We start from the raw sequence: 57,671 nt of genomic DNA on the forward strand, positions 1-57,671 counted from the left end.
TAGTTCGCTTGGCGCGATTATCGTCGATGAGGAGCATGATGATAGCTACAAATCAGCCTCCGCTCCACGCATAAATGCCCGAGATCTCGCGATTTTCGCTGCGCACAAATGTGGCGTTCAAACCGTGCTTGGCTCAGCCACGCCCTCACTTACGAGCTTTGCGAAACAGCCAAATTTCAGGCTCAAAGGCACCTATCACGCCACGCACAAACGCTACATTTACGACGAGAGCGAAACTTCCCTCACGCCAAAAATAAAAAAAGAAATCAGCGCAAGTCTAGGCGCAAATCGCCAAGTGGTGGTATTTTTGCCCACACGCGCAAATTTCAAATATATGGTTTGCAAGAGTTGTGGCGAGATTATCAAATGCCCGTTTTGCTCGGTGGGTATGAGCTATCACGAAAAGGAAAAGGCGCTAAAATGCCATTATTGCGGATACAGCGCGTTTTACAAACAGCCTTGTGCTAAATGTGGCAAAAGCGTAAGCGAGGCCAAAAAAATGGGCACTAGCGAGCTTTTAAAGGAGCTAAAAGCAAATTTCCCTGAGGCAAAAATCGCTAAATTTGACCGCGATGAGATTACGACCCAAAGAAAGCTAGAAGCTCTACTAAACGACTTTAACGCCCATAAAATCGACATTTTAGTAGGCACTCAAATGCTTAGTAAGGGGCATGATTACCATGGCGTGGATTTGGCGGTGATTATGGGGATTGATGAGCATTTGAATTATCCTGATTTTAGGGCGCGCGAAAAGACCCTAGCCCTTGGCATGCAAGTAGCAGGTAGAGCCGGCAGGAAGGGCGAAGGCAGGGTCGTGATACAGACTCTACAAAGGGCGTTTTTCGAGGATTTTTTGCAGGATTATGACGCGTTTTTAGAAGAAGAAAGCGAGGATCGAGATCCGCTATATCCGCCATATACTAGGCTTTTGCGCGTTTTAATCTCGCATAAAAACGAGGCAGAGGCGGCTAAAATTTGCGCTAGCGGGCTTGAAATTTTGCACGGCGCGCTAAAAGCCAAAAAACTAAATGGTTTGCAAATCATAGGGCACGGCAAAGCTGGAATTGCGCTGATTGCGGGCAAATTTCGCTACGAAATACTGCTTCGAGCTACCACACACACGCCACTTTTAAAGGCTGGCGCACTTCTAGCACATTTGCCCGTTGAGATCGATATGGATCCGATTAATTTTTCTTAAATTTCATCTGTGCGCACAATCAGGCTTTTTGGGAGATTAAATTTAGCGATGATTTCGCGCTCTTTTTCGCGCATTTCCCCGTTATCAATTTCGTGGTCAAAACCCAAGATATGAAGCAGTCCGTGTGTGAATAAAAGCGCGATTTCATCGTTATTTGAGTGCGAAAATTCTAACGCTTTTTGCTCTACTAAATCCAAATTTATCACAACAGAGCCTATCGGGGCAGTATTCGCACTACCTGGCACAATTTCGAGCGGAAAACTAAGCACATCGGTGGTTTTATCGACCCCGCGCGCGCTTTTGTTGATTTCGCGCATTTCCTCGCTTCGCACGAAGACTAGCTCGACCGCACCCGCGCTAAGCGTGGCTAAAATTTCGTCCAAAATTTTTGGGTAATTTTCTTCACAAAGTATCAATTTCAAGCCCTTTAAATCAAAATTTGCCTATAATTCTACCAAAAAAGGATTAAATTTGAAAAAAGCTTTATGTATCATCAGTGGCGGTATGGATAGCGCGACTTGCGCGTATATCGCCAAAAATTCAGGCTATGAGGTCATTGGAGTGCATTTTGATTATGCTCAGCGCACGCAGGATAAAGAGCGCGAGTGTTTCGAGAGAATTTGCGATGATTTAGGCGTTACGAGGAGATACACGCTGGATGCTAGATTTATCGCGCAAATCGGCGCAAACTCGCTTACAGATACGAGCCTAGAAGTGCGAAAGGGCGCAAATATCGATAAAAACGAAATCCCAAACACCTATGTGCCGTTTCGAAACGGCGTGTTTTTGAGTATCGCGGGTGCGCTTGCCGAGCGTGAGGGGTGCGAGGCGATTTTCATCGGCGTGGTGCAGGAGGATAGTAGCGGATATCCTGATTGCACGGCGGAATTTATCGCAAAAATGCAAAGCGCGATAAATGCGGGCACTTCGCCGAATTTTAGCGTGGAGATTAAAACGCCTTTGGTGCATTTAAACAAGGGCGAGATTGTGGCGCGTGCGCTTGAAAACGGCGTAAATTTGGGGCTTACTTGGAGCTGTTACACAAACTCGCACAAGGCTTGTGGCGTGTGCGATAGCTGTCAATTGCGCCTAAATGGCTTTGCAAAAGCCGGCGTAAAAGATCCAATTGAGTATGAAATCGAAATTTAAAATTCTTTGCTCTAAATTTGCCGTCATTGCGAGTGAAGCGAAGCAATCCAGTAAAATTTAGAGCAAAATTCTACTTAAATTTAGGATTGAACGATTTTTAAAATTTAATTTTTACTCAAATGCGGAGTTTAAATTTAAACTTGGGATAATTTGTAAATTTTGCGGTGCGATAAAGTTTTGTTTGCGGTATTTCTCCAAACCTGCGCGCGCTATCATCGCAGCGTTATCCGAGCAAAATTTCAGTGGCGCAAATAAAAGTTCGCACTCGTGTGCGTCGCATAAATTTGCCAAATTTTGCCTCAAATGCGTATTCGCACTAGCCCCGCCCACGACGCCAAAACGCCTAAATTTGCGCTCATTAAAGACCCGCGAGAGTTTATCCGTGATATGCTCGCAAGCACTTTTTTGAAAGGCGTAGGCGATATCGCACTTATCTTGCCCCGTTAGTTCGCCATTTTGGGATAGTTTTTCGATTTGCACGCGAACGGCATTTTTAAGGCCTGAGAAGCTGTATTGTAGGCGTTTATCGCCCTTTAAAGGCACTGGGAAGCTAAATTTTGGCGTGCCATTTTTGGCTAAATTTTCGATTATCGCGCCACCTGGATAGCCAAGTCCTAGCATTTTGGCGCATTTGTCAAATGTTTCGCCAAAGCTATCATCGCTGGTGCTTGCAAGCACGCTGATTGCGCCTCTGGCGTCAATATCAAGAATCATCGTGTGCCCGCCACTTACTAGCAAAACACCAAGCGGAAATTCTGCTTCTTTGTCCAAAAATAGCGAATAAATATGCCCGATTAGGTGATTTACGCCAATTAGTGGCAAATTTAGCGCAAGGCTAAGAGTTTTTGCCATATTCACGCCACCTATCAAACTCACGCTAAGGCCCGGTGCGTGCGTTACGGCGACGGCTTTAAGAGAGCCAAAAAAGGGCTTTGCGCGCTCTAAAATGCGAGGCAGTGCTTCTGTGTGAAGACGCGCAGCTAGTTCTGGCACGACACCGCCGTATTTGGAGTGTTCGAGTTCTTGGGAGATTTTTTCGTAAAACTCTAATGCGAAATTCGAGCTGTTTAGCACAGCAATCGAGCTGTCATCACAGCTACTTTCAATGGCTAAAATCATTATTTTCCTTTAAATTTTTTCTAAATTTAGCATTTTTGGGCTAAGTTTTGGGTAAAAATAAAACAGACTAATTAAATCTTTAAAATTTTAATAATTTTTACCATTTATAAATAAATTTTGATTATAATCAAAGGTTGTAAAATTTAACACAAAGGAAAAAAATGATAAATGTTTATGATGTAGTTGTCATCGGTGGCGGTCCTTGCGGAATCGCGGCTGTGGTCGAGGCCAAAAGAAAAGGCGTAGCCAAGGTGCTTTTGCTAGAAAAAGGCGATAATCACTCTCAAACAATCAGACAATTTTACAAAGACAAAAAACGCGTAGATAAAGAATACAAGGGCATGGATAGTGAAACAAAGGGCACGATTAGCTTCGAGACTGGCACGAAAGAGAGCGTGCTGGATTATTTCGATAGCTTGCTAGATCACGGCGATATCGATATTTACTTCAACAGCGAGGTCGAAAAGGTCGAGAAAAAAGAGGGTGGGCTATTTTGCATAACCACAGCCTCAGCTGGCTTTGTAGCGCGCAATGTCATCATCTCAATCGGCCGTATGGGCAAACCAAACAAACCAAGCTACAAAATCCCGCCATCAATCACACAAAGGGTAAATTTCAACCTCGATAAATGCAGCGTCAATGAAAAAGTCCTAGTCGTGGGCGGTGGCAACTCAGCCGCCGAATACGCGCTCTCGCTATGCAAAACAAACACCGTTACCCTATGCTACCGCAAAGAGAGCTTTACAAGGCTAAATGAAATCAACGAAGAAGATATCAAAAAAGAGGCTAGAAATGGTGACATTATTTTGCGCCTTGGGCTTGATATCGAAGCGCTAGAAAACGAAAGTGGCAAGGTGCTAGTGAAATTCACAAACGGTATGGAGTTAGTTTATGATCGCATAATTTATGCAATCGGTGGCACGAGCCCTGTGGATTTCCTTAAAAAATGTGGCGTAGAATTCGACGAAAACGGCGTGCCAAGCGTCGATGAGAGGTGCGAAACAGCCACAAAAGGGCTTTTTGTGGGTGGAGATTTGATCACTAGAAACGGCGGTTCGATCGTCGTAGCCTTCAACCACGCTCACACAATCGTAGAAAATCTGCATTTATGAGACTTTTCCAGCTAAAAAGTGGGTATCGCTACACCAGTGATACCATTTTTTTATGGAATTTTATCTGCGAAAACTGGCTTAACTCTCGCCACGCAAGCTTCCTTAAAATTTTAGATGTTGGGGCAGGGTGCGGGATTTTGGGGCTGATGTTGAAGCGGGATTTTCCAAATTTAGATTTAAGCTTGCTTGAAATCCAAGAGCAAAATTTAGAAATTTTGCGTAAAAATTGCGAGCAAAATTCATTACAGGCGCAAATTTTACACGAAAATTTCGCAAATTTTAAAAGCGAGCAAAGATTCGATTTAATCGTTTCAAATCCGCCATTTTATAGGGAAAAAATCCTAACTAGCCAAAATTCGCACATCGCGCTAAGCAAAAGCGCCACAAGCCTAAGCCTTAGCGATTTCGTGCGTGTTAGCAACACTCATTTAAAGCCAAAAGGCGCGCTGATTTTTTGCTACGAGGCGGGCAAAATCGCGCAAATTTGCGAAATTTTGCAAAGCTATAAGCTAAATTTGACAAAGCTTGCTTTCATCTATCCTAACGAAAACAAGCCCGCCAAACTCGCACTTTTTTTGGCGCAAAAAAGTTCGCGCTCACTTTGTGAAATTTGTGCGCCGATTTATACATTTCTTAATGGTGAAAAAAGTAAAATAACGGCTAAAATTTATGAAAAAGCCAATTTAGAAAGTGTCGATATTGAGTGAGTTTGACTATACCTTCGATAGTAGCGCCTGCGAAAGCTGCGGCGGCAAGTGTTGCACGGGCGAGAGCGGATATATTTGGATAAATGACGCAGAAATCGAGAAGCTCAGCGAATTTATGGGGATAGATAAGGCAAATTTTATCTGCGTATTTTTAGAGCGCGTTGGGAATAAATTTAGCATAAAAGAAAAACCATACCTTGACGGTATGGCGTGTGTGTTTTTCGACGAAAAGCACCGAAACTGCGGGATTTATGAATACAGACCAAATCAATGTAGAACCTTTCCATTTTGGGAATATTTCAAAGAGCATAAAGATGAATTGGAGAAAGAATGTATTGGGGTAAAATTTTAACCGCTTTTTTGGCTCTTGGTGCCCTAAATTTGGGCGCTAGCGAAACCAAAAGCGACGCGATAAAAGATATGAATAAAAGCTCGGTTATCACAAATACTGCGCCGGTACCCGAGAAAAACGCTAGCGAAAATGTAGTGCAAAAGGCCACCACACCGCAAAAGCTAAAAGAGGCGATGAAGGCTTACGATGAGGCTGAGCTGAATTTCGATCTGCTAACTGCGCTAGAACTAGCCAACAAAGACCCGCAAAGCGCGATGAAGCTTTACGAAAAGGCCTTTTTAAAGACAAATTCGCAGGTGTATTTGCTAGAAGCCTTAAAGCTTGCGTTTTTCTTAAAAGATAGCAAAGCAACCGCGCGCTACTTAGCTTTGGGCGATAAAATTTTGGCTGATGATAGCGAGTATTTGCGCGTAAAAGTGGGGTATTATATGGGGCAGGGAGAGATACTCAAAGCCAACACTACCGCGCTTCATCTAGCAAATTTAGAGGTAAATTCGAGAAATTACTCGATTTTGGGTGCGACATATTATGCTATGGATAATTTCGCCCTAGCCAAGCAGTATTTCGAAAAGGCCTACGAGCTGGAAAAATCAGAGGAAAATTTAATCCGCCTTAGCGATGTTCTTTTAAATAGGCTTGATAGTAGCGACTCTGCGGTGCGTATCATGGAGACGCATAGGCGAATTTATGGGTGCGCTAGCGGTATGGTGTGCGAGGTTTTGGCCGATGTGTATCGTATGCAAAAAAAATACTTCGAGGTCGCCAAACTCGATGAGGCGCTGTATGAGAGCAAAAAAAATACGAAATTTTTAGACGATATGATTGGGATTTATTATTATATGAAGGAATTTGATAAAATCATCGAAATTTTGCAAAAATACGATTATAAAAAAGATCTCATAATGGACGCTTACGCCCAGAAAAAGGACTTCGCCACAGCTATGAGATTAGCGCGCGAGGAGTTTTTGAAAACCGAAAATTACGATTATTTGGCGAACGAGGCGATTTATCTGTATGAATCTTTTGGTGATAAAAAAACAGCCGCTCAGATTAACGAAGTCGTGGCGAAATTTGAAAACATAGCTAGCAAGCTAAAAGATCCGGTGCATTTGAATTACTACGGATATATTTTAATCGATCATGATTTGGATATCAAAAAGGGCATTGATTATGTCGAGCGCGCCCTAAAAGACGAGCCAAATTCGGTTTATTACATAGACTCGCTAGCATGGGGTTTTTACAAACTTGGCGAGTGCGAAAAAGCCAAAGAGTGGATGGACAAGATAAAAGACGATGAGTTTTACACCAGCGACGAGGGCAAGGGGCATGTAAGCGCGATAGAGAGATGCGTGATAGATAAAAATATCCAAAAAATAGGCGAAATAGCAGGCGGAATAAAGGCGCAAAAATGATTTTAGATGAAATTTTAGAAAAAACGCGCGAGGATTTGGCTAGGCGCAAAGAAAAATTTAGCTTTGATATGCTTGGTCGCACGCTAAGTGCCAATCCCATGATACCGCGCGACGCGAAAACTGCGCTAAAAAGCACCCCGGATAATCCGCTTCGCATAATCGCTGAGGTGAAAAAAGCAAGCCCTAGCAAGGGCGTTATCAGAGAGGATTTCGATCCGCTTAAAATCGCTATGGAGTATGAAAAATCAGGCGCGAGTGCGTTTTCTATTTTGACTGAGCCACACTATTTTAAGGGCGATATTAGCTACATTTCGCAAATCAGGCGCTATACAAACACGCCGATTTTGCGCAAAGATTTTATAATCGATGAGTATCAAATCCTAGAAGCGCTCGTGTATGGGGCGGATTTCGTGCTTTTAATCGCAAAGGCTTTGGAGCAAAAAGAGCTTAAAAGACTTTTGGAATTTGCTAGGCATTTGGGGCTTGAAGCGCTTTTTGAAATTCACGATAAAGATGATTTGAAAAAGGCGATTTTCGCAGGGGCTGATATAATCGGCATAAATCACCGAAATTTGCAGACTTTCGAAATGGACATGAGCTTATCGGCAAATTTAATCCCGCTTATCCCAAATGGCAAAATCATCGTGGCTGAAAGTGGGCTAGGCTCGCACGAACAGCTACTCGAACTAAGCGCACGCGGGGTCGATGCGTTTTTAATCGGCGAGAGTTTTATGCGACAAGATGATGTCGGCGCGGCGCTTAGAGCAGTGAAATTTGGCGAAAAATAGGGGGAGAATATGGATTATATTTGCGCGCCGTGGAGAAGTGATTATTTTACCGAAAAACGCAGCGGTTGCCCGTTTTGCGCAGCCGCAAAGGCAAAAAATGGAGAAAAGTGCGTAGGCGTGGTATTTCGCGCTAAATTTTGCTTTGGGCTTATGAATTTATACCCATACAACCCCGGGGCTTTTATGGTGATTCCTTACGAGCATACTGATAATATCGAGAATTTACCGCTAGAAGCGTGGTTAGAGATGAGCGAATATGTCCAAAAAGGCGTAAAAGTGCTAAAAGAGGCTATTGGCGCAAAGGGGGTAAATATCGGTATGAATCTAGGCTCCGCTGCTGGGGCTGGGATAGCCGAGCATGTGCATTATCATCTAGTTCCGCGCTGGGAGAGGGATACGAATTTCATCACTACGATCGCAAATGTGCGCGTAAATGGCGTCAGCTTCGCCCCGCTTTATGAAAAAATAAAAGCTGGATTTGAAAATTTGAATAAGGATTAAAAATGGTAAGTGTAGAACAAGCTATACAAGATATGAAAAATGGCAAGATGATTGTCATGGTCGATGATGTTGATCGCGAAAATGAGGGCGATTTGATTTTTCCTGCGACTTTTACGAGCGCGGAGAAGGTAAATTTCGCTATCACACACGCTCGTGGCGTGGTTTGCGTCGCACTGGACGAGGAAATCGCCAAAAGGCTAGATTTGCCCCTAATGGTCGATAAAAACACATCTTCGCACGAGACGGCATTTACTATCACAATCGACGCAAAAGACGCAACCACGGGCGTGAGCGCGTATGAGCGAAATATGACAATCGAGCTTATGGCGCGCCCAAACTCCACCCCAAGCGACTTCGTGCGCCCTGGCCACATAAATCCGCTCATCGCCAAAAAAGGCGGAGTGCTCGTGCGCACAGGCCACACTGAGGGCTCTGTGGATTTGTGCAAGCTCGCTGGAATCGCGCCAAGTGCGGTGATTTGCGAGATCGTAAATGAAAACGGCACAATGGCGAGGCGCGATGATTTGGAGAAATTCTGCGAAAAATTTGGCATAAATATGATTTCAATCGCCCAAATCGTCGAATACAGATTAAAGCACGAAACTTTGGTTAAATTTGGCGAATTTAGCGAGGGTAAAATTTGCGGTAAGCCTTGCAGAGTTTGCGAAATCACAGACCACGACGACAACGCTCACAAAGTCTTTATTTTCGGCGAAATTGGCGAAATTTGCAATGTAAAATTTCATAAAATTTCAACCGATTTAGAGTTTATGCAAGATGAAAATTACGATGATTTTATGCAAAATTTAGAAATTTTAAGCACGAGTGGTGGCGTGATTGTGGCGCTAAATTCGGCTTCGCACAAGGGCGATTTCAAAAGCTATGGTATTGGAGCGCAGATTTTAGCGCATTTGGGGATTAAAAAAATCAAAATTCTTTCAAATTCCAGCCCGAAGGAATACGCTGGACTTAGTGGATTTGGGATAGATATAGTTTGATAGCGCATATCGATTTAGACTGCTTTTTTGTATCTGTCGCAAGGCTGATAAATCCCGCTCTTAGCGGAGTTCCTGTCGCAGTTATCGGCGGAAATAATGAGGAAATTTTCGCTAATAAAGACGAGGGTTTTGGGGCGAAATTTCACTTCGATGAGAGCGCGCAAAATTTTAAAATTCAAGCTCAAAAAGAGCAAAATTCGCAAAATTTCGGCGATGAGCAAAAAAGGCTAAAATCCTTGCAAAAAGGTGTGGTTTTAAGCGCTAGTTACGAGGCTAGAAAATTTGGCGTGCATTCAGCCCAACCCCTAAAAATGGCGCTTCTAGCCTGTCCAGAGCTAGTGCTGGACGCGGCAAAGCACGGCGTGTATGGCAAGATTTCAAACCAAATTCACAAATTTTTGCTAAATTTCACGCCAGAAATCGAAAAATTTAGCGTTGATGAGTTTTTTTTGGATTTGCGTGGCACGAAATACAACGAAAACGCGCGCGAGTTTGCGCTCTTTTTGCAAAGCGAAATCAAGGCGAAATTTGGGCTTCCTAGCAGTGTGGGGCTAAGTGAGGCGAAATTTATCGCCAAGCTTGCCACTGATTTAGCCAAGCCTTTTGGGGTGCGTGAAATACCCCTCTCGCGCCTTAAAACCGAGCTTAGAGATGTCGAAATTTCAAAATTCCCAGGTGTGGGAAAATCTATGCAAAAAACGCTCGCAAAATACGGCATTAAAAGTATTGGCGACGCGTGGGGACATAGGGAAATTTTCGAAAAAATGGGCAAAAACGGCGAGCAAATTTTCGCTCAAATCAGTGGCGATACGAGCGAGCGGGTGCAGGTTAGCAGGGAGCGCAAAAGTATCGGTCTTGGGCGCAGTTTCGAGCCGTGCTTCGATAGGGACGAGATCAAAAGGCGCATTAAAATTCTCTCTCGACACCTTGCTAGCGAGGTTTTAGAGGGTGGGCTAAACCCTCTGACATACGAGGTCAAAATCCGCTACAAATCGCGCGATGAGAGCTCTAAAAGGCTTAGCCAGCACAGGCCTTTTAGCCTAGATTTGCTCGATGAGACGGCACTTTTGCTTTTCGAGGCTATTGATGTGCATAGGGGCGATGCGATAATTCATGTGTCGCTAAATTTGTCAAATTTTGGCGCAAATAGCGCGGATTGTGCGACGCTGCTTTTCGATGAAATTGATAAAAAACGCCAAATTTTGGATAAATCAATGAATCAAATTTGGTCAAAATTTGGTGTAGAAAAAATTAAAAAAGCTAGTGAAATTTAAGGAGAAAACATGAAAGTAGGGGAACTTTATTCGGTTATGTGTATAATTTTCGCGACGAATTTTAAGGGCGCGATAAGCAAGGAAAATTTCGAAAAACTTGCTAGCAAATGGATTATAATCAACGAAAATCCAGAAAACAAAAAGGGCCAAGAGCTTTGGGCAGGGGTTAAAAATAGCGATTATGAGGCTATTTGCGCTGATTTTGAAAATCTCAAAGAGGCCTTTGATATGAGCTATTTCAAGCTAATAAGTGCGAGCGAAGTGAGCGTTTTTTACGAAAAATGTCGCTTCAAAAAGCCATTTGCGGATTTGCCAGATACACACGCTGCAAACATGCTAGGGCTGTTGGCGATGATTTTTAAGCAAGATACAAACGAGAAATCGCACAATATTTTGGGCGAGTATTTGACGAATTTTATCATGCCAAGCCTGCGCGGGCTAGCTGGACATTTGCAAATCAATGCTAAAAGCGATTATTACAAGGCGTTTGGGTATTTTTTAGCGGATTTTTGCGTGGTTGTGAAAAATAGCTTGGGGCTTAAAATTTAGCCAAATTTACAAATTTAATTAGGGGCGAGAGTTGGAATTTTGGAACCACATTTACGAAAAATTTGACCCAGTTGCGTTTAGCGTAGCCGGTTTTAGCGTGCATTGGTATGGCATAATGTATGTTTTGGCCCTGCTAATCGCACTCTTTATGGCAAAGTGGATTGCTAAACGCGACGGGCTGAAATTTAGCAGTGCGGTGCTGGATAATTATTTCATCTGGGTCGAAATCGGTGTGATTTTGGGCGCTAGACTCGGATATATCGCGATTTATTCAGGCGAGGCGCTGTGGTATTTCACTCACCCGTGGCAAATTTTCAACCCCTTTTATAACGGCGAATTTATCGGAATTCGCGGTATGAGCTACCATGGGGCGGTGGTTGGATTTATCATCGCCACAATAGCGTTTTGTCGTCGCCACGCCCAAAACCAGTGGGCGCTACTCGATCTTGTCGCGCTTAGTGTGCCACTTGGGTATTTTTTCGGGCGGATTGGGAATTTTTTAAACCAAGAGCTAATCGGGCGCGTAACCGATGTGAGCTGGGGGATTTTTGTTGATGGCGTGCTTCGCCACCCTAGCCAAATTTACGAGGGTTTGCTCGAAGGAATTTTGATTTTTGTGATTTTATTTTTTAGCAGGAAATTTAAGAAATTCGACGGCGAACTGATTTGCAACTACGCTATTTTATACACTTTTATGCGCTTTGTGAGCGAATTTTTTAGAGAACCAGACGCTGGGATTGGGTTTGTAATCGCTGGATTTTCAATGGGGCAAATTTTATCGCTCGTTATGTTTTTGGCGGGTGTTATATTAAAAATTTCTTTGAAATTTCAACTAATAGGGCGTAATTAACTTTACTTAAAGTTAAAAAATACTATAATGTCCTGTTAAAGTTAAATTTACAAATTGTTAGTAATTTAACTAACTAATTTTCTATAAGGAGAGCTCATGAGCGAGCAAATCGAAGGCTTCTTAGGTATCCGCACGGATCGCACAAAAAGCCGTATGCCAGCGCGCCTAGACTTAATCCAAAGTATCAGTGGTGGAATTTTGGGTCTATTTATGTGGGTGCATATGATGTTTGTTTCTACTGTATTGTTCGGTGGAGACTTTTTTACCAAAGTTGTTGAATTCTTAGAATTAAGATTTTTGAGCGACAGCCCTTCTATGAGCTATATTACATCTTTCTTAGCTCTTGCTGTATTTATCATTTTCTTTATTCACGCTGCGCTAGGTATGAGAAAAATGCCAATCAATTTCCGCCAATGGCAATCATATCGTGCTCACATGAAACGCTTCAAACACGAAGATACTTCACTTTGGTGGGTTCAAGCAATCACTGGCTTTATTATGTTCTTCTTGGGTGCTGCACACCTTATTTTCATCATCACAAACTCTGATAAAATTTCAGGTGATATGTCAGGTGCTCGTGTAGTAAGCCATTTTATGTGGTTGTTCTACCTAGTATTGCTTTTCGCTGTTGAACTTCACGGTAGCATTGGTTTATACAGACTATGCGTTAAATGGGGTATTTTCGAAGGTCCTGATGCAAAAGAAAGTCGTAAAAAACTTAAAAAATTAAAATGGATTGTTTCAGCTTTCTTCTTAATTTTAGGTCTTTTATCTTTGGCTGCATTTATCAAAATCGGTGTAAATTTATAAAATAGGGAATTGAAATATGAATGTTAAATATTATGATGCATTAGTTATCGGTGGTGGGCTTGCAGGCCTACGCGCTGCGGTAGCTGCTGGCGAAAAAGGGCTTAGCACAGTAGTTTTAAGCCTTATTCCTGTTAAACGCTCGCACTCAGCAGCAGCACAAGGTGGTATGCAAGCAAGTCTTGGTAATTCTAAAATGAGTGAAGGCGATAATGAAGATGTGCATTTCGCTGATACCGTAAAAGGTAGCGACTGGGGTTGCGATCAAGATGTAGCTAGAATGTTTGCTCAAACAGCTCCAAAAGCTATTCGTGAGCTAGCTGCGTGGGGCGTTCCATGGACTCGTATCACAAAAGGTAAGAGAAGCGCGATTATCAACGCTCAAAAAACAACAATCGAAGAAAAAGAAGAAGTTCATGGTCTAATTCACAGCCGTGACTTCGGTGGAACAAAAAAATGGAGAACTTGCTACACAGCTGACGCTACTGGTCACACTATGCTTTTTGCTGTTGCAAACGAGGCATTAAAACACAATGTCGATATCCACGATAGAAAAGAAGCAATCGCTCTAATCCACGAAAACAACCGCTGTTATGGCGCGATTGTTCGCGATTTAGTAACTGGCGAGCTTACAGCTTATGTTGCAAAAGGCACACTAATCGCAACTGGTGGTTATGGTCGTGTATATCGCCACACAACAAACGCTGTTGTTTGTGAGGGAACTGGTGCTGCTATCGCACTAGAAACAGGCGTAGCTCAATTAGGAAATATGGAAGCAGTTCAATTCCACCCAACTCCAATCGTTCCAAGTGGTATCTTGCTAACTGAGGGTTGCCGTGGTGATGGTGGTATCTTGCGTGATGTCGATGGATATCGCTTTATGCCTGATTATGAACCAGAGAAAAAAGAACTAGCTAGCCGCGATGTTGTTTCACGCCGTATTATGGAGCACATCAGAAATGGTAAAGGCGTTCCTAGTCCTTATGGATACCATGTTTGGCTTGATATTTCTATCTTGGGTCGTGAGCATATCGAGAAAAACCTTCGCGATGTTCAAGAAATTTGCCAAATTTTCAACGGTATCGATCCTGCTGATACAGAGACTTACACAGATGAAAATGGTCGCAAAAGAGGCAAAGGTTGGGCTCCAATCCTTCCAATGCAACACTACTCAATGGGTGGAATCAAAACAAAAGCAACAGGCGAAAGCCCAACACTAGCAGGTCTATTCTCAGCTGGTGAGGCTGCATGCTGGGATATGCACGGATTCAACCGCTTGGGTGGAAACTCAGTTTCTGAGACAGTTGTCGCTGGTATGATTGTAGGTGATTACTTCGCAGATTTCTGCGCAAGCCACGAAATCGATATCAAAACAACTTCAATTGAAAAATTTGTAAATAAATCACAAGCTTATCTACAAAGCCTACTTGATAAAGACGGCAAATACAATGTATTTGAGATCAAAAACAAAATGAAAGATATCATGTGGGAACATGTTGCGATTTTCCGCACAGGTGAGGGCTTGGCAAAAGCTGTAAAAGAGCTAGAAGAGCTTTACAAAGAATCAACGAATGTTAAAATTTCAAACAAAGAGCTATTTGGAAACCCAGAGCTAGAAGAGGCTTATCGTGTTCCTATGATGCTTAAACTTGCACTTTGCGTTGCAAAAGGCGCACTAGATCGCACAGAGAGCCGTGGCGCTCACTACCGCGAAGACTTCACAAAACGCGATGACGCAAACTGGCTAAAACGCACACTAGCGACTTGGAAAGACGGCGATACATTGCCAACTCTAACTTACGAGCCACTAGATATTATGAAAATGGAAATCCCACCAGCGTTCCGTGGTTATGGCGCTAAGGGTAACATTATCGAGCACCCAGATAGTGCTAAACGCCAAAAAGAAGTTGATGACATTAGAGCAAAAATGGAATCAGAGGGCAGAGGACGCTATGAAATCCAAGAAGCACTAATGCATTATGAGTTGCAACCAAAATATAAAGCACCAAATGAAAGAGCAGGTATAGGATATGAGTAGAAAAATCACAATTAAAGCGTTTAAATTTAATCCGCTAAGCAAGGTTTCTAAACCTCACTTTGCGACTTATGAGCTTGAAGAAACAGATGGTATGACACTATTTATCGCACTTAATGTCATCCGCGAAAAATTTGACCCAGAGCTAAGCTTCGACTTCGTATGTCGTGCTGGTATCTGCGGTAGCTGCGGTATGTTAGTCAATGGTAAGCCAGCACTTGCTTGCCGCACACTAACAAAAGACTATCCAGAGGGCGTTATCGAGCTTATGCCACTTCCTGTATTTAAACTACTAAAAGATTTGAGCGTAGATACAGGTAACTGGATGAACGCGATGAGTAAGAGAGTCGAGAGCTGGATCCACACTGACCATGTAACTGACATCTCTAAATTAGAGGAAAAAGTCGAACCAGAAGTAGCACAAGAGGTTTTCGAGCTAGATCGTTGTATAGAGTGTGGTATCTGCGTGGCAGCATGCGGAACTGCGATTATGAGAGAGGATTTTATCGGTGCTGTTGGTATCAACCGCGTAGCTAGATTTAAAATCGACGCTCTTGATAACAGAACAGACGATGATTTCTACGAGTTAATCGGCGATGATGACGGTGTGTTTGGTTGTATGAGTTTGCTAGGTTGCGAAGACAACTGCCCTAAACACCTTCCATTACAATCTCGCATTGCTTATATGCGTAGAAAACTTGCTGCAAAAGGCAAATAATCCTATGACGCTTGCAAAATTTTTGCAGGCGTCTTTCTACTTTTATAAAATTTTGAAATTTTATTGCAAAACTTATCAAATTTCTAACCATTTCAACCCAAAAAAGGTAGTTTATGAATAATTTTATGAGTAAAATTTGGGGTTCAAAGAGGCTTTTTATCGATGAGAGCCTAACTCGCACTATGCCTAGTGATATCGCTGCGCTTATGTTATGCACAAATTCGCAAAATTTCGAAAAATTTAAATCGTTGCAAAGTTTTAGAGAAATTTTAAAAGAGCTTGGCGAAGAGATTGGAATTTATGCGATTCAGTCCCTGCAAATCGGCGCAATCAATGCGATTTGCAAGCTTAAAATTTCCAAATTAAGCGTTTTGATGATGGTAGAAAATTTAAGCAAAGAAGGAATTATTAGCAAAAGCGAGTATGATGAAATTTCAAAATTTTTGCTTCAACTTCAAAGCGATTTGAGTGAAAACGAAGCCCCAAATTCGCCCGCAAATTTCGCATTTTACGGCAAATTAGAGAGTTTGGACGCTATTAGCGATGAGCTAAAAGCACTTTTGAGCGCCAAAAGCGAAGATGGGCTTGCAAATTTGGTTTCAAGCGCGGACACTGGCGCGGGCGCAAATTTAGGCGCAAATTTGGGCGAGTATTTGGATACTAGCGCGAGCGAAAATGCGAGCGAAAATTCAGATACAAATCCAGGCGCAGGTTTTCTCGTTTGCGCGAGCGAATTTGAAAATTCACTCTTTGAGCGCACAAACGCCGCCAAATCAAACGCCAAAGATGCAAATTTCACACTCTCGGTTACTGGCGTAATCAACGCTGGAAAATCTAGCATGCTAAATCGCCTTTTGGGATTTGATATTTTAGGGACTTCAAATATCCCTGAAACGGCGAATTTAACGCTTCTTAAAGGTAGCGATAAGCCTTATGCTAAGGTCAAATTCTACGATGATGAGGAGCTTGAAATTTTGGGTTTTGCGCAGGAATTTCACTCGAAATTTCAAAACCAAAGCGAAGCCATAATCGAGCCAGAAAAACTGCAAGAATTCACCTCTGCCAAGTATGAAATTTCAAAATTTATCAAATTTATCGAACTTGGCATAAAAAGCGATTTTCTAAGCGATAAAATCACCGTCGTCGATACCCCAGGTCTGGACGATAGCGTGGTTTTGCGCGAGGAGCTGACGAAAAACTTTATGTTTTCAAGCGACGCGATAATCCACCTAATGAACGCCTCTCAAAGCTCGACCAAAAAGGATATGAGCTTTATCGCAAGCACCCTAAAAAGCTCGAAAAACAACTCACTCATTGTGGTTTTAACCCACGCTGATTTGCTTAGTCAGACCGAGCTAATCGACGCGCTAAGATACGCTAGGGCTAGTATTTGCGAGGAGCTTGGGGCGTTTGGGTTTGATGAGGGGCTGATAGAAAATGTGAGTTATTTTTGCATAGACAGCCACAGCGGACGGGGCATTGGCGAGCTGAAATCTCATCTTTTCGAGCGATTTTTCGGCGAAAATTCAGCCAAAGCAGATGAAATTTTATCCTCATACAAAAAAGAGTTATCGCTGATTTGCGAGGCGTATTTGGCTGATTTGCAGGAGCAAAACGCCGATTTTAGCGCGAATAAAAGCGAACTAGCCCAAAAATGCGAGAATATAAACGCCGAAATTAGCGCGCTAAATGCAAATTTAGCTAAGCTAAAAAACGATTTAACTGGCGCGATTAGCAAGCTTAGCTACGATGATAGCACGCTTTTTGCGCCGTTAAAATCAGCGATTTTGACGATTAAAGACAGGGTTTTAACTGACATAAATTACTCGAAAAAAAATAAAAAGCAGATTGATTTTTCTAGGCTAGAAGTCATCGCAAACTCTGGCGTCAAAGATGTCATCACGGACATTTTCCGCTCGTTTTCGCAAAAGATTTCGCGCGATATTTCTGATATCAAAGAGCTTTTGGGAAGCGATTTTAGCGAGGTAAATTCGCTTAAATTTGACACGAAAAAATACATGGACGAAAATTTCGCCCAGCCAAATTTCGCTAAATTTAACGAAAGCATGCGTGAAATCGTGCGCAAAAACAGCGATTTTGGCGCATTATCGGCGAGTTTTGACGCGCTATTTAGCGAGTTTTTCGCTAAGCTAAATTTAAAATCTAGCTTCGAAAACATCGCCAAAACCTGCACTGCGGAGTTTAAAGAAAATGTCCTAGCCCTTTTTGCTAGCAAAAAATCTAGCCTAGATTTGCGCCAAAGCGAGCTTGAAAGCGCGCTTAAAGCAGGCGATGAAAACGCCGAGCAAATCGCCAAAAACGCGCGATTGGTGCGAGAAAAAATAAATTTGGTAAATGGATTAATTAAAAGGATCGAGCAATGCTAAGGGAATTTATCAGCGAGTATAGGGCGAAATTTTTACCCAGCACGAAGCAGGGATTTTGGGGCGATATGAGCAGGGCTGTGAGCGAGCTAAAAGACCCGAGTCTGCACCCTAGCGCACATTTAAGCAAGGTTTTAGATGAAATTTTGCTCGTCGAGTCCGAGCCTCTTAAAATCGCGGTTGTGGGGCAGTTTAGCAGTGGTAAATCGACATTTTTAAACACCTTGCTTTCTAGCGAAGTTTTGCCAACTGGCGTCGTGCCAGTTACTGCCAAGGCCACTCACATTAAATACGCCCCTTATGAAATGATGAGTGTAGCGTATAAAAACGGCTACACCCAAACCTTAGAAAGCTCGCAAATTTCGGATTTCGTCGATCAAAGGCGGGAGCTAAAAGATATCAAAAATATAAATATGTTTTTGCCACACGAGCTTTTGAAAAAAATAAATTTCATCGACACCCCAGGGCTAAATTCGCGCTCGAACGCCGATACCAGGGAGACTTTGGAGATTTTCGACGAGGTTTTTGGCGTGCTTTGGATTTCACTCATCGACAATGCCGCCAGAAAGAGCGAAACAGCTCAAATTTCGCTTTTGCCAAAATTTTTAAGCAAAAACTCCATTGCGATTTTAAGCCAAAAAGATAGGCTTAGCACCGAAGAAATCGAGCGCGTGCATAATTACGCTAAAACGATTTTTGGTGTGAATTTCGCCTCTATCGTGCCAATCTCATCAAAGCTAGAAAAAGCTGGCGATAGCCAAAACAGCGGGTTTAGCGAGGTTAGGGAGTTTTTAGACGGACTTGATAAAAACCGCATTAGCTTTGCCAAATCTAGGCTAAATTTCATACTTGCCGAGCTTAAAAATGAGCGGGCAGGGTATTTGGAAATACATAAAATTTTAGAAAACATTATCGCTTCAAACAAAGATAAAATCGCCGAATTTTGCGCCAGTGAGCGCGAAATTTACAAAGAGGAATTTAGCAAAATTTACGCTTCGATTAAAGAGACCTCGAAATTTATCGCTAAAACCATGCAAGAAGCCCTAAGCTCGAAGCAAAACGAGTATTTCGTGAGCGCGACACAGACGAAAAAGAGCTTTTTTGGCACGCAAACCTCGAAGGGATACGAAAAGGTAGCCTACGAGGCGCCGTATTTCAACACCGACGCCGCGCTTTCGAAGCTGATTTACAACGACGATAGGCTAAATGTGATTTTCCGCCGTTTTAAGGCTGAGCTAGTCAAAACCCAAAATGCTATGAGCGAGGCGATAGAGCGCATTTATGCGGGGTTTGAGAGGGAAATTTTGCTATTTAAAGGTAGGTTTGAAAACTACGAGCGCCAAAGCGATTTAGCCTCTATCATAGAGGCTTCAAACATCGCTAAAATCGCAAGCGAAGTCTATGGGCTGTTTTTAAAAGACGGCGAGAGGGCTGTTTTTCAAATCTGCCAAAAAATCGCGCTGTTTTTCGAGCAAATTATGATAAAAATCGCCTCAAACTACACAAACGCCGTAACCCTAAGCGCGAATTTCATCGCAAACAAAATCGCGAAATCAATCAGCGATTACGAGGAAGAACCAGGTCTTTATCAGCTTTTTTATCCCTCTTATGAGGACTTTGAAAAGGCGGTTTTGGGGGGACTTCATTACTATGAGTTCGAAAATGACTTCGTAGGGTCTAGCTCGTTTGTGGATAAAATTTACTCAGATTTTAGCGCGCAGATTGCGCAAATTTTCGAGGAAAATTTAGCCAAAATCGCAGATTTTAAAGCCACGCAAGAAAATGCGCTTGCGATTTTTAGCGCACTTGAAAATTTGCAAAGTCAAAATTAGTCTAAATTTCTAAATTTAGACTAATTTCGCAAACTCACTTCCTAGTTTTTCGCGCCAATTATCGGCGATTTTTTCGCCTTCTTTGGCGTATTTTAAAATCACGCCTTCACATTTTTGCAAAAATTTAAAGAGCTTTTCCTCCCAAATTTCGGGGCTTTGATTGCTTTTGTGCATGGTTTGGATAAAGACTAATTCCTTGCTAAGATTTGCGATTTCATCGAGTGCTTCGTCCCTTTGGCTCTCATCTTTCAGCTCTAAATTTTGCAAAGCTAAAATTTCGCCATCAAGTATGTCGCAAAAGCTCAGATATTTGGCGTTATTTGGCACCTCCTCTATCATATCAGCGCGCGAGGCTGCGCGCATTACCTGCGAATAAACGATAAAACCTACTATCAAAAAAACCGCCAAAATCAGCGTTATATTAACCATTTTTCCTCCTTTTTAAGCTATCAAATCCCACTATCGCAAGCCCTAGCCAAATGAGCGAAAAGCTGAAAATTTTGTAAAAACTAAGCTCCTCGCCGTATAAAAACACAGCGATTAGCATGCTCATCGAGGGGCTAAGATACTGCATAAATCCGATTGTCGAAAGCGGCAGATACGCAGTCGAAATCGCAAAAGTAATTAGTGGTAAAACCGTGATAACTCCGCTAAATGCGAGCAATGCGCCGGTGCTGTGCGCCCCAAATGCGCTAGTGCCTGAATACGCGCAAAACCCCAAATACGCGCACGCAAGCGGGAGCATGAGTGCGGTCTCGCAAAACAGCCCCTCGAAGCTAGGCACGGCGATTTTTTTGCGAATTAATCCGTAAAATGCGAAACTTGTCGGCAAAATTAGCGATACAAATGGCAGTCTGCCAAGTGCGTAAATTTGCACGCAAATCGCCAAAAATGCCAAAAATAGCGAAACCCTCCCTGCTAGGCTTAGCCGTTCTTTTAGAAAAATTGCGCCCAAAAGCACCGATAATAGGGGGTTTATGAAATACCCTAGGCTCGTTGATAAAATATCGCCTAAATTTACCGCCCAGATAAAAATGCCCCAATTTATGCTAATCAAACAGCCTGTGCAAAGAAGTGCTAATGCCTTTTTGCGATTTGATAACAAAAGCGAGATATTTTTTAGCTTTTTTGTAAAAAACAAAAATAAAAAAAGCAAAACAAAGGACCAAAAAATTCTGTGCGCTAAAATTTGTGTGGCATCTACATCTTGGATAAATTTGAAATAAATCGGAAAAACGCCCCACATAAAAAAGGTCAAAAACGCGATTATTAGCCCTTTTGTGCGGTCGTCTTTCATAAAATTCCTTAAATTTGTGATTGATTTAAAAGGCTTGCATTTTAAAATTTAATTGATTAATAACTGCTTATTTTTGGCGTGAAATTTAGGAGTAAATTTATATTTTTGAAATGAAATTTAGTCATATTTAGGTATAATGGCAAAATTTTTAAAACCAAAAAAGGAGAATTTATGAGTTGGGATAGATCGTCTTGGAAAAATTTCAATATCTTACAGCAGCCCACATACCCTGATATGGGCGCAGTCGAGGCCGTCAAAGAAAGGCTTTATAACTTTCCGCCACTAGTTTTTGCTGGCGAGGTCAGATCTTTAAAAAGCGATCTTGCCAGAGCCACAAGGGGCGAGGCGTTTTTGCTTCAAGGTGGAGATTGTGCTGAGAGTTTTGCAAATTTTAGTGCAAACAATATCCGCGATATGTTTAAGGTAATGCTTCAAATGGCGATTGTAATGACCTTCGCCGCTGGCAAGCCTATCGTAAAGGTCGGACGCCTAGCAGGTCAGTTTGCCAAACCTCGCAGTAGCGATTACGAAGAGGTCGGCGGTGTGAAGCTTCCTAGCTATCGTGGCGATATTATAAATGGTTTTGAGTTTAACGAAGCTGCGCGCGTGCCAAATCCAGAGCGTATGATCGAGGCATATCACCAAAGTGCGGCTACGATGAACCTTTTGCGTGCCTTTTCGCGCGGTGGTCTAGCCAATCTGCACGAGGTGCATAAGTGGAATTTGGGCTTTTTGAAAAGGGCTGAGTTGCAGGCGAAATTCAACGCTCTAAGCGATTCTATCTCAAATGCGCTGAAATTTATGGACGCATGCGGCATAAATACGCAAAGCGCGCCAACGCTAAATGAGACGAAATTTTACACTTCGCACGAGGCGCTTTTGCTAAATTACGAAGAGTGTTTGACACGCATAGACAGCACGAGTGGGGATTGGTATGACTGCTCGGCGCACATGGTTTGGATAGGCGAGCGCACTAGGGGAGTTGGTGATGCGCATGTGCATTTTATGAGCGGGATCAAAAACCCTATCGGCGTAAAAATCGGACCAAACGCCAGTGCGCAGGATATTTTGCGCTTAGCTGACGCGCTAAATCCAGAAAACGAGGCTGGCAGGCTAAATATCATTATTCGCATGGGCGCGGATAAAATCGGCGATAGACTGCCAAAAATACTGCGCGAGCTAAAAAGTGAGGGCAGGGAAATTTTATACAGTATCGATCCTATGCACGGAAACACCGTCAAAGCGGGCAATTACAAAACGCGCGAGTTCGATATGATTTTAAAAGAGGTTCAAAGCTTCTTTGAAATCCATAAGGCCGAGGGCACGAAAGCTGGCGGAATCCACCTAGAAATGACAGGTCAAGATGTCACAGAATGCACAGGCGGGGCGTTTAATGTGACAGAAGAGACGCTAAAAGAGCGCTACGAAACCCAGTGCGATCCGCGCCTAAACGCAGATCAAGCGCTCGAACTTGCCTTTGTAATCGCTGATAATTTAAAGGCAGTGGATTAAAATTTCAAAATTTAAATTTTGCCTATAAGCCAAATTTGCCATTTTTGGTGAATTTGGCTTTTTTATTTTGTGGTGGATTTGTAAAAATGAATTGTTGTTATTTGTTATGGATTAATTTATAACTTGCGAAGCGAGATTAAATCACGCACAAATGCTTGATTTTCTCACCCTCAAATTTCAGCTCCACTATGTCGTGCCAAAGCGTGATAAACTGGCTATTTACGCAAAAAAGCTCCTCGTGAAAGTGTCCGAAAAACCACTTTTTAAATTTGATTTTGCGATAAATTTCTTCTAACAAATCGCCGTTTGGATCGTGGAAATCTAGCGCAAACTCATTTAGGGCTAGCACCTTTGGCGCAATAGAATTCGGCGCAGTGTGCGAAAGCACCAAATCCACGCTAAAATCGTGCTTTGCTAGGTTTTTGTAAGCCTCGTTTAGCTCAGCCTCGCTGATATTTTCGCCCTCCCACCACGATATGTTTTGCGTGCGATACTCCCTGTCGATACTCGCCGCACCGCCCATACTAAGGACTTTGTGCCCTGCAAGCTCATAAACCTGCCCTCGCATTAAATGATATATGCTCTCAGAAATTTTATGCACTTTTCCGCCGGCAAATTCGGTGATTTTATAGGCGTTTAGACGCGCGAAATTTTCGTGGTTGCCGTCGATGAAAAGCGTGGTATAATTCCGCTCGTTAAAATATTTTAGCCAACGAATTTCATCTTTATCTGGCGAACTCTCCCAAATAAAGCCAAAATCGCCTGCGATGATTACAAAATCATCCTTGCAAAGCTCTTTTTCGGTTTTATAGCGAAATTTTTCAAACTTTTTCATTTCGCCGCTAAACCCACGCCAACCACCGTGCGTATCACCTGTGATGAAAATCCTAGCCATGTTTTGCCTTTAAATTTGTGAAAATTTGTAAATTTTATGAAAACAACTTAAAAAAAGCTTAAATGGTGGAGGTGTGCGGGATCGAACCGCAGTCCAAAAACAAACGACCAAAGCCTCTACATGCTTAGCAAAAGTGAAATTCTCGCCCCGGCTTGCTCACTTTCCAAAACAAATCGCCAAAGCAAAGACTAAATTTCGCCTCGCGCCTCGTCAGAGCGCGAAACTACGCTATCTAGGATTACCCGCTACCGCGCTTAGATAGTATGGGCGCAGTGCAGGGCTCGACTGCGATTACGCTACTTTTGCGTAAGCAGGAGCAAAATTTTTGTTATTTGCGTTTAATTTTAATTTGGATTTTATACGCTATATCCGAAGCGGCATGCCACCTTGACCAATCCATTTCTGTCGAAGCCAAGTCACCCCCAAAAGGAAGTCGCACATTTTACTTCAAAAATTTTATATTGTCAAATTTGGGTTAAATTTGCCAAATTTAGGCTATAATCGCAAAAAATTTTAAAGGATTAAATATGGCAAAAATCACTATAAATGACCTTTATAAAATGAAAGAAAACAGCGAAAAAATCGTTATGATAACAGCCTATGACGCACTTTTTGCCAAAATTTTTAACGACCAAGTCGATATGGTGCTAGTAGGCGATAGCCTAAATATGAGCTTTGGCGGACACGCTGAGACTATCGGCATAAGTGTCGATGAGATGATTTATCACGCAAGGGCTGTCAGGCGCGGTCTAACTCGCCCATATTTGGTCGTGGATATGCCGTTTTGTTCGTGCGCCACGCCCCAGCTTGCGCTTAAAAACTGCGCCAAAGTCTATGAAAAAACAGGTTGCGACGCCGTTAAAATCGAAGGCGGAAAGGACTTTGCCGCTACCGTCGAGCTTCTTAGCAAAAACGGCATTGCCGTTATGAGCCACATAGGACTGCGCCCGCAACTTTCTCGTTTTCAAGGTGGTTACAAAGTAAGCGGTCGCGAGAAAAATGCCCTAAATTTGCTTCTTGATGACGCCAAAGCCGTGCAAGACGCTGGGGCGGTTTTGCTTCTGCTAGAAGGCACAGTTCTGGGCGTGGCTAATGAAGTAATGAAAGTAGCAAATGTCCCAGTCATCGGCATAGGTGCAGGTTCTTGCGACGGACAGGTGCTAGTGTGGAGCGATATGCTGGGATTTTTTGACGAGTTTAAGCCAAAATTTGTAAAACGCTACCTTGACGGCGCCGAACTCGTGCGAGAAGCTGTGAAAAACTACGCTAATGATGTCAAAAAAGGCATTTTCCCAAGCGAAGAATTTGAGTATTTGAAATAGGTAAATTTAATGGACAGAATCGTAGAAATAGAAAAATTAAAACTAGATGAAGCGTCGGAAATTTCGCTAAGACCGGCGAATTTCGAGGATTATATCGGGCAAGAAAAAATCAAATCGAACCTAAACATAGCAATCACGGCCGCCAAAAAGCGTGCCGAGTGCCTAGATCATGTGCTGTTTTATGGGCCACCAGGGCTTGGCAAGACCACACTTGCGCACATTATCGCCACGCAAATGGGAGCCAATATCAAAGTAACCGCCGCTCCAATGATAGAAAAAAGTGGCGATTTAGCGGCGATTTTGACAAATCTCGAAGAGGGCGATGTGCTTTTTATCGATGAAATTCACCGCCTCTCTCCGGCGATCGAAGAGGTGCTGTATTCTGCGATGGAGGATTTCCGCCTCGATATCATCATCGGCTCAGGCCCAGCGGCGCAAACCATTAAAATCGATATTCCACACTTTACACTCATCGGTGCGACCACGCGCGCAGGTATGATTTCTGCGCCTTTGCGCGATCGCTTCGGCATGCAGTTTCGCTTGCAGTTTTACACCACCGAAGAGCTAGCCAAAATCGTAAAAACCGCCTCAATCAAACTCGAAAAAGAGTGCGAAAAAGACGCTAGTAGCGAAATCGCGCGTCGTAGTCGTGGCACGCCACGCATCGCGCTTCGGCTTTTGAAACGCATCAGAGATTTTGCCGAGGTCAAAGACGAGAAAATCATCACCAAAGAGCGTGCGAACGAGGGTTTGGACGCGCTTGGGGTCAATGAGCTTGGATTTGATGAGATGGATTTGCGATACCTTGCGATTTTGGGTGAAGCGGGCAAGAGAGCCATGGGGCTAAGCACCATCGCAGCGGCACTTAGCGAGGACGAGGGCACGATCGAAGATGTCATCGAGCCGTATTTACTGGCAAACGGCTATATCGAAAAGACAGCCAAAGGGCGCATTATGAGCGTGCGCGCAAAATCAGTCCTAGGATACGAAACCAGCCCCGATGAACGGGGACTTTTTGATTAAATTTAAAATCCGAATAAATTTAATAAATAGTATTTTGTAAGTTACACACGGCGAAATATTGTAATTTTGGTAAAAGGAGGGAGATTGAAAGATTTAAATTTTATAAATTTACGAGTAAATTCACTTAATTTTTTCGTGCTTTTTGCGCTTTCGTATATGCTATTTGTATCACTTGCGTATGTCCTAGCTAAGGGTATGCCAGTCGCAATAAATATAGTTAAATTTTTCTTTATAGATATGATTTTTGTGAGTGCTTTCATCGCCATTGGGGGGGGCTTTGGCGCGATGAAAGGGCGTTTTTTAAGAAATTTTGCTTTATCTTTTTACTCATAAGCATTCCGCTGTTTTTAAATTTTACCACACCTTCTTTGCTAATAAATCGTAGTCCTAGTCTAAATTTCGCCTTTTTTGCTATTTTGGCTTTTGTTTTACTTATAGTTTTTAGATTGATTAAATTCAAAATAGCGCGAATTTTGCTCTTTGTTTTGATGATAATTCCTAGCGCATTTTATCTAGTGTATTTTTCGCAAACAGGCGGAGTTTTTAACGAATACTCGCTTATAGCGATACTCCAAAGCGAACCAGGCGAAGCCATAGAATACCTAAACACGAAATTTAACCTTTATTTGCCCTTAATCATTGCTTTTTTTATTTTGTCGTATTTTGTCATTTTTTCTAACTTTGAGCGATTAAATTTCGTTAAATTTGATTTCGGCGCAGTATTAAAAGTGGCTATATGCGTGCTTTTGGCATTTGATATTTTTACTAAATTTAATTTTAGAAAAATGCAAATTTATGCCATATCGTTAGATAAGGCAAATGAATTTTTGCAAAGCCTAGACAAATTTAAGCAAAACGAAAACGAGCGAATTAGTGGCGTAAAAAATTTAAAATTTAGCGATGAAAAGGCTCTTTATGTCCTTGTCATCGGCGAAAGCCAAAACAAAAATCACATGAGTGTGTATGGTTACAAGCACGATACTACGCCGTTTTTGCGCGAATTTGCAAAGCAAGGCAACTCAGTATTTTTCACAAATGCCTTTTCAAATCACAGCTTCACAATCCATGTGCTTTATCAGTTTATGACAGCGCGAAATCAATACAATGAAATCCCGCAAGAAAAGGCTATTAGCCTAATAGAACTGGCAAAAATGGCAAATTTTGAAACTATATATATCTCAAATCAAGCAAAACACGGCATTTATGGCTCGCCACTTTCTATGCTTTTTGCTAGCGCAAATCAAAAATTTTGGCTCACTGCGCTAGGCACAGATAGATTTCATCGCCCAGAAGAGCCGTATGATGAGAAAATTTTGCCAAAAATCGATGAGATGAAATTCGGGGATAAAACACTTCTTATCTTGCACCTTATGGGCGCACACTGGAAATACGAAGCAAGGTATCCAAAAGATTTTGTAAAATTTGAATCAAAATACGACAATGCGGTATTTTATAATGATTTCATAGTGCAAAAAATTTACGAAAAAGTGCGCAAAATGCCGAATTTCAAGGCGCTTGTGTATTGCGCTGATCACGGCGAGGATATGCTTTATCAGCACGATAGCTCAAATTTTACTATGGATATGGCGCAAATCCCGTTTTTTGCGTATTTTAGCGATGATTGGATAGCTTTAAATTCGCAAAAATTTGCACAAATCAAAGCCAATGCAAACGAGTATTTTACAAATGATTTGATATTTAATTTCATAAGTGGCATTATGGGGATAAAATCATCAGTCGATGAGCCGTATAATGATATTTCCGGCGAATTTTACGACGCAAATAAAAGCCGTTTTAAAACGCTTCATGGAAAAAGAAAAATTTTAGAATAGTTTTAAATTTTGCATAAAAATATTATAATGTTTTTTAAATTAATTTAAAAGGCAAATTATGAAATTTATAAATTTTTGCGTTTTGGCGATACTGGGCGCAGTGTTTTTGGGTTGCGAAAGCAAAAAAGCGTGGATTATTACAGGGCAAATTTAAGCGCAGCCAAAGGCCGCATTATGAGCGTGCGCGCAAAATCAGTCCTAGGATACGAAACCAGCCCCGATGAACGGGGACTTTTTGATTAAATTGCGTTAAATTTGCAAAATTTAACGCAAAATTTTGCAAATTTTAAAAAATTTCAAATATCAAAATTCAGGCGAAATTCGTTTTTATCATAGCTTATTAGTCCGTCTTTCGCCATTTTGCTAAGTTCGTTTGACATAGCGCTTCGATCCACACCTAGATAATCAGCCAGCCCCTGCCTAGAAAACGGCACACAAAAGCTGGCGCTTGCGTTTTTGAGTGCTTGCTCACCAAAATAAGAAAGCAATCTCTCTCGTATAGTCTTGGGCGCAGTGTGCATCATACGGGCTGAGAGATTTAGGTTTTTGTTGCTTGAAATTTTAAACAGATTATAGATGATTTTGTGATGATAGGGGCAATTTTTGGCACAAGAAGTTAGAATTTTGCGCAAATTTAAAAATAAAATTTCACTTGGCTCTGCGCTTACGACATCGCATTCTAGGGGTTTTGCGCTTATGGCGTAGTTTGCAGCAAATATATCGCCTCTGGTAATACGCCCAAAAATATTGCTATTTCCACGCAAGAAATTTACGACAATATCCACGCTCCCGCTTAGCACGAGCCCGATTTTCGCAGTGGTGTCCCCACAGCGAAAGATTATCTCATCTTTGGCAAATTTCGCCCTTTGTGCTTCCAAGCAAGGGAGCAAATCTGCAATCTCATCTTCGCTTATGCCGTTAAAAAGTATGGTTTTGGATAAATTCATAAATTTTGCCTTTTTGTTGTTATAACAACAGAAATTAATTTTGCATTATATTATAATGCGCCTTGAATTTCAAATTTCAAAGGAGAAATTATGGAAAATATGTTTTGTTTCCAATGCCAAGAGACGGCCAAAAACACAGGCTGCACGATTAGCGGTGTATGTGGCAAAAAGCCAGAAGTTGCAGCTATGCAAGATCTGCTAGTGTGGGTTACAAAAGCTCTTTCTAGCGTAGCTTGTGCGCTAAGGGCGCAGGGTAAAAGCGTAGCAAAAGAGGTAAATCACAGAGTAACGATGAATTTATTCGTAACTATCACAAACGCAAATTTCGATAATCCTGCGATTATCGCAATTATCAAAAAAACCCTAGAAATGAAAAAATCGCTTATCGCAAATTTAGGCGATTGTTCAAATTTGCCAAGCTTTGCCCTTTGGGAGGGAGATGAGAGCGAATTTGCACAAAAAGCAAGAGAAGTCGGCGTTTTAAGCACGGCTGATGAGGACAAACGAAGCCTAAGAGAGCTTACCACTTATGGATTAAAGGGACTTGCTGCGTATATGAAACACGCGAACGCCCTAAATAAGGAAGATGAGAGCATTGATATTTTTATCCAAGAGGCTTTGGCAAAAACCCTTGATGATAGCCTAAGCGTTGATGATTTAATCGCTCTTGCCATGGAGACTGGCAAATTTGGCGTATCTGGCATGGCTTTGCTAGATAGCGCAAATACAGGCGCTTACGGCAATCCTGAGATTAGCGAAGTAAATATCGGCGTAGGGAAAAACCCAGGAATTTTAATCTCAGGGCATGATTTGCGCGATTTAGAAATGCTATTGGAGCAGACACAAGGCAGTGGCGTGGATGTCTATACACACTCTGAAATGCTTCCAGCCCACTACTATCCGTTTTTCAAAAAATATCCGAATTTCATCGGAAATTACGGTAATGCGTGGTGGAAACAAAAAGAGGAATTTGAGAAATTTAACGGACCGATTTTGATGACGACAAACTGCGTCATAATCCCGCCAGAGAGCTACAAACACAGACTTTGGACGACAGGTGCTGTGGGCGTGGAGGGTTGCTTGCACATTAAGGGCGAACACGGCGAAAATAAGGATTTTGGCGCCATAATCGAGCAGGCCAAAACCTGTGCGCCACCGACACAAATCGAAAGTGGTAAAATCGTAGGCGGTTTTGCTCATGCACAAGTTTTTGCACTTGCAGATAAAGTTGTAGAAGCGGTAAAATCAGGCGCAATCCGTAAATTTGTCGTCATGGCTGGGTGCGACGGACGGGCGAAATCTAGGGAGTATTACACTGAGTTTGCAAAAGCTTTGCCAAAAGACACCGTGATTTTAACCGCAGGTTGTGCGAAATACAAATACAATAAGCTTAGCCTTGGCGATATCGGCGGAATCCCGCGTGTCCTAGACGCTGGTCAGTGTAACGATTCATACTCACTTGCGCTAATTGCTTTGAAATTAAAAGAAATTTTCGGTCTAAATGATATAAATGAACTTCCACTAGCGTTTAATATCGCTTGGTATGAGCAAAAGGCGGTTATCGTGCTTTTAGCGCTTTTATATCTTGGCGTGAAAAATATCCACCTTGGACCTACACTTCCAGCGTTTTTATCGCCAAATGTAGCAAAGGTATTGGTCGAAAACTTCGGCATTGCGGGCATTAGCTCGGTTGAGGCCGATATGAGATTGCTTGTTGGATAAATAATAATAGTTCTCCTTTTATGCTCGCCGTTTTGGCGAGCAAATTTTAACCCCAAATTCGCTATAATCTTTCTTCAAATTTCACAAAAAGGCTAAAAATGAAATTCATAAAATTTTGCGCTATTGTGGCGTTTTGCGCCGTTTTTTTGGGCTGCGAAAGCGAAAAAAGCGTGGATTATTACAGGGCAAATTTAAGCGCAGCCAAAGAGCGAGTGGCGCAGTGCAAAGGCATAAAAAACAAATCCAAAAAAACAGCCAAAGAGTGCGCAAACGCGAGCACGGCGCTTTCGCAAGTGGCGGCGAAAATGGATTTAGAAGCAAATCGTGCCAAGCTCAGCATAGGAGCGATTGTGCAAGATTTCACCACGCATTATATCGCGCAGGGCGAGTTTGGCGCGCCTGCTTCTATGAGTGGCGTCTCGCTTCCTTTGCGTGTGGGAAGCGTGGTTTGTGCGGAGTTTGAGCGCAAAAGTGGAGATGAAATGTGGCTTGTGATAAACCGAGATGATGAGTTTTGCGCCGTGATTTATAATGAGTTTAAAAGGGGCGAAATTTCAGTGGCAAATTCGGCTAAAATCATTGTAAAATAGGCAAAATTTTAAAATTTTGCTTCGCAAATCCCAAATACTGCCGCGGAATTTTCTTTTAAATTTCGATAATCTTATTTGCATAATTCTGCAATTTCTTTTCGCAAAAATTCTGGGTAAATGGTGCAAATTTCGGGGTGTAATTTTATATACTTTTTAACTTCATTTAACCCAATACCGTGTTTTTTATCATCATAAATCAAAAATCCAGCGTAAAATTGAGCCGTATAAAGTCTTGTTAAATATTGATAAAAAAAGTAGTTGTGAAAGCCACTTACTATCTCTTCGTTTTTGTTGCTAAATGTAGCCAAAGCCTCAAAATGCGCTTCCAAGCTCTTTTCATGCAAAAGTTCTAATAATTGGGATTTTTGCTCTGTAAATGAGCGTTCGTATAGATAAGACTTGTAGTCTTTGCCTGCTTGGGCGCTGATTTTTTTGACGATTTGCAAATCTACATTTTGCATTTCTTTCAGAGCTTGCAATATGCCAGCTAGATTTAGCACTTCGGTTGGGTGTCCGCATGGATCGCCTACGCAGGTTTCTAGCTCGTTAAATTTGGCTAAATTTTCCGTGCCGTTTGAGAGCAGAAAATCGACTTTTTCTTGCAAATACTCTTTGTAAAATTCTAAGGTCTTATCGAATTTGTTTTGATTTTGTGTTTGAGTTGCAATAAGTAAAAAATTTAGCCTTTGATCTAGTAGAAAATATTCTACAAATTCTTGATTTTTCAAGGTTTTGAGCTTTGTTAAATTTGCTATATTTTCATCTTGCCACTTCCGGCTCAAATCTAGCAATTTTTGTGTTTGGGTAGAGTTGTTTGCGTCTAAATTGCTAAGTTCTTTTGCAAATTCAGTTTTATCAAAAGCAAAAATTTGCCCCACAAGAGATAAAAACAGCAATATTTTTTTCATAAAAATTCCTTGAATAAAATGCGAAATTTTATCTTTTTAAATTTAAAATTTAGTTTGATTTTGTTTTCACAGAATTTTAAGAGAGGTAAAATTTCGGCGCAGTATTTATAACTCGGGCAGTGAATTTTGAAAGAATTTGGCGTAAAATTTGAAATTTAAAAATTAAATTTATAAAATACCCCTTTTGAAATTTAAAGGATAAAATTTGGCAAATAACGAAAATTTAGACGCGCTTTCACACTCACGCCCTAATATCGTCGATTCTAAGGGCGAACCGCTAGGCAAAGCTAGGGCAAAAAACGCAAAAACGAGCAAGATTTTTTTCATCGGTATAATTTTATTTCTGTTTTGTTGCGTGATTTATCTGTTTTCGCCGTTTTTGCTGGCGATTGCGATTGGGGTTTTGATTTCGATTTCGACATCTGGTTTGCATATAAAAATACTTTCATTAGTGCGAAATAAGCGTGTTTTGGGCTCGATTTTGACGACGCTTGTGCTGTGCGTGGTGCTGTTTGTGCCATTTATCTATGCTGGCACGCAAATTACGAAAAATATCGCGCATTTTGACATTTCTAGCCTAAATTTAATGGTCGAAAACGCCAAAAATATGGATATTCAGCTTCCAAAGGCACTAAATGGATTTGAGGCGCAAATCAAGGAATTTTTGGGCAACCTAGACATCGCAGCCACCGCCAAACAGGCGTTTTCATATTTTTCTGCTGCTGGAAAATCAAGCCTAAAATTTGTCGCAGATATGGTGCTAATCATCATTTTTTGCTTTTTTGCATACCTTTACGGCGCCGATATTGCGGGCTTTATCAAAAAAATCGTTCCAATCAAATCAGAACAGCTCGATTATGTTTTTGCAGAGACGGCAAATGCGATGAGCGTGGTGTTATACTCGACTATTTTCAATGCTATTTTGCAGGGACTTTTGTTTTCGATTATCGCTGGAATTTATGGATTTAATCCTATGTTAATGGGCGTAATTTTTGGATTTTGTTCGCTAATCCCTGCAATCGGTGGCGCGCTCGTGTATGTGCCTACCGCGCTAATCGTCTTTATCGGGGGTTCGACGAGCGGTGCGCTTATCATTTTGATTTATTGTGTGGTGATGATTTCGACGATCGCTGATAGCTTTGTAAAGCCACTTGTGATTAAATTTATTAACTCGCGCCTTGTCAAAAATCCCGCCAAAATCAACGAAATTTTAATCTTTTTCTCAATGCTAGCTGGGATTTCGACCTTTGGGTTTTGGGGTGTGATACTAGGCCCTGCGATACTGACGCTGTTTTTGAGCGTGCTAAGCCTGTATGATTATCTGCGAAATGTGGATTTTAAGTAGATTTTGGGAAAATTTTCAGGCTTAAATTTAGCTCATCGATTATGCAAAGCAAGGCTAAAATTTCCCTTTTGTAGTATTTGGCAAGGTCGAAATCTGGGGTGTATAAGATATATGGTTCGAATAAATCTTTGCCGTTTTCCATAAAAACATAAAATTTATTCTCGCTAAATGCGGCGCTTACAATGCCAAAATTGGGATTTTTGGCAATTTGGGTTAATCTTTCCATGAAGCTTGGGCTTAGTAGATAGCGTGTTTCGATTTTATCGGTGGCAGATACTGTGAAAATATCGTTGAATTCGACATTATCCAAAATTTCGCCGTTGTGAAAAAGTTTGATTTTTTTATTTTCGATTTTTAGATTAAATTTAAAATCTTTGTAAAATTCGCAGACAAAAATCGCACCATTTCGCTTCTTATAGCTATCGCCACTGTAAAATTCGGCAAGTTCAAATTTCACGCCACCATAATCACCGCTGATAAAATCTTCCTTGTGCGTGTTATCATACTGTGAAATTCCAGAATTTGATAAATCAAAATTCCCACGCTGGCAGGCAAAATTCGGATTTATATCCTTGATGATTTGGGTGATGAAATTTTGCTTAAAAATTTTCTTGTAATCGCCAAAAAACACACTTGCTCTACAAAAATGCACGCACGATAAAAAAATTAACACAGGGAAAATTGCGGCGAATATGAGTGAGTTTTTTGGGAAGACTTCACTGAAATAAAAGGTTGAAAAAGGACCGATTATGCAGGTAAAAAGCCAAAAGCAAAACTCCATTGCAAGGAGTTTTTGGCATTTTTTGTGCGCTTTGTGAGTGGCTCGTAAGACCTCGCCAAAGTCCTCTTTTAGCCAAATTTTGTCGAATTTTGGGCGATTATTTTTGATGATAGAAAATATATCAAGTTCGAATTCTATCGCTTTGCAAAGCCATACAATAAGCTCTAAAATAGCTTTCATTTTGTGTTTATTGCTACTACGGCGATTGCGACGCCGTTATCGTGCGTAATCGAAAGCGACGAGGCTTTTATGCGGAATTTCTTTTTTAGTTTTTTTGTGAATTTAAAATTTGGCGCACCAAATTTGTCTTTGTAAATTTTGGCGTCTTTGAAGCTAAATTTCGCTCCAATACCCACGCCAAGCGCCTTAGATAGAGCTTCTTTGGCGGCATACGCCCCAGCGATACTCTCATCGCGCACGAAAATTTCCCGCTCGCTCTTGCGCAAAATTTTACACAAAAACTTCGCGCCGTATTTTTCGCGAAGTCTTACGATACGGGAAATTTGGGTAATATCCGTGCCGATTTTTAGCATTTATAGAGTTTCTTTGATCTCGATATCTAGGATTTTATCGCCGGCTCTAATCGCGTCAAGCACGGCTAATCCTGCATTATCCACGACCTTACCAAATACCGTATGCACGCCGTCAAGGTGCGGTTGCGCGCTGTGGCAGACGAAAAACTGGCTTCCGCCTGTGTTGCGTCCAGCATGCGCCATGCTTAGCGAACCACGCTCGTGGCGGTGTTTTTGACCTACGCACTCGCAGTTTATGCGCCAGCCAGGACCGCCTGTGCCAGTGCCGTAAGGGCAGCCACCTTGGATTACGAAATTTGGGATAACTCGGTGAAAATTTAGCCCTTTATAAAAGCCTGAGTTTGCGAGTGTGGCGAAATTTGTCACAGCCTGAGGTGCCTCGTCTGCGTATAATTCTAGCGTCATGTCGCCTTTATCCGTGTGGATTATGGCAAATTTTAGCTTTGCTAGCGCGCTTTCGTCGATTTCATAGACTTTTAACTCTTCCATTTTTGCTCCTTATTCGATATTTGTATATATTGCTTGCACATCGTCGTCGTCTTCGAGGCGGTCTAGTAGCGCGTCGATATCGGCGATTTGCTCGTCGCTGAATTCGTGTTTGTCGTTGGCGATGAATTTCAAATTTCCGCTAATTAGCTCCAAACCTAGCTTTTCGATACCCTCATTTAGAGTGCCGAAATTTTCGTATTCGCCGTAGATGATTAGCGTTTTTTCGCTTTCGCCTTTGTCGTTTTCAAACTCATTTACCTCGATTTCGCTTAATCCAAAGTCGATTAGTTCGAGTTCTAGCTCCTCGATATCTGCGCCATCTGGGAATTTCGTCTCAAAAACTGCCTTTCTGGAAAACATAAATTTCAAACTTCCGCTTGGCAAAAACTCGCCCTTGCCTTTGTTGAAGGCTGATTTTATGTTTGCAACCGTGCGCGTAGGGTTGTCTGTGGCGCACTCGACGATGACAAGCGCGCCGTGTGGGGCTTTGCCGTCGTAAAATACGGTCTTGATCTCTGCGCTATCCTTACCGCTGGCGCGTTTAATCGCCGCGTCGATATTGTCCTTTGGCATGTTTTGCGCCTTTGCAGTCGCGATTGCAGCGCGAAGTTTGGCGTTCATTTCAGGATCTTCGCCACCTTCTTTGGCTGCCATTGTGATTGCCTTGCCAAGTTTTGGGAAAAGTTTGCTCATTTTTCCCCATCTAGCCTCTTTTGCCGCTCGTCTATACTCAAACGCTCGTCCCATAAATTATCCTTAAAATTTGGTATAAAAAGGCTGATTATAGCAAATTTGGCTTAAATTTAGGGGTAGTGGATTTAGGATTGACAAATGTTGTAAATTTTGATATATAATCGCAAAATAATTTTTTCAAGGAGCGAATATGTCTTTTAAACAAACTATGAAATTTAGCGCACCAAAAATCATGTGCAATGGCTGCGCGAATACTATCAAAAATGCCCTAGCTGAGGAGTTTGGCGAGATTAGTGTCGATGTCGAAAACAAGGTCGTAAGCGTAAATTTAAGCGCGGATGAGGTGGAAAAATTCCTTAGCGAAATGGACGATTTGGGATTTAGCGCAACCAAAATTTAATCGCAAATGTCACAAAAATTTAACCTAAACATAGTCGGAATGACCTGCGTGAATTGCTCGAACGCAATCGAGCGAGTTACACGCAAGATTGAGGGCGTAGAAAGCGTAAATGTAAGCTTCACAGCTGGGATCGGCGAATTTGAAGTCGCAAATGAAGCCGTCCTAGACGCCGTCAAAGCCAAAATAACAAAACTAGGCTATGAAATCGCCACAAACTACGAAGAGCTGGAAGCCAAAAAGGCGCGAAATTTAAAAAATATGCTTTTTAAATTCGTTTTAGCCGTGATTTTAGCGTGTTTTATAATGCTAATTGAGATGAAATCAAATTTCAGCTTCGCCGTAAAAGCTTCGATTTGCGCTGTGCTGGGCGCCGTCGTGCTTGGCTTTTGTGGCAAAAATTTCTTTTATCACGCGGTAGGCTCACTTAAAAACAAAAACTACGATATGAATGTGCTGGTCTCTCTTGGCTCGTCTGCGGCGTATTTGTATTCGATAGGAAGTGCGATTTTTGTCCATTTTAAGGGCGGAAACGAGTGGGCGAATTTATATTTTAGCTCATCAGCGATGATAATCGCTTTCATATTGCTAGGAAAATACCTTGAAGAGCGAAGCAAACTAAAAGCGAACGACTACATTAAAAAACTTATCGATTTAAGCCCAAAAAAGGCGGTTTTGATTAACCCAGACGGCACGACAAGTGAAATTTTAGCTAACGAACTAAAACCGGGCGATAAAGTTTTAGTCAAAAACGGCGCGCAAATCCCGGGCGATGGCGTGGTCATAAGTGGCGAAGCCGAAATCGATACAAGCCTAATAACCGGCGAGAGTTTAGCTGTTTTTAAAAAGGTCGGCGACATGGTAAATGCTGGGTGCGTGAGTGTAGAGGGAATTTTGCAGGTCGAAATCACCAAATTTTCGCACCAAAGCGTTTTGGCTGAAATCAAAAATTTGCTAAGCGAAGCAGGAAGCAAAAAAATGCCGATTTCTCGCTTTGCCGATAAGATCGCAAATATCTTTGTGCCAAGCGTGATTTTTATCGCCGTTTGCGTGTTTGTGATTTGGCTAATCGCAGGAAAAGCCCATATCGGCTTACTTTGCGCGATTTGCGTTTTGATTATTTCATGCCCTTGCGCTTTGGGTTTGGCTACGCCCATTGCGATAGTTTGCGCTATTTCAAATGCCGCTAAAAACGGCGTTTTGGTGAAAAACCCGGAAGTTTTAGAAATCCTAAAAGATACACAAATCGCCGTTTTTGACAAAACAGGCACACTCAGCAGGGGCGAAATTTCGGTAAATTTTACAAATTTAAGCGATGAAAATCTAGCACTAATCGCCAGTGCGCAAATGCTTAGCGAACACCCGATTTCACGGGCGATTGTGAAATTTGCAAAAGAAAAAGGGCTTAAATTTGCTAAATTTGACGGAGAATTTGAGAGTTTGCTGGGTCGTGGTATAAAGGCGCAAAACGGCGAATTTACGCTACTAGCGGGAAATAAAGAGCTTTTAAATGAAAACGGCGTGGAATTTGAAACGCCAAAAAATGCAGACGAGTTTTTGTGCGATGGCTTTGGCGTGATTTTTGTAGCGATAAATGCCGAATTCGTGGGCTTTGTGGCGCTTAGCGACATTTTGCGAGATGAAGCAAAGCAGTGCATAAAGGCACTTAAAAATCAAGGCATAAAAACCATAATGCTAACAGGCGACAACGCCAAAACGGCGAATTTCATCGGCAAAAGTTTAGGCGTAGATGAGATCATCAGCGAAGTTTTGCCAAGCCAAAAATACGAATTTATCGCAAATTTAAAAAACGGCGAAAAAGTCCTTTTTGTAGGGGATGGCATAAACGACGCTCCCTCACTCAAAACCGCAGACATAGGCGTCGCGATGAACTCAGGCAGCGACATCGCCAAGGGTGCAGGAGATATAATCTTTATCAAAAATGACTTGCGAAATTTGGCTTATTTGATAAATTTGTCGCAAAAAACCATGACGACGATAAAACAAAACCTTTTTTGGGCGTTTTTTTACAATCTCATCTGCATACCTGTGGCGGCTGGAATTTTATATCCTTTGTGGGGTGTCTTGCTAAAACCGATGTTTGGCGCAGCTGCAATGTGTTTTAGCTCGGTAACCGTGGTGCTAAATTCGATTAGACTAAAATTTGCGAAAATTTAAAATTTAAATTGTTTTGAATTTTGCTAACGCAAATTTCTTACAATGAGTGCAAATTTAAAATTCCTGCGAATTTAACTATTTAATCAAATTTATTGTAAAATTGTCCGAAATTTTACCAAAAAGGGGCAAAATATGGACTTTTTACAAAACTACGAATCCAGCGTAAATGAGCGCGCGAAGCTAGGTATCCCGCCACTAGCACTTAGCGCCGAGCAAACCAAGCAGTTATGCGAAATACTAAAAACCAATCCGAGCGAAAAATTAATCGAAATTTTAAAAACACGCATTAACCCGGGCGTCGATGATGCCGCTAAAATCAAGGCCGAGTTTTTGGGCGAAATCATAAACGGCGATTGTAGCGTGGCTGGCATTAGCAAAGATGAGGCTTTTGTGATGTTAGAGCGCATGCTTGGCGGATACAGCGTGATCGAGCTAATCCGCGCCTTACAAAGCGCAGATGAAGCCACCGCAAAGGGCGCAGCAGCGGCTCTTGGCAGGACGATTTTTGTGCATGATTATTTCGCAGAGGTTGCAAGGCTGGCAAAAGAGGGCAACGCTCACGCAAAAATTGTGCTCGAAGCGTGGGCGAATATGGAGTGGTTTAGGGCGAAAAAACCTCTGAGCGAGTGTATCAAAGGTGTGGTTTTCAAGGTCGCTGGCGAGACAAACACAGATGATTTAAGCCCTGCTAGCGAGGCTTTCACGCGTTCTGATATCCCGCTTCACGCTCTAAGCATGCTTAGCAAACGCCAAGCCGGTAGCCTAGAAACAATCGCCCAGCTTAAAAAAGGCGGTAGGCAGGTCGTGTATGTGGGCGATGTCGTGGGCACTGGAAGTAGTCGCAAAAGTGGCGTGAATTCCGTGCAGTGGCATATCGGCGAGGAAATTTATGGTATCCCAAACAAAAAAACAGGCGGTGTAATCATAGGCTCGGTCATCGCGCCGATTTTTTTTAACACAGCCCAAGATAGCGGTGCTCTGCCAATCGAAGCGAGTGTGGAAAATCTCGAAATGGGCGATGAAATCGAGATTTATCCATACAAGGGCGAGATTGTTAAAAACGGCGAGGTCGTTTGCAAATTTAGCCTGAGCCCAAATACGATTTTCGATGAATACAAAGCCGGCGGGCGAATCCCGCTAATCATCGCAAGAGGGCTTTGCGCTAAGGCTAGAAAAGAGCTAGGCTTAGGCGATGATGAGATTTTTACTAGACCAGAGCAACCTAAATTTGACGAGAGCGCAGGTTACACCCTCGCGCAAAAAATCGTCGGTAAAGCCTGTGGCATGGCGGGCGTGAGAGCTGGTATGTATGTCGAGCCACTCACGCTAACTGTGGGTTCGCAAGACACCACAGGCCCTATGACGCGCGATGAGATTAAAGAGCTTGCTAGCCTTGGATTTGGCGCAGATTTCGTGTTGCAGAGCTTTTGCCACACGGCAGCCTATCCTAAGCCAAGCGATACTATCACGCACCGAACACTTCCGCCGTTTATGAGTAGTCGTGGTGGCGTGGCACTGCGCCCAGGGGACGGAGTAATCCACTCATGGCTAAATCGTATGGTGCTCCCTGATAGCGTAGGCACGGGCGGAGATAGCCACACGAGATTTCCAATCGGCATTAGCTTTCCAGCAGGTAGCGGACTAGTGGCGTTTGCGGCCGTAACTGGAAGTATGCCACTAAATATGCCAGAATCCGTGCTAGTTAGGTTTAAAGGCGAGTTGCAAGAGGGCATTACTTTGCGCGATTTGGTAAATGCAATTCCTTACTATGCGATTAAAAAGGGCTTATTGAGCGTCGAGAAAAAGGGCAAAAAAAATATATTTGCAGGCAAAATTTTAGAGATTGAAGGGCTTGAAAATTTAAAGGCCGAGCAGGCTTTCGAGCTAAGCGACGCTAGTGCCGAAAGAAGTGCGGCAGCGTGTGCAATCGCGCTAAATACCGAGAGCGTGTGCGAATACATACGCTCAAATATCGCTCTAATCGACGCTATGATAAAAGCTGGTTATCAAAACAGCGACGCACTAGCTAGAAGGGGCGAAAAAATGAAAAAATGGCTAGAAAATCCGACACTTCTAAAAGCCGATGAAAACGCAAAATATGCAGAAGTGATTGAAATAGATTTGGGTGAGATTACAGAGCCGATTTTAGCCTGCCCTAACGACCCTGACGATGTCGCAACGCTAAGCGAAATTTTAGCCGATGAGACAAGGGCGAAAAATATCGATGAGGTTTTCATCGGAAGCTGTATGACAAATATCGGGCATTATCGCGCCGCAGCGCAGATTTTAAAGGGTAGCGCGCAAACACCAGCCCGCCTTTGGATAGCACCGCCTACGAAAATGGACGAAAAAAAACTCAAAGAAGAGGGCGTGTATAGTGTATTTGGCGCGGTAGGAGCGCGCACAGAGGTGCCTGGGTGCTCGCTGTGTATGGGAAATCAAGCGCGCGTAAAAGATAATGCGGTCGTGGTCTCAACTTCGACTAGAAATTTCGATAATCGCATGGGTATGGGTGCTAAGGTATATTTAGCCAGTGCCGAACTAGCCGCTGTTTGCGCGATGCTAGGCAGAATTCCTAGCGCGAGGGAATACAAAGAGATAGTGCGCGAGAAATTAAATGGCAAAAATAGCGAAATTTATCGTTATTTAAATTTTAACGAGGAAGAAAATTTCGCGCTCTAAGCCACGAATTAGCGCGTTTTGCGCTAATAAGTTTAAATAAGCAAAATTTCGCTAAAATGGCGGGTTAAATTTGACAAGGTTGGTTATGCAAAGAATTTTGATTTTATGGATATTTGGCGCAATTTGTGCTTTTGGGGCTACCTGCGCCGATATCGAGGCAGATCCGAAAGCCTATTTTGCCAGCACGCCAAGCCCTAGCGAACTTTTGCTGAGTGATTATGATTGCAAGGGCTCGCTTGTAAAGGCTCCATTTTTGCGAAATTTGCAAAATTTAGCTAGGACGATTAGGGGCGAGAGTATCGAGTGCGTGGGAAACGAAGCTAGCATAAATGAGAAAAAATTCGAACGCGTCTTAGCGCAGGCTGGCATGGATAGCGAGGGATTTTTGCGCGAGGCTAAGCAGAAAAATTTAGGCGCAGCGTATGCAAATGCGCTAGAAATTTTAGAATTTTACTCTGAGCAAAAATTTATAAATTTCATAAATTTCAAAAATTTTATCTCTGAGATAAATTTGGCAAAAACGGCACTGCAAAGCCATTTTAGCGCAAATTTATCCCCAAACGAGGCTAGTGAGATTGCGGATTTGGTGCTGAGCGAATTTGCCCTATATGCGGCCAAAAATCGCAGTATCGACGCGTATAATAAGCTCGAATTAGCCCTTAAAAACAGGGTAAATATAGATGAGTTTAATGTGCTTTTAAGCAGCGACACTTACAGCACAAACGACCTTAGCGGTGCGCTAAATTTGGCACTTTTGCTAGGATATGATACGAAATTTATCGACGCACTTATTACGCGTGGGGCAAAGATTAACGACGGGGACGATAGCGCGCTATTTTACGCTATGTCAAATTTACAAAATGCTAAATTTCTAATCTCCAAAGGCGCGCAAGTATCGCACAAAAATCAACTTGGACAAACCCCGATTTTCTACGCTGTGGCTAGCAAAAACTACGAAATGGTAAATTTCATGGTCTATAACCATGCAAGTGTCAATGTCCGCCAAATCGGCTCTACCGAAAAGGGCGCGCTAGCTTCGCTTGGCGGGTATTCGGACGCGTGCGCGTTTAATGATTTGGGTGCTAGTTTGCTAATGTATTCGGCACTGCATGGAAACAAAGAAATCACCGAGCTTTTGGTCAAATCCGGCGCAGATGAAAAAAGAGTAGATGAAGCTGGGCTAAACGCGCTTGATTACGCTATTTTTGGTGGCGATGAAAAGATCCAAGAATACCTCAAATCTATCGGACTTAAACCTAGTGTAAGCGCGAATAATGGGGATTTCATGGGAAGCTTGGCAGAGGAAAATTTCGAAGATATAGCGAACTAATCTAATACAAAAGGGAAATTTATGTTTAGGATTTTATTTATTTTTTTGCTTCCGTTTTTTGTCTTTGGCGCGGAGCTTAGCCCAGCTGAAAAAAATGCAAGCATTTATGGCGCACTGACGCTGATTCCGCCACTTGTGGCGATTGCTCTTGCATTTATCACCAAAGATGTCATTTTATCGCTATTTTTGGGCGTGTTAAGCGGGACATTTCTCATCGGTATGAACGATAATGGTGTGCTTTCGGGCTTTGTCGTGGCATTTACCGATCTTTGTGCGCGTATGGTAGCTTCTATGGCTGATGCGTGGAATGCTGGAATTTTGCTTCAAGTTATGTGTATCGGAGGCCTTATCGCGCTAGTTACCAAAAGTGGCGGCACCAAAGCCATTGCAATGTGGCTTGGCGAGCGTGCAAAAACTGGCGTTAGGGCGCAAATTTACACTTGGTTTATGGGAATTATCATTTTCTTTGACGATTACGCAAACGCCCTTATTTTGGGGCCTATAATGCGTCCATTAATGGATAGATTTAAAATTTCGCGTGCGCGCTTTGCCTTTATCATCGACGCGACAGCTGCGCCGATAACTGGAATTGCGCTGATTTCGACTTGGGTCGGGGTTGAGATTTCGGCGATTAAGGAAGCGTATGCGCAAATCGGCGTCGAGGATATCAACGCATTTACGATTTTTGTGGAGACAATCCCGTATAGATTTTATAATATTTACATGCTTTTCTTTGTCGTGGCAAGTGCTGTGATGATGAGGGAATTTGGCCCTATGTATCGCGCCGAAGTGGCGTCTCGCGCTGGCAAAAACGGCGGACGGGACTTTAAAATTGCAAATTTAGAAGATCAAGCATTTAGCCCAAAAGAGGGTATCGAACCGCGCAAGATTAATGCTTTAATTCCGCTTGGAGCGATGATTGTGCTAAGCGTGATTGGGTTTTATGCAAACGGACTTGGCGCGCTTGGCGAAGAGGAATTAAAGGCTGTGCAAGCAGATCCGTTTTCCTTCGTTTCTATTAGAACGGCATTTAGCGGGGCTGACGCTTCCGTGGTGCTGTTTCAGGCGGCTATGTTTTCGTCGATAATCGGCATAGTTTTGGGGCTGTGGCAAAAAATTTATGGTATCAAAGAGGGGATTGAAATTTGGATTGGGGGCTGGAAAACCATACTCACAACCGTTTTAATCCTGCTTTTTGCGTGGTCGCTAAGTTCTACGATAAAAGAGCTTGGCACCTCAAAATACCTTGTGGATTTGCTAGGCGAGAGCACCCCTATGGCGCTACTTGCGCTCGTGATTTTTGTGCTAAGCTCGATTATTTCATTTTCGACCGGCACTAGCTTTGGCACTATGGGTATCGTAACTCCACTCGCTGTGCCACTAGCTGCCTCTGTGGGGGCGAAATACGGCCTTAGTGGCGATGAATTTCATGCTTTTATGTGTTTGAATATCAGTTCGGTTTTTACAGGGGCGATTTTTGGCGATCACTGCTCGCCGATTTCAGATACCACAATCCTCTCCTCAATGGGCGCAGGTTGCGATCATATCGAGCATGTCAGCACTCAGCTACCTTACGCTATCGTCGTGGGTATCATCAGCACACTTTGCGGGTTTTTGCCAGCTAGCTTTGGGGTAAATGTTTGGGTCTGCCTAGTCTTTGGGCTTGGCGTAACCGTGCTTGCGATACGAATTTTAGGCAAAAAGGTAAGCGGTGAAGTGCGATAAATTTGGCATTTGTGGAAGTTGCGTTTATGATTTGCCTTACAAAGAGCAGTTAAATTTAAAAAAAGAGCGCATAAGCGCGGAGTTTGCGCCGTTTTATACTGGCGAAATCGAGGTTTTTGCCTCCAAAGAAAGCGCATTTCGCTCACGGGCTGAATTTGGGATTTTCCACGAGGGCGAGGAGCTTCATTTTAGCATGCGAGGCAGGGATAAAGAGCGTGTTTTCGTGCAAAACTGCCCTATCGTAGATGAAAAAATCCAAAGCTTTATGGATAGAGTTTTGCCGATTTTACAAAATGATGAAATTTTAAAATTTAGGCTGTTTGGGGCCGAGTTTATCGCTACGAAAAATGATTTTTTATGCGTGCTTTTATATCACCGAAATGTCGTAGAAATCGAGGCAAATTTGGCAAATTTAGCCAGAAATTTAGGGCTAAATTTAATCGCTAGATCGCGCGGGAAAAAGCTCGTTTTTGGCAGGGAAAATTTAGAAGACGAGTTTGAAATAGGGACACAAATTTATCGCTACACTTTCGAAGCTACGGCGTTTTCACAGCCAAACAGAGGCGTTAATGAAAAGATGATTTCGTGGGTGCTAGGCGCAGTGGGCGATGAGAAAAGCGCTAGAAAAGATCTGCTTGAAATGTATTGCGGGCACGGGAATTTCACAATCCCGCTAAGCGCGAAATTTCGCCAAATTTTGGCAAACGAGATTAGCAAAAACAGCATAAAAAACGCACTTTTAAATGCGCAAAAAAATGGCGCCAAAAACATAAAATTTGTGCGCCTAAGCGCAGATGAGCTAATGAGCGCATTTGGGGGAGAGCGCGAATTTACCCGCTTAGAGGGGGTAGATTTGCAAGGCTATGAAATTTCGCATATTTTGGTAGATCCACCACGCGCAGGACTTGAAGCAAGCGTGCTAAATTTCATCAAAGATTACAAAAACATAATCTACATTTCGTGCAATCCGCAAAGTTTAAAGCAAAATTTAAGCTATCTTTGCAAAACGCACAAAGTGGAGAAATTCGCGATTTTCGATCAGTTCGCGCACACTAATCATGTCGAGTGTGGCGTGATTTTAAGGGCGTTAGCGTGATAAGTGAAATTTTAAGAAATGCCAAAAATATCGCTATCGTGGGGCTTAGCCCAAATCAGAGCAAGCCAAGCAACCGCGTGGGGCAGTATTTAGCCGCGCAAAATTTTAAAATTTTTCCGATTTATCCTAAATTTGATGAAATTTTAGGCAGGAAGGTTTATAGAAATTTAAAAGAAATAAATGATAAAATCGACATTGTCGTTATGTTTCGAAAAGGCGAGTTCGCAAATGCGCTTTTTAGCGATGTTTTGGCGTGTGGAGCAAAAACGCTTTGGTTGCAACTTGGCATTTTTAACGACAGAGTGGCTTCTTTGGCCCAAAAAAATGGAGTAAATTTTATCCAAAACAAGTGCATAATGATAGAGCATAAAAATTTGAAAGGCTAAAAATGGTAGATTTAAATAAAATAGTTCAAGCAAAGCGCACAATAGCGGCTTTTGTGCATAAGACACCCTTCGCTTTCGCACCAAAGTTAAGCGAAATTTATGGGGCGCAAATTTATCTAAAAAATGAGAATTTACAACGCACAGGCGCGTATAAAATTCGTGGCGCATACAACAAAATCGCTCATCTTAGCGAAGATGAAAAGAGCCGTGGCGTAATCGCGGCGAGTGCGGGCAACCACGCGCAAGGCGTGGCGATGAGTGCGCAAAAATTTGGCGTGCGCGCCGTAATCGTCATGCCAGAAGCAACTCCGCTTTTAAAGGTCAGTGGGACGAAAGCTTTGGGGGCTGAGATTATCCTAAAAGGCGATAATTTCGACGAGGCTTACGCTTATGCGCTCGAATACGCCAAGGAAAACAACCTTACCTTTGTCCATCCTTTCGATGATGAGCTAGTCCAAGCAGGACAGGGCACAATCGCGCTTGAAATGCTAGAAGATGTCGCAGATCTCGACTATATCATAGCGCCTGTGGGCGGTGGCGGACTAATCAGTGGTGTGGCAAGCTGTGCTAAACAAATCAACCCTGATATAAAAATCATCGCCGTTGGCGCAAAGGGCGCGCCTGCTATGCACGATAGCTTCGTAGCCAAAAAGGCGATAAACTCTCAGAGCGTGCGCACTATCGCCGATGGTATCGCGGTGCGTGATACTAGCGAGATTACGCTAAAACATATTTTAGAAAGCGTCGATGAGTTCGTCCAAGTCGATGATGAGGAGGTTGCAAGCGCGATTTTGTATCTGCTAGAAAATCAAAAAATCATCGTCGAGGGCGCAGGGGCTGTGGGTGTGGCTGCGCTAATAAATCATAAATTTAGCTTTGAAGAGGGCGCTAAAATCGGCATTATTTTAAGTGGTGGAAATATCGATGTGCAGATGCTAAATATCATCATCGAAAAAGGTCTTATCAAATCTCACCGCAAAATGACGATAAATGTCACGCTCGTGGATAAACCAGGCTCGCTAACCAAGCTTACAAATGTTTTGCGTGATGCGAACGCAAACATCGTCAAAATCGACTATGATCGCTTCTCGACCGAGATCGAATACGGAGATGCGCAGATTACAATCACGCTAGAAACCAAGGGCAAGGCGCACCAAGAGGAGATTGCGTGGGCGTTAAAAAGCGCAGGATATGATTTCAAAGAGCTGTTTTAGGCGAAATTTGAAAGGATAAAATTTGGAAAATTTGGCTTTTATCTTAAATTTTTTAATTTTTGTGATTTTGGTTTATATGTTTTTGCGTATGAAAAAATCTGGCGCAAATACCCCTAAAACGGAGATTAGCACGGATATTACACGGCTAAAAAGCATAGGCGAGCTAAGCGTGTTTAAAATTTATTCCAAAGAGATTGTTACGCGCAAAGAAAATGTCGCTGATGGCTTCCTTGGCTCGCTAGTTTCGCCATTGATGACGAAAAAACAGATTGCGATTATTTTCGAGTTTGAGATAGATTTCGTCTATGATCTGCTAAGCCCTGAATTTAGCATAATTCCGCGTGGCGAGGACAAATATGAGATCAAAATGCCACCTTGCAAATACAAATATTCGATTAAGGATATGAAAATTTACGACGAGCAAAACTCTAAACTTTTGCCGTTTTTACTGCCTGATTCGCTAAATGGTATTTTTGGGTCAAGCTTTGATGAGAGCGACAAAAACCGCCTAATCGACGACGCGAAAAACGAGGTTAAGGCACTCTCGCTTAAAATCATAAACGATTTAGGGGGCAAAATCCACAAATCCGCAACCGACACACTCGAAACCATAGCAAAAAGTTTTGGCGCCAAAGAAATCGGCTTTGTCTTCCAAGACAAGGCATTAGAGACAATCGATATCAATCCAAGCGATATTTCTATCGCAAGCTCGCTAAAATCGCAAATCGAAGAGAAATAAGGGCGAGCGTTGCAGGCTTACGAGGCGCTGTTTGGGCTGTATTTTTCGTATTATACGAGCTTTAAGCGCAAAATTTACGCTAAATTCGAGCGATTTATCACTCCAATTCGCCTAAGCAGGGAGAAAAAACGGCTCAAAGCTAGGGGTTATTTCGTGCCAGATGAGCTTTGGGCGGGCTTTTTTGGCGAATTTAGCTTTTGCAAATGCTTTATCATAAAAAAAATCCTTTTTCCAAATTTTTACGCTATCAAAAACAGCTCCAAATGGCAGATACAAAACGCGCAAATCGCCTTTAAAATCGGGGTTTTTGCATACGATGAGATAGCGTGGATTTTCATACCGCAAAGCTACGATAAAACGAAAAAAAATGATTTGGAAATGGTGCTAGATTTGCTAGCAAAATTTCCGCAAATTCGCTACGAAAAGCTAGAAGAGGGCATTAAAATTTTCGGGTATGAATTTTAGGCTAAAATTTGGCCTCAGTTAGCTTAGCATGGATATCGCCGAAAAGCAAAACATCTTTTAAAATCACATTTTCTGCGATTTCTTGGCGATTTAGCGAGAGGTAGAGTTCGCCCTTTTTGCTAGAAAAAATCTTTTGATTTATAAAAACGATAAATGGGTTCGAGCTCGTCTGCAAGGCATTTTGGATAGCTTTGGCGTGTTTGCCACGCGGGATTTGCACATCTATGCGCCCAGTTTCATTTTTGGCTCCGGCTGCGGTTAGGAAAAACATATCGCCTTTGTGCGGAATTTTGCCAAAATTAAAAAACACGCTTAGCAGGTCGTTTGTCGCAAAATACGGCAAAATTTTGTCGCTACTAGGACGCAAATCGCCGTTTTCGCCCTTAAATTTTTGCTCTCTAATGCGTTTGTTATTGTAATCAAATGTGAAAATTTGGCGCGTGTTTATGGTTTTTTTGCCCTTTTTGCGCTCGACTTCGTGGCGGTAAATTTTGGGTTTTAAAATCTCGCCCACGACGCTTCCTTTGGAATAAAATTTTTCCCTTCTATCCCCGCTTAGCGAGCCAGCGATCCCATAAGCCCTCGCGTTTAGCGTGATTTCGTAGGTTTTGGCGGTTTTGACTAATTTAGCATCAGCATGCCCCACGACGCCAAAAACGCCGTAAGAAATATCGTAGTGCGCCTCGATAGTCTCGCCAAATACTGCGCCGCAAAAGAAAAAAAGAAATGCTAAAACTCTCATAAGCTAGCCAAAATTTGATTTACGATTTGTTCTGGATTTTGCGCTTGATAAATCGGGCGACCAACCACGATAAAATCGGCGTTTGCGCTTTTAGCGTCGCTTAAATTTGCCACACGCGCTTGATCGTTTGCACTCTCGCCAAAAGGTCGCACGCCAGGGCAAAGCGTGATAAATTCGTCGCTTGTGGCATTTTTAATCGCGCTTGATTCAAAAACCGAGCAGACCATGCCATCTAGCCCGCACTCATGCGCAAAACGCGAGAATTTCACCACGCTTGGCGCAATTTCATCGTTGTAAATTTCGCCAAATTCGCTCTCGTTAAAGCTTGTCAGAGCCGATACGCCAAGCACGAGCGGGCGGGTATTTAGCGCGTCTAAGCGGTTCATAACTTCGCTCATAGCGCGCTTTCCAGCGCTTGCGTGCAGGTTTATCATATCTACGCCAAAACCTGCTACGACCTGCGAGGCGTCAGCCATGGTGTTTGGGATATCGTAAAATTTAAGATCTAAGAAAATTTTAAAATTTGCGATTTTTTTGAGTTCTTCGATAAATTTCGCCCCGTCTCGCAGATACGAGCGCAGGCCGACTTTGAGCCAAATTTGATCCCCAAATTGCGCTAAATTCGCACTCAAAGCTAAATTTTGCTCTTTGCTAGCCATATCTAAGGCTACGCAAAGCTTCATTTTACGACCTTAATAGCGTCTAAAACGCCGTTTATTAGCTTCGAGGACGCGCCAAGCTCCTTGGCTGCGGTTACGGCTTCGTTTATGATGATACCAGCGTCTGTATCACTGAAACGCAACTCATACGCGCCAAGTCGCAAAATAGCGCGCTCAACCGCCGAAATTTCATGCAGTTTAAATTCCTTCAAATACTCATTTAAAAGCGCGTCAATCGTCTCTGTATTATCGCGCACGCTGTGAAGCAGGCTCAGCGTCCAGTTTCTCTGCTCGTTTCTAATCTTTTTTTCTTCTAAATACTCGTTTTCAAACTCAGGCTTTTCTTCGTTCATATCTTTTGCGTAAAGTAGCGAAATCACCGCCAATCGCGCTTGGTGTCTTGTCGCCATGATTACGCCTTTATTTCGCGAAATAAGCTTAGCATTTCGATTACGCCTGTCATCGCTTCAAAACCCTTGTTGCCGGCTTTTGAGCCTGCGCGCTCGATCGCTTGCTCGATAGTATCTGTGGTGAGCACGCCAAAGGTAACTGGCGCGCCGTGGCGAAGCATGGTGTTTGCGATACCCTTGCTGACCTCTGCGCTGACATAGTCAAAATGCGGTGTGCTGCCTCTGATGACTGCGCCTACGCAGACGACGGCGTCGTATTTTTTCGATAAAAGTGCCTTTTCTAGGGCGAGTGGGATTTCAAATGCGCCAGGGACTAGCATTAGGCTTAAATTTTCCTCTTTGCCGCCATGTCGCAAAAATGCGTCGTGAGCGCCTTCGACTAGGCGATCTGTGATGATGTGGTTAAATCTGGCGTTGATGATTAGGATTTTTTCATCGCCGTTTAGGGTCAAATTTCCTTCGATAATGTTCATTTTATATCCTTTAAATTTCAAAATTCGCTAAGTTTAGCCAAATTAGGCAAAATTTTTAATAAATTTATAAATTTCAATTAAAGGATAAAATTTATCTTTTGTTTAAGAGAGTTTTTGTATCATAGGGGGTAATTTTTTTAAAGGAGAGAATATGTTTAAACTTAGAAATTTACCTTTCGAGGCAGAGAAAAACGCCGTAGTAAGCGCAAAAACCTGTGAGTATCATCACGGCAAACACCACGCAACTTATGTGGCAAATTTGAATAAAATGACCGAAAGTGGCGAGTTTGCGGGCAAGGGGCTTTATGATATCGTAATGAACGCTACTGGCGGGCTTTTTAACAACGCGGCGCAGGTGTATAACCACGACTTTTATTGGGATTGTATTGCAAAAGTTAGCGAGCCAAGCGAGGCGCTTAAAACCGCTTTGGCTGAAAATTTCGCTGATTTTAAAGCTGAGTTTATCGCGGCAGCGACGGCTCACTTTGGCTCTGGCTGGGTGTGGCTAGTGTGCGATCCAGCTACTAAAAAGCTTTCGATTGTCGCTACGAAAAACGCCGACACACCTGCGCGCGACGGGCTTGTGCCACTTCTAGTAGTCGATGTGTGGGAGCACGCATACTATATCGATGTTTGCAACGCGCGCCCAGCGTATTTGGAGAAATTTTATGCTGGAATCAACTGGGAGTTTGTATCAAGTGCCTACGAGTGGGCTCTGAAAGAGGGTATGGGCTCGGTGAAATTCTACATAGATGAGCTTCACGGCAACGACTGATTTTGATTTCGCTTCTTATTTTGCGCGTGGATTTACTGCGCGCAAATTTTTAAAATTTCCATTATTTTTGCTGGGTTTTTTATGCCGTTTTCGTTTTCTGCTTTGCTATTAATATCGAGGCAAAATGGCTTTATTTTTAGGGCGTTTGCGAGGTTTTGCGCGCCGATACCGCCAGCTAGGATAAATGGAATTTGCAAATTTTTTAGCATTTTCCACTCGAAGCTTTCGCCGTTTCCGCCCATTTTGTCGCCTTTGTAATCAAACAAAATTTTGTCATAGTTCAAATTTTTTAAATTTGGAATTTCATCTTTTACGCGCACTACCTGCCACGCTTCTACGCCCAAATTTGCTAAATTTTGCTTTAAATTCGGCGAAATTTTTTTATAAATTTGCGCCACGCTTAAATTTGCAAATTTGCAAATTTGCAAAATTTCATCATCGCTAGTATCGGTAAAAACGCCGATGCTTTTGCGACCAAATTCACGCACTAAATTTGAAATTTCTTTTGCAGTCCCAGGCGTTACTTTTCGCGGACTTTCGGCAAAAATTAAACCCAAAAAATCCACTCTAACGCCATTAAATTCGCACTCCAAAACGCTTTTTGCTTCGGCTAAATTTTTAATCCCGCAAATTTTGATTTTTGGTTTTATAGTGCCCATTTTCACGCCTTTTTGACGATATGCAGATACTCTGTTACATGCAAATTTCGGTTTCGCAAATTTCTACTTGCACGATACGCAGGGTATTTTATCTCGATTTTTTCCGTTTTGCCGATGAGAGCGAGATTTTTTAAAAACTCATCTTCGCTGATGAAGCCTTCTGAATTGAACGAGATTATCAAATATTTTGCCCTAAATTCAGCCAAAAGCGTGAAAAATTCATCTGCGGCACGAGATTTTTTGTTGTAATTTGAGCGGTTCCAGCCGTTTGGAATACCGCTAACTTCGCTTAAATCCCCTAAATTTGGTGCTTTAAAATCAGCGATTAAATTTAGCATAAAATAATTCGAGCCGTAAGGGTGTTGGTTATACGGCGGATCAAAATACGCTATATCCACGCTTGGAGCAAGTTTGCTAAACTCGTAAGCATCACTTTTGAAAACCTGAAAATCGCTTGTGAAATTTGAAAAAACCGGAAACGGCAAACTTATCTCGCCCAAAATTCGACTTAGTGCATTTTCACCACTGCCACCGAATTTTCCAATGCCATTTTTATCTTTATAAAATCCTTTAAAAACACCGCCTGTATTTGAGTGAATACTAGCTTCGCTTAGAAGCGGAGCGATGAAGTATTTTTGAAACTCGGCTGGAATTTGGCTGATTGCGGTGCGCAAACCCCCCAAAATAAGGGCGTTTTGGCGTGAGTAAAAAACCCTTTCGCCTTTTTTGATTTTTTCATCATCTTTTGGGGCGTAAAGTTCGCTAATAAAGCTCTCGCATGGCTTAAAATTCGTTAAAATTTCGGCATGAAATTTAGCTAAATTTGCTTTCAATTCAGGCGTTAAATTCGCCAAATAGCACGAATTTATGATGAAAGAATACTTTTCCAAATCATTTGCCAAAACCAAATTTGAGTGAGCTTTGGCAAACCTTGCTACCACGCCACTGCCGCTGAAAACATCGGCAAAAGCGATTTTTTCGGCGCCCAAATTTGCCTTAATGTCCGTTATAACGCCATTTATCGCCCCCAAAAGCGAGCGTTTGTTTCCCAAATAGCTAATAAGTTGTTCGCCCAGATAGCTTTCGTTTTCTTTTAAATTCGCCATATAATCTCTTTATCTACATTTTATAATTTTTCGCTAAAATACCACAAAAGGTTCCTAGCCATTGACAAGACTTCAAGGAAGGCTTCTGCAAGGATAGATGGCTAGGTCGCTTAATAAAACTTCTCATCTCTATCCTTTGTTAGCACTTCTTCGTCTAAAATATATCGTTTTATTTTAGCATAAAAACTTTCGTCCATTTTTTCGTATTTTCTAAAAACAGCCCAATTTACATAATCAATAATTTGCAAATTTGCACTACTTGCACTGCTGTGATGAAATATATCGTATCTGATATTTAAATTATTGTTTTTTATATACTCTTTTATGCCTTTTTTTATAGCTGAAATTAGATTTTTATTATTTGGGATTGGAAGCCTATCTGTAATTATTATAAAATTATTATCGATTTTTAGCTTATCTAGCAACCTGCTTGTGGCAAATGTCAAATTTGATGTATAAAATTCGCTCTTTTTTTCTCTTTTTTCAGGCAAGACCTTTGGTTTTTCTAAAATATAAGAGTAAATTTTAACCTTTTTGCTATCAAAATTTGATATTAGTTCAAACATTTTATTTTTTATAAATTTGTTATCTTCACACGCATGAAAATACTCTATATCGAGCCTTTTTTCGTTTAGCGGGTCTAAATTTCGCTCTAACAACGAATATCTATAAGAAGCTATTTTTTCGTGCAAGGCAAACGGGCGTTTTTTTACCAAAAAGCTAAACATATAGTGCTTCGAGCCATTAGCCGAAAAGTCCATATCTCCCGCTTCATCTACGAAAATGTATGTTATGGTTGAAGTATTCAATTACGATTTCTCCGATATTTTATAATATTGTTTTATGCTAAGCATTTATTTTTTATAATTTTTTATTATTTCTTTATATTCTTTTGCTAATTTAACTAAATCTAAATTCGTGCCTTTTTCTTGTGAAATAATAGGATATGTAGAATAAACAAGCTCTATAAATTCATTCCAATATAATTTTTTAGTTTTGTCAATAATAAAGTCAATAATATTTTTTTCATCAAAATTTGGTTCAACAAAATTTTTATTATCAACTAATTCTATTATATCTTTTGGATTACCATAAATTGTAGTAGTGCTTGTTATGGAAAACCTATTATCGCTTTGTATTGCATCCTTGATTTCATCAACATACGGTCCATAATGATTAAATTTCCAATTTATACTGGTGAGCTGTTTTTCGTATTCTAAAACAAATTTCCAATCCACTAAATAAATTATTTTATTTAGTCTAGCCTTAGATAACTCTTTTGGATACGGGTAATGTTCTATAATATATTTTGTTAAATCAACTATATTCATTATAACCCCTCCTTGTATGCTGTTGTTAAATTTTGTTTTATATTCCAATTATTATCAAAAAAATCCTGTATTTGTTGCGTTACTTTATCTAAATTTTCTAAATCTATTTTATTTTCTTTATTTTTTGTAGTTTCAAAAACAATAATTCCAAATCTATCTTTTTTTGGATTACTATCATTTTTTTCATATAAATATTTTATAGAAATTTTCACAGATTTCATATTGCGTTTATTATCAGAAGATATTTTTTTAGTCATTTCACCAGAATTCCAAGCCTGAAAAATCATTTCTTCCTTATTACTAATTGCGATTCTTCCAAATTTTTTTAAATTAGGATTTTCAGCGTAACGAGCAATTGAAAAGAAAATTTCAGAAGTGTAAGTATATACTGTTATCCTATAATTAGTGTCTAATTTTAATAATCTAAAAATTTTACATAATTCATCTTCCAATGGCTGACTAATTTGATATTTAAAATCGGATATTAAATTCTTTAAAAATTCGTTTTCTTTTTCAGCTTTATCCAATAAATTTTTATGATTTTTTCTTTTAAATTCAAAAATAATTTTTGCAATAGAAAGTATTGCACATATAATAGCCACAAAAATAATCGAATTCATAGGATGCTGTTTTGTATATGGAAAAAGTGTTTCTAGTTTTCCTTCAATCAATAGTGTAAGAATTATATAAAAAATTGGGATAAATAAATCTATAAGCAATATCCAATATTCTTTTATTTTATCAATCACATACTTTCCTTAGCTATTATCATTTTTTATTAAATTTTGTATTTTCACATAAAATGATAAAATTATATATAAATTTCACTTCAAAGCCTATAAAACAAGCTATTAAATGGATATTTAAAGGTAAAATTTTGCAAATTCTACCTTTAAATTTACCCAATTTACCCAAAATTCTTCACATACCCTTGATAAAATTCCCACACTTTGCCACTATCAATGGCATTTTCGATTATCTCTTTGGCTTCGGTTGGGCTTTTTGCAAAGTCAGCCGCATACAAAGCAAACATAGCATTTAGCACGACTATATCGCGTTTAGGTCCTTTTAACTCGCCTTTTATCGTGCTTTTAAAAATTTCAGCATTAAATTTGCTATCTCCGCCTTCGATGTCGGTGTGAAAGGCACGATTAAAGCCAAATTGCTCAGGCGTGATTTTATACTCGATGATTTTCTCGCCCCGCACTTCATGCACGAGCGTTTCATCACACAGCGTGATCTCGTCCATACCGTCCATGCCATGCACGACTAGGGCGTGCTTTCGACCTAGTTTTTGCAAGGTTTGTGCTATAAGCTCATTTACTTCTTCGTGGTAGTTGCCTACGACTTGGTTCGAAAGGGTCAAATTTGGATTTAGCAAAGGTCCTAAAATATTAAAGAAAGTGCCGATTTTAAGGCGAGTTCGCGCTTCTTTGACTTCGGCTGTAACCTTGTGAAAAAACGGCGCATGGAAAAACGCCAAATTTGTCTTATCCATAAGCGCTCTAAGTTCGCCAAGATCGCTATTTAACGGCACTCCTAAGGCTTCAAAGATATTGCTCGATCCGCTCTTGCTTGATACTGCGCTGTTGCCGTGTTTGCCGACCCTGACGCCAAGAGAAGCGAGTATAAACGCGCAGGTTGTGGAGATATTTATCGTTTTTAGCGCGTCCCCGCCGGTGCCTACGATGTCTAGCATTGCGTTATCATCGCTGTAAGTTTTGGAGTATTTCAAAACGCTTCGCACAAGCGCACTTAGGCTATCTGGGTAGAGCGATTTTTCGCTAATTAGCACCAAAAGCCCTGCAAGCTGGACAATGTCGTAATCCTTTGCCATAACGGCACTAAAAATCTCTTCATAATCGCCGCCTTCGAGCGGGAAGCCCTTTTGTAGCTTTATCATAAACGGGGCGAAATTGCTCACTTTTTTCTCCTTGATTTGAGGTTTGTTTAAATTTACAAAATTTTCAATGATTTTTTTGCCATACTGCGTGAAATAGCTCTCAGGGTGAAACTGAATGCCGTAAATTTCGCGTTCTTTGTGCTTCATCGCCATTATGACGCCATCTTCGCTCACGGCTGAAATCTCCAAATTTTCGGGCAATTCATCGACATAAAGCGAGTGATAACGCATAACTTCAAATTTGCTAGGCAAGCCTGCCAAAACGGCGTTTTCGCCTGTTATGCGAATTTCGCTAGTTTTGCCGTGTTTTGGCACTTCTAGCGTTTTGATTTTCGCACCAAAGCTTAATCCTATGGCTTGGTGTCCCAAACACACGCCTAAAATGGGTATGCCTAAATTTGCCTTTAAAATTTCTAGGCAAATTCCGCTATCTTTTGGGTGTTTTGGACCCGGGCTTAAAATAATCTTGCTTGGCGATAAAAATTTAATCGCTTCAAGCGTGATTTCGTCATTTCGTTTGCAAACTATCTCTTCATCTGTGGTCTCTAACACATATTGATATATGTTAAATACGAAACTATCGTAGTTATCAATCATTAAAATCATTGCATTTCCTTGCAGGTTTTTTCAAAAATTTTTAGGCAAGATTTGCGTTTGTTGCAGATTTCGGCGTATTCGTTTTCAAATACGCTATCAAAAACTTGCCCGTATCCTGCCCCCACAAAAATATCGCTAAATTCGGGGTTTGCCCTGTCGCGCACGAAAATCGCCGAACGGATTAAAATCGCCATTTGCAAATCGCCGTTAAAATGCCAAAACCCAATCCCGCCGCCATAAATCCCCCGCGCGTGGCTTTCAAGCTCATTTATGATTTGCATAGCGCGAATTTTTGGGCTTCCGCTAAGTGTGCCAGCAGGAAAAACCACGCCTAAGACATCAAAATTATCTTTGCTTTCATCTTTTATGCCACGCACATCGCTGACGATATGCATAACGCTTTCAAAAAACTGCACATGGGCTAAATTTCGCACTTTCACGCTTCCTTTTTTGGCAAATTTGCCAATGTCGTTTCGCGCCAAATCAACTAGCATTTTGTGTTCACTCATCTCTTTTTCATCGCTTAAAAGGTCGTTTTTTAGGGCTTCATCTTCGTTTGCGTCCTTACCGCGAGGCCTAGTTCCAGCTATGGGAGCGACAAAAATTTCGTTATTTCTGATTTGAAGCACGAGTTCAGGGGAGCTTCCAGCCACCACGCCGTAAGGTGTCGGGAAAAAATACATATAATGGCTTGGATTTTGGCATTTTAAAATTTCATAAAACTCCAAAGGGTCTAAATTTGAATAAATTTGCAGTGTTTGAGACGGCACAACCTGAAAAATATCGCCGCTTTTGATATACTCTTTTGCTTTTTTAAAAATACGCTCGGCGTCCTTTTTTTCGGCGTTTAAATCGGTTTTGATTTTATAGAATTTCTCGCCCCCAAATTTCGGCGCAGTATCCCCAAAATCTGAATTTTCCAAATTTTCAAAATATTTTCCTTCGCCATAAAAGCTGTAAATTTTGCTTTGTTTGTCGTAGTGCAAATACGCCCTTGCGTTAGCGTAAAAATATGTCGGAAAGTCGTAAAGTCTCGGCTTAATGTCGCCCAAGCGTTCAAATTTATAAACAGCTTCGTAGCTTAGCACTCCAAAAAGCCCTGCAAATTCGCAAATTTGCGTGGTGTTTTG

General features: G+C 41.7%; 58 protein-coding genes, 1 other RNA gene and 1 pseudogene (2 of these 60 only partly in view). 37 read left to right on the forward strand and 23 right to left on the reverse strand.

The genetic code is table 11. The annotated features are described in order from the left end of the window. Positions 1-1,198, forward strand: partial view of a primosomal protein N' gene (locus tag OFO07_RS03935; RefSeq protein WP_442868066.1) — the 3' portion only. 677 nt of this gene lie to the left of the window's left edge; only the last 1,198 of its 1,875 coding nucleotides appear in the window; the start codon falls outside the window, past its left edge; the stop codon is at positions 1,196-1,198. On the opposite strand, the gene ybeY is transcribed toward OFO07_RS03935, so the two are convergent. Next, a complete protein-coding gene (ybeY, locus tag OFO07_RS03940) occupies positions 1,195-1,614 on the reverse strand; it encodes an rRNA maturation RNase YbeY (RefSeq protein WP_270871006.1) in 420 nt (139 codons plus the stop codon). The genes OFO07_RS03935 and ybeY overlap by 4 nt on opposite strands. 55 nt (positions 1,615-1,669) lie before the next feature. On the opposite strand from ybeY, the gene queC reads away from it, so the two are divergent. Next, positions 1,670-2,347, forward strand: coding sequence for a 7-cyano-7-deazaguanine synthase QueC (gene queC, locus OFO07_RS03945; protein ID WP_442868062.1), 678 nt, complete (start codon positions 1,670-1,672; stop codon positions 2,345-2,347). 111 nt (positions 2,348-2,458) lie between these two features. Here queC and tsaD read toward each other — a convergent pair whose 3' ends face one another. Next, positions 2,459-3,466 carry a tRNA (adenosine(37)-N6)-threonylcarbamoyltransferase complex transferase subunit TsaD gene (gene tsaD, locus OFO07_RS03950; protein ID WP_270871007.1) on the reverse strand — a complete coding sequence of 336 codons (1,008 nt, stop codon included), beginning with the start codon at positions 3,464-3,466 and terminating at the stop codon, positions 2,459-2,461. 161 nt (positions 3,467-3,627) lie between these two features. Between tsaD and OFO07_RS03955 the strand changes: the two genes are divergently transcribed. The 15 genes and pseudogenes from OFO07_RS03955 to OFO07_RS04025 all read left to right on the forward strand — a co-directional run bounded on the left by OFO07_RS03955 (position 3,628) and on the right by OFO07_RS04025 (position 19,785). Next, positions 3,628-4,578 (forward strand): NAD(P)-binding domain-containing protein, encoded by a 951-nt coding sequence (locus tag OFO07_RS03955; protein WP_270861987.1) that lies wholly within the window; start codon positions 3,628-3,630, stop codon positions 4,576-4,578. Further along, positions 4,575-5,285: a tRNA1(Val) (adenine(37)-N6)-methyltransferase gene (locus tag OFO07_RS03960; protein WP_270871008.1), complete on the forward strand. Its 711-nt coding sequence runs from the start codon at positions 4,575-4,577 to the stop codon at positions 5,283-5,285. The genes OFO07_RS03955 and OFO07_RS03960 overlap by 4 nt, the downstream gene beginning before the upstream one ends. Then, on the forward strand, positions 5,278-5,637 hold the full coding sequence (locus OFO07_RS03965; protein WP_442868063.1) for a YkgJ family cysteine cluster protein: 360 nt from the start codon (positions 5,278-5,280) through the stop codon (positions 5,635-5,637). The genes OFO07_RS03960 and OFO07_RS03965 overlap by 8 nt, the downstream gene beginning before the upstream one ends. Then, a complete protein-coding gene (locus OFO07_RS03970; protein WP_270871010.1) occupies positions 5,616-7,049 on the forward strand; it encodes a tetratricopeptide repeat protein in 1,434 nt (477 codons plus the stop codon). Before OFO07_RS03965 ends, OFO07_RS03970 begins: the two co-directional genes overlap by 22 nt. Then, entirely contained in the window at positions 7,046-7,837 is a 792-nt protein-coding gene (gene trpC / locus OFO07_RS03975) for an indole-3-glycerol phosphate synthase TrpC (RefSeq protein ID WP_270871011.1), read from the forward strand. The genes OFO07_RS03970 and trpC overlap by 4 nt, the downstream gene beginning before the upstream one ends. Positions 7,838-7,846: 9 nt before the next feature. Then, positions 7,847-8,338 (forward strand): HIT family protein, encoded by a 492-nt coding sequence (locus OFO07_RS03980; protein ID WP_270871012.1) that lies wholly within the window; start codon positions 7,847-7,849, stop codon positions 8,336-8,338. Positions 8,339-8,340: 2 nt separating this feature from the next. Next, the gene (locus OFO07_RS03985; protein WP_270871013.1) at positions 8,341-9,336 is read left to right on the forward strand and encodes a bifunctional 3,4-dihydroxy-2-butanone 4-phosphate synthase/GTP cyclohydrolase II; all 996 of its coding nucleotides are present in this window, start codon (positions 8,341-8,343) and stop codon (positions 9,334-9,336) included. Next, positions 9,333-10,610, forward strand: a complete 1,278-nt coding sequence (locus OFO07_RS03990; protein WP_270871014.1) for a DNA polymerase Y family protein — start codon at positions 9,333-9,335, stop codon at positions 10,608-10,610. Before OFO07_RS03985 ends, OFO07_RS03990 begins: the two co-directional genes overlap by 4 nt. 9 nt (positions 10,611-10,619) lie before the next feature. Then, positions 10,620-11,159, forward strand: a complete 540-nt coding sequence (locus OFO07_RS03995) for a hypothetical protein (RefSeq protein ID WP_270871015.1) — start codon at positions 10,620-10,622, stop codon at positions 11,157-11,159. A 31-nt stretch (positions 11,160-11,190) separates the two neighbouring features. After that, positions 11,191-12,009, forward strand: a complete 819-nt coding sequence (gene lgt, locus OFO07_RS04000) for a prolipoprotein diacylglyceryl transferase (RefSeq protein ID WP_270871016.1) — start codon at positions 11,191-11,193, stop codon at positions 12,007-12,009. Positions 12,010-12,105: 96 nt separating this feature from the next. Further along, positions 12,106-12,807 (forward strand): annotated as a pseudogene (locus OFO07_RS04005) (fumarate reductase cytochrome b subunit); the annotation flags it as partial. 28 nt (positions 12,808-12,835) lie between these two features. Beyond that, positions 12,836-14,854, forward strand: coding sequence for a fumarate reductase flavoprotein subunit (locus OFO07_RS04010; RefSeq protein WP_270858185.1), 2,019 nt, complete (start codon positions 12,836-12,838; stop codon positions 14,852-14,854). Continuing rightward, positions 14,847-15,569, forward strand: coding sequence for a fumarate reductase iron-sulfur subunit (locus OFO07_RS04015; RefSeq protein WP_270858184.1), 723 nt, complete (start codon positions 14,847-14,849; stop codon positions 15,567-15,569). Before OFO07_RS04010 ends, OFO07_RS04015 begins: the two co-directional genes overlap by 8 nt. Positions 15,570-15,682: 113 nt before the next feature. Further along, entirely contained in the window at positions 15,683-17,956 is a 2,274-nt protein-coding gene (locus OFO07_RS04020) for a dynamin family protein (RefSeq protein ID WP_270871017.1), read from the forward strand. Then, positions 17,950-19,785: a dynamin family protein gene (locus OFO07_RS04025; RefSeq protein WP_270871018.1), complete on the forward strand. Its 1,836-nt coding sequence runs from the start codon at positions 17,950-17,952 to the stop codon at positions 19,783-19,785. The genes OFO07_RS04020 and OFO07_RS04025 overlap by 7 nt, the downstream gene beginning before the upstream one ends. A gap of 15 nt (positions 19,786-19,800) precedes the next feature. On the opposite strand, the gene OFO07_RS04030 is transcribed toward OFO07_RS04025, so the two are convergent. Both OFO07_RS04030 and rarD read right to left on the reverse strand, forming a co-directional pair. Further along, complete coding sequence (locus tag OFO07_RS04030; protein WP_270865152.1) at positions 19,801-20,214, reverse strand: hypothetical protein; 414 nt, start codon at positions 20,212-20,214, stop codon at positions 19,801-19,803. After that, the gene (gene rarD / locus OFO07_RS04035) at positions 20,207-21,082 is read right to left on the reverse strand and encodes an EamA family transporter RarD (RefSeq protein WP_270871019.1); all 876 of its coding nucleotides are present in this window, start codon (positions 21,080-21,082) and stop codon (positions 20,207-20,209) included. Before rarD ends, OFO07_RS04030 begins: the two co-directional genes overlap by 8 nt. A gap of 171 nt (positions 21,083-21,253) precedes the next feature. On the opposite strand from rarD, the gene OFO07_RS04040 reads away from it, so the two are divergent. Continuing rightward, positions 21,254-22,594, forward strand: coding sequence for a class II 3-deoxy-7-phosphoheptulonate synthase (locus OFO07_RS04040; RefSeq protein ID WP_270871020.1), 1,341 nt, complete (start codon positions 21,254-21,256; stop codon positions 22,592-22,594). Between the two features lie 136 nt (positions 22,595-22,730). Here OFO07_RS04040 and OFO07_RS04045 read toward each other — a convergent pair whose 3' ends face one another. Continuing rightward, complete coding sequence (locus tag OFO07_RS04045; protein WP_270871021.1) at positions 22,731-23,489, reverse strand: metallophosphoesterase family protein; 759 nt, start codon at positions 23,487-23,489, stop codon at positions 22,731-22,733. A gap of 63 nt (positions 23,490-23,552) precedes the next feature. Beyond that, positions 23,553-23,913: a transfer-messenger RNA gene (gene ssrA / locus OFO07_RS04050) on the reverse strand. Positions 23,914-24,016: 103 nt separating this feature from the next. On the opposite strand from ssrA, the gene panB reads away from it, so the two are divergent. From panB to OFO07_RS04075, 5 genes are all read left to right on the forward strand, one after another. Beyond that, positions 24,017-24,811 (forward strand): 3-methyl-2-oxobutanoate hydroxymethyltransferase, encoded by a 795-nt coding sequence (gene panB / locus OFO07_RS04055; RefSeq protein WP_270871022.1) that lies wholly within the window; start codon positions 24,017-24,019, stop codon positions 24,809-24,811. Positions 24,812-24,820: 9 nt separating this feature from the next. Continuing rightward, positions 24,821-25,834, forward strand: a complete 1,014-nt coding sequence (gene ruvB, locus OFO07_RS04060; RefSeq protein WP_270871023.1) for a Holliday junction branch migration DNA helicase RuvB — start codon at positions 24,821-24,823, stop codon at positions 25,832-25,834. A gap of 84 nt (positions 25,835-25,918) precedes the next feature. Further along, a complete protein-coding gene (locus OFO07_RS04065; protein ID WP_270871024.1) occupies positions 25,919-26,167 on the forward strand; it encodes a hypothetical protein in 249 nt (82 codons plus the stop codon). Positions 26,168-26,250: 83 nt separating this feature from the next. Beyond that, positions 26,251-27,666 (forward strand): phosphoethanolamine transferase, encoded by a 1,416-nt coding sequence (locus OFO07_RS04070; RefSeq protein ID WP_270871025.1) that lies wholly within the window; start codon positions 26,251-26,253, stop codon positions 27,664-27,666. Positions 27,667-27,741: 75 nt separating this feature from the next. Beyond that, positions 27,742-27,909, forward strand: coding sequence for a hypothetical protein (locus OFO07_RS04075; RefSeq protein ID WP_270871026.1), 168 nt, complete (start codon positions 27,742-27,744; stop codon positions 27,907-27,909). 53 nt (positions 27,910-27,962) lie between these two features. Here OFO07_RS04075 and OFO07_RS04080 read toward each other — a convergent pair whose 3' ends face one another. After that, complete coding sequence (locus OFO07_RS04080; RefSeq protein WP_270871027.1) at positions 27,963-28,613, reverse strand: Crp/Fnr family transcriptional regulator; 651 nt, start codon at positions 28,611-28,613, stop codon at positions 27,963-27,965. A gap of 90 nt (positions 28,614-28,703) precedes the next feature. Between OFO07_RS04080 and hcp the strand changes: the two genes are divergently transcribed. Both hcp and OFO07_RS04090 read left to right on the forward strand, forming a co-directional pair. Further along, entirely contained in the window at positions 28,704-30,335 is a 1,632-nt protein-coding gene (gene hcp / locus OFO07_RS04085) for a hydroxylamine reductase (protein WP_270871028.1), read from the forward strand. 98 nt (positions 30,336-30,433) lie between these two features. Next, positions 30,434-30,925: an EexN family lipoprotein gene (locus OFO07_RS04090; RefSeq protein WP_270871029.1), complete on the forward strand. Its 492-nt coding sequence runs from the start codon at positions 30,434-30,436 to the stop codon at positions 30,923-30,925. 71 nt (positions 30,926-30,996) lie between these two features. Here OFO07_RS04090 and OFO07_RS04095 read toward each other — a convergent pair whose 3' ends face one another. After that, positions 30,997-31,833 carry a hypothetical protein gene (locus OFO07_RS04095; protein WP_270871030.1) on the reverse strand — a complete coding sequence of 279 codons (837 nt, stop codon included), beginning with the start codon at positions 31,831-31,833 and terminating at the stop codon, positions 30,997-30,999. A gap of 205 nt (positions 31,834-32,038) precedes the next feature. On the opposite strand from OFO07_RS04095, the gene OFO07_RS04100 reads away from it, so the two are divergent. Further along, on the forward strand, positions 32,039-33,178 hold the full coding sequence (locus tag OFO07_RS04100) for an AI-2E family transporter (RefSeq protein WP_270871031.1): 1,140 nt from the start codon (positions 32,039-32,041) through the stop codon (positions 33,176-33,178). Here OFO07_RS04100 and OFO07_RS04105 read toward each other — a convergent pair. Genes OFO07_RS04105 through OFO07_RS04120 form a run of 4 tightly spaced genes read right to left on the reverse strand, consistent with a single transcriptional unit; the run spans position 33,171 to position 35,728 of the window. Beyond that, positions 33,171-34,139 (reverse strand): DUF3137 domain-containing protein, encoded by a 969-nt coding sequence (locus OFO07_RS04105; RefSeq protein WP_270871032.1) that lies wholly within the window; start codon positions 34,137-34,139, stop codon positions 33,171-33,173. The two genes, OFO07_RS04100 and OFO07_RS04105, sit on opposite strands and share 8 nt — an antisense overlap. Continuing rightward, a complete protein-coding gene (gene acpS / locus OFO07_RS04110) occupies positions 34,136-34,492 on the reverse strand; it encodes a holo-ACP synthase (RefSeq protein ID WP_270864444.1) in 357 nt (118 codons plus the stop codon). The genes OFO07_RS04105 and acpS overlap by 4 nt, the downstream gene beginning before the upstream one ends. Continuing rightward, positions 34,493-34,981 (reverse strand): peptidylprolyl isomerase, encoded by a 489-nt coding sequence (locus tag OFO07_RS04115; RefSeq protein WP_270871033.1) that lies wholly within the window; start codon positions 34,979-34,981, stop codon positions 34,493-34,495. It lies immediately after the preceding gene. Positions 34,982-34,990: 9 nt separating this feature from the next. After that, a complete protein-coding gene (locus tag OFO07_RS04120) occupies positions 34,991-35,728 on the reverse strand; it encodes a YebC/PmpR family DNA-binding transcriptional regulator (RefSeq protein WP_270858167.1) in 738 nt (245 codons plus the stop codon). 136 nt (positions 35,729-35,864) lie between these two features. Between OFO07_RS04120 and OFO07_RS04125 the strand changes: the two genes are divergently transcribed. The 10 genes from OFO07_RS04125 (at position 35,865) to OFO07_RS04170 (ending at position 47,886) form a co-directional block, all read left to right on the forward strand. Next, positions 35,865-36,074, forward strand: a complete 210-nt coding sequence (locus tag OFO07_RS04125; RefSeq protein WP_442867887.1) for a heavy-metal-associated domain-containing protein — start codon at positions 35,865-35,867, stop codon at positions 36,072-36,074. A 6-nt stretch (positions 36,075-36,080) separates the two neighbouring features. Then, positions 36,081-38,249, forward strand: a complete 2,169-nt coding sequence (locus tag OFO07_RS04130; protein WP_270871034.1) for a heavy metal translocating P-type ATPase — start codon at positions 36,081-36,083, stop codon at positions 38,247-38,249. Between the two features lie 132 nt (positions 38,250-38,381). Continuing rightward, on the forward strand, positions 38,382-40,931 hold the full coding sequence (locus OFO07_RS04135) for a bifunctional aconitate hydratase 2/2-methylisocitrate dehydratase (protein ID WP_270871035.1): 2,550 nt from the start codon (positions 38,382-38,384) through the stop codon (positions 40,929-40,931). A gap of 85 nt (positions 40,932-41,016) precedes the next feature. Beyond that, positions 41,017-42,261: an ankyrin repeat domain-containing protein gene (locus OFO07_RS04140; RefSeq protein ID WP_270871036.1), complete on the forward strand. Its 1,245-nt coding sequence runs from the start codon at positions 41,017-41,019 to the stop codon at positions 42,259-42,261. Positions 42,262-42,282: 21 nt separating this feature from the next. After that, complete coding sequence (locus OFO07_RS04145) at positions 42,283-43,986, forward strand: Na+/H+ antiporter NhaC family protein (protein WP_270871037.1); 1,704 nt, start codon at positions 42,283-42,285, stop codon at positions 43,984-43,986. Beyond that, positions 43,973-45,082, forward strand: a complete 1,110-nt coding sequence (trmA, locus tag OFO07_RS04150) for a tRNA (uridine(54)-C5)-methyltransferase TrmA (RefSeq protein WP_270871038.1) — start codon at positions 43,973-43,975, stop codon at positions 45,080-45,082. The genes OFO07_RS04145 and trmA overlap by 14 nt, the downstream gene beginning before the upstream one ends. Further along, complete coding sequence (locus tag OFO07_RS04155) at positions 45,052-45,468, forward strand: CoA-binding protein (protein ID WP_270871039.1); 417 nt, start codon at positions 45,052-45,054, stop codon at positions 45,466-45,468. Before trmA ends, OFO07_RS04155 begins: the two co-directional genes overlap by 31 nt. 2 nt (positions 45,469-45,470) lie before the next feature. Further along, complete coding sequence (ilvA, locus tag OFO07_RS04160) at positions 45,471-46,682, forward strand: threonine ammonia-lyase (protein WP_270865286.1); 1,212 nt, start codon at positions 45,471-45,473, stop codon at positions 46,680-46,682. 22 nt (positions 46,683-46,704) lie between these two features. Continuing rightward, positions 46,705-47,421, forward strand: coding sequence for a DUF4230 domain-containing protein (locus OFO07_RS04165; RefSeq protein ID WP_270871040.1), 717 nt, complete (start codon positions 46,705-46,707; stop codon positions 47,419-47,421). Between the two features lie 9 nt (positions 47,422-47,430). After that, a complete protein-coding gene (locus OFO07_RS04170) occupies positions 47,431-47,886 on the forward strand; it encodes a hypothetical protein (protein WP_270871041.1) in 456 nt (151 codons plus the stop codon). Position 47,887: 1 nt separating this feature from the next. On the opposite strand, the gene OFO07_RS04175 is transcribed toward OFO07_RS04170, so the two are convergent. The 4 genes from OFO07_RS04175 to ribH are packed head-to-tail and all read right to left on the reverse strand — an operon-like array spanning position 47,888 to position 50,170. Continuing rightward, complete coding sequence (locus OFO07_RS04175) at positions 47,888-48,628, reverse strand: DUF3108 domain-containing protein (RefSeq protein ID WP_270871042.1); 741 nt, start codon at positions 48,626-48,628, stop codon at positions 47,888-47,890. Next, positions 48,625-49,311 carry an orotidine-5'-phosphate decarboxylase gene (pyrF, locus tag OFO07_RS04180; protein ID WP_270871043.1) on the reverse strand — a complete coding sequence of 229 codons (687 nt, stop codon included), beginning with the start codon at positions 49,309-49,311 and terminating at the stop codon, positions 48,625-48,627. Before pyrF ends, OFO07_RS04175 begins: the two co-directional genes overlap by 4 nt. Next, the gene (gene nusB, locus OFO07_RS04185; RefSeq protein ID WP_270858155.1) at positions 49,308-49,697 is read right to left on the reverse strand and encodes a transcription antitermination factor NusB; all 390 of its coding nucleotides are present in this window, start codon (positions 49,695-49,697) and stop codon (positions 49,308-49,310) included. The genes pyrF and nusB overlap by 4 nt, the downstream gene beginning before the upstream one ends. Before the next feature lie 2 nt (positions 49,698-49,699). Next, entirely contained in the window at positions 49,700-50,170 is a 471-nt protein-coding gene (gene ribH / locus OFO07_RS04190) for a 6,7-dimethyl-8-ribityllumazine synthase (RefSeq protein WP_270865282.1), read from the reverse strand. A gap of 151 nt (positions 50,171-50,321) precedes the next feature. Here ribH and sodB point away from each other — a divergent pair, with 151 nt between their 5' ends. Next, on the forward strand, positions 50,322-50,945 hold the full coding sequence (gene sodB / locus OFO07_RS04195) for a superoxide dismutase [Fe] (protein ID WP_270871044.1): 624 nt from the start codon (positions 50,322-50,324) through the stop codon (positions 50,943-50,945). A 32-nt stretch (positions 50,946-50,977) separates the two neighbouring features. On the opposite strand, the gene OFO07_RS04200 is transcribed toward sodB, so the two are convergent. The 7 genes from OFO07_RS04200 to OFO07_RS04230 all read right to left on the reverse strand — a co-directional run. Further along, a complete protein-coding gene (locus OFO07_RS04200) occupies positions 50,978-51,604 on the reverse strand; it encodes a phosphoribosylanthranilate isomerase (RefSeq protein ID WP_270871045.1) in 627 nt (208 codons plus the stop codon). 2 nt (positions 51,605-51,606) lie between these two features. Further along, positions 51,607-52,710: a DNA adenine methylase gene (locus OFO07_RS04205; protein WP_270871046.1), complete on the reverse strand. Its 1,104-nt coding sequence runs from the start codon at positions 52,708-52,710 to the stop codon at positions 51,607-51,609. Between the two features lie 110 nt (positions 52,711-52,820). Next, complete coding sequence (locus OFO07_RS04210) at positions 52,821-53,519, reverse strand: DUF3800 domain-containing protein (protein ID WP_270871047.1); 699 nt, start codon at positions 53,517-53,519, stop codon at positions 52,821-52,823. 45 nt (positions 53,520-53,564) lie between these two features. Next, positions 53,565-54,041: a Panacea domain-containing protein gene (locus tag OFO07_RS04215; RefSeq protein ID WP_270871048.1), complete on the reverse strand. Its 477-nt coding sequence runs from the start codon at positions 54,039-54,041 to the stop codon at positions 53,565-53,567. After that, entirely contained in the window at positions 54,041-54,790 is a 750-nt protein-coding gene (locus tag OFO07_RS04220) for a hypothetical protein (RefSeq protein ID WP_270871049.1), read from the reverse strand. Before OFO07_RS04220 ends, OFO07_RS04215 begins: the two co-directional genes overlap by 1 nt. A 158-nt stretch (positions 54,791-54,948) precedes the next feature. Further along, positions 54,949-56,550 (reverse strand): anthranilate phosphoribosyltransferase, encoded by a 1,602-nt coding sequence (gene trpD / locus OFO07_RS04225; RefSeq protein ID WP_270871050.1) that lies wholly within the window; start codon positions 56,548-56,550, stop codon positions 54,949-54,951. Then, a protein-coding gene (locus tag OFO07_RS04230) for an anthranilate synthase component I family protein (protein WP_270871051.1) crosses the window boundary here: on the reverse strand, positions 56,547-57,671 show its 3' portion. The gene runs 150 nt beyond the window's last position; only the last 1,125 of its 1,275 coding nucleotides appear in the window; the start codon falls outside the window, past its right edge; it ends in the stop codon at positions 56,547-56,549. Before OFO07_RS04230 ends, trpD begins: the two co-directional genes overlap by 4 nt.

It is taken from the genome of Campylobacter sp. JMF_06 NA1 (assembly GCF_027737785.1).
Taxonomy (GTDB): domain Bacteria; phylum Campylobacterota; class Campylobacteria; order Campylobacterales; family Campylobacteraceae; genus Campylobacter_B.

Excerpts from the sequence above, each read along its gene's own strand:
- tsaD (WP_270871007.1), bottom strand. The coding sequence starts at position 3,466 with ATGATTTTAGCCATTGAAAGTAGCTGTGATGACAGCTCGATTGCTGTG.
- OFO07_RS03955 (WP_270861987.1), top strand. The coding sequence starts at position 3,628 with ATGATAAATGTTTATGATGTAGTTGTCATCGGTGGCGGTCCTTGCGGA.
- OFO07_RS03960 (WP_270871008.1), top strand. The coding sequence starts at position 4,575 with ATGAGACTTTTCCAGCTAAAAAGTGGGTATCGCTACACCAGTGATACC.
- OFO07_RS03970 (WP_270871010.1), top strand. The coding sequence starts at position 5,616 with ATGTATTGGGGTAAAATTTTAACCGCTTTTTTGGCTCTTGGTGCCCTA.
- trpC (WP_270871011.1), top strand. The coding sequence starts at position 7,046 with ATGATTTTAGATGAAATTTTAGAAAAAACGCGCGAGGATTTGGCTAGG.
- OFO07_RS03980 (WP_270871012.1), top strand. The coding sequence starts at position 7,847 with ATGGATTATATTTGCGCGCCGTGGAGAAGTGATTATTTTACCGAAAAA.
- OFO07_RS03985 (WP_270871013.1), top strand. The coding sequence starts at position 8,341 with ATGGTAAGTGTAGAACAAGCTATACAAGATATGAAAAATGGCAAGATG.
- OFO07_RS03995 (WP_270871015.1), top strand. The coding sequence starts at position 10,620 with ATGAAAGTAGGGGAACTTTATTCGGTTATGTGTATAATTTTCGCGACG.
- OFO07_RS04010 (WP_270858185.1), top strand. The coding sequence starts at position 12,836 with ATGAATGTTAAATATTATGATGCATTAGTTATCGGTGGTGGGCTTGCA.
- OFO07_RS04015 (WP_270858184.1), top strand. The coding sequence starts at position 14,847 with ATGAGTAGAAAAATCACAATTAAAGCGTTTAAATTTAATCCGCTAAGC.
- OFO07_RS04020 (WP_270871017.1), top strand. The coding sequence starts at position 15,683 with ATGAATAATTTTATGAGTAAAATTTGGGGTTCAAAGAGGCTTTTTATC.
- OFO07_RS04025 (WP_270871018.1), top strand. The coding sequence starts at position 17,950 with ATGCTAAGGGAATTTATCAGCGAGTATAGGGCGAAATTTTTACCCAGC.
- OFO07_RS04030 (WP_270865152.1), bottom strand. The coding sequence starts at position 20,214 with ATGGTTAATATAACGCTGATTTTGGCGGTTTTTTTGATAGTAGGTTTT.
- rarD (WP_270871019.1), bottom strand. The coding sequence starts at position 21,082 with ATGAAAGACGACCGCACAAAAGGGCTAATAATCGCGTTTTTGACCTTT.
- OFO07_RS04040 (WP_270871020.1), top strand. The coding sequence starts at position 21,254 with ATGAGTTGGGATAGATCGTCTTGGAAAAATTTCAATATCTTACAGCAG.
- OFO07_RS04045 (WP_270871021.1), bottom strand. The coding sequence starts at position 23,489 with ATGGCTAGGATTTTCATCACAGGTGATACGCACGGTGGTTGGCGTGGG.
- panB (WP_270871022.1), top strand. The coding sequence starts at position 24,017 with ATGGCAAAAATCACTATAAATGACCTTTATAAAATGAAAGAAAACAGC.
- ruvB (WP_270871023.1), top strand. The coding sequence starts at position 24,821 with ATGGACAGAATCGTAGAAATAGAAAAATTAAAACTAGATGAAGCGTCG.
- OFO07_RS04080 (WP_270871027.1), bottom strand. The coding sequence starts at position 28,613 with ATGAATTTATCCAAAACCATACTTTTTAACGGCATAAGCGAAGATGAG.
- hcp (WP_270871028.1), top strand. The coding sequence starts at position 28,704 with ATGGAAAATATGTTTTGTTTCCAATGCCAAGAGACGGCCAAAAACACA.
- OFO07_RS04090 (WP_270871029.1), top strand. The coding sequence starts at position 30,434 with ATGAAATTCATAAAATTTTGCGCTATTGTGGCGTTTTGCGCCGTTTTT.
- OFO07_RS04095 (WP_270871030.1), bottom strand. The coding sequence starts at position 31,833 with ATGAAAAAAATATTGCTGTTTTTATCTCTTGTGGGGCAAATTTTTGCT.
- OFO07_RS04105 (WP_270871032.1), bottom strand. The coding sequence starts at position 34,139 with ATGAAAGCTATTTTAGAGCTTATTGTATGGCTTTGCAAAGCGATAGAA.
- acpS (WP_270864444.1), bottom strand. The coding sequence starts at position 34,492 with ATGCTAAAAATCGGCACGGATATTACCCAAATTTCCCGTATCGTAAGA.
- OFO07_RS04115 (WP_270871033.1), bottom strand. The coding sequence starts at position 34,981 with ATGGAAGAGTTAAAAGTCTATGAAATCGACGAAAGCGCGCTAGCAAAG.
- OFO07_RS04120 (WP_270858167.1), bottom strand. The coding sequence starts at position 35,728 with ATGGGACGAGCGTTTGAGTATAGACGAGCGGCAAAAGAGGCTAGATGG.
- OFO07_RS04125 (WP_442867887.1), top strand. The coding sequence starts at position 35,865 with ATGTCTTTTAAACAAACTATGAAATTTAGCGCACCAAAAATCATGTGC.
- OFO07_RS04130 (WP_270871034.1), top strand. The coding sequence starts at position 36,081 with ATGTCACAAAAATTTAACCTAAACATAGTCGGAATGACCTGCGTGAAT.
- OFO07_RS04135 (WP_270871035.1), top strand. The coding sequence starts at position 38,382 with ATGGACTTTTTACAAAACTACGAATCCAGCGTAAATGAGCGCGCGAAG.
- OFO07_RS04140 (WP_270871036.1), top strand. The coding sequence starts at position 41,017 with ATGCAAAGAATTTTGATTTTATGGATATTTGGCGCAATTTGTGCTTTT.
- OFO07_RS04145 (WP_270871037.1), top strand. The coding sequence starts at position 42,283 with ATGTTTAGGATTTTATTTATTTTTTTGCTTCCGTTTTTTGTCTTTGGC.
- ilvA (WP_270865286.1), top strand. The coding sequence starts at position 45,471 with ATGGTAGATTTAAATAAAATAGTTCAAGCAAAGCGCACAATAGCGGCT.
- OFO07_RS04175 (WP_270871042.1), bottom strand. The coding sequence starts at position 48,628 with ATGAGAGTTTTAGCATTTCTTTTTTTCTTTTGCGGCGCAGTATTTGGC.
- pyrF (WP_270871043.1), bottom strand. The coding sequence starts at position 49,311 with ATGAAGCTTTGCGTAGCCTTAGATATGGCTAGCAAAGAGCAAAATTTA.
- nusB (WP_270858155.1), bottom strand. The coding sequence starts at position 49,697 with ATGGCGACAAGACACCAAGCGCGATTGGCGGTGATTTCGCTACTTTAC.
- ribH (WP_270865282.1), bottom strand. The coding sequence starts at position 50,170 with ATGAACATTATCGAAGGAAATTTGACCCTAAACGGCGATGAAAAAATC.
- sodB (WP_270871044.1), top strand. The coding sequence starts at position 50,322 with ATGTTTAAACTTAGAAATTTACCTTTCGAGGCAGAGAAAAACGCCGTA.
- OFO07_RS04200 (WP_270871045.1), bottom strand. The coding sequence starts at position 51,604 with ATGGGCACTATAAAACCAAAAATCAAAATTTGCGGGATTAAAAATTTA.
- OFO07_RS04205 (WP_270871046.1), bottom strand. The coding sequence starts at position 52,710 with ATGGCGAATTTAAAAGAAAACGAAAGCTATCTGGGCGAACAACTTATT.
- OFO07_RS04215 (WP_270871048.1), bottom strand. The coding sequence starts at position 54,041 with ATGAATATAGTTGATTTAACAAAATATATTATAGAACATTACCCGTAT.
- trpD (WP_270871050.1), bottom strand. The coding sequence starts at position 56,550 with ATGATTTTAATGATTGATAACTACGATAGTTTCGTATTTAACATATAT.